General features: G+C 29.2%; 53 protein-coding genes. 37 read left to right on the top strand and 16 right to left on the bottom strand.

Going from position 1 to position 49,063, the window contains the following annotated elements:
• Window positions 1–991 precede the first annotated feature (991 nt).
• Together C1631_RS22990 and C1631_RS22985 are read right to left on the bottom strand one after the other, a co-directional pair.
• The gene (locus C1631_RS22990) at window positions 992–2,275 is read right to left on the bottom strand and encodes a hypothetical protein (protein WP_109714447.1); all 1,284 of its coding nucleotides are present in this window, start codon (window positions 2,273–2,275) and stop codon (window positions 992–994) included.
• 5 nt (window positions 2,276–2,280) lie between these two features.
• Window positions 2,281–3,213 carry a lytic transglycosylase domain-containing protein gene (locus tag C1631_RS22985; RefSeq protein WP_165828363.1) on the bottom strand — a complete coding sequence of 311 codons (933 nt, stop codon included), beginning with the start codon at window positions 3,211–3,213 and terminating at the stop codon, window positions 2,281–2,283.
• A gap of 19 nt (window positions 3,214–3,232) precedes the next feature.
• On the opposite strand from C1631_RS22985, the gene C1631_RS22980 reads away from it, so the two are divergent.
• Window positions 3,233–3,628 carry a hypothetical protein gene (locus tag C1631_RS22980; protein WP_109714443.1) on the top strand — a complete coding sequence of 132 codons (396 nt, stop codon included), beginning with the start codon at window positions 3,233–3,235 and terminating at the stop codon, window positions 3,626–3,628.
• On the opposite strand, the gene C1631_RS22975 is transcribed toward C1631_RS22980, so the two are convergent.
• Genes C1631_RS22975 through C1631_RS22965 form a run of 3 tightly spaced genes read right to left on the bottom strand, consistent with a single transcriptional unit; the run spans window position 3,612 to window position 4,721 of the window.
• Window positions 3,612–3,989: a hypothetical protein gene (locus tag C1631_RS22975; RefSeq protein ID WP_123966782.1), complete on the bottom strand. Its 378-nt coding sequence runs from the start codon at window positions 3,987–3,989 to the stop codon at window positions 3,612–3,614. The genes C1631_RS22980 and C1631_RS22975 overlap by 17 nt on opposite strands.
• Window positions 3,990–3,999: 10 nt before the next feature.
• Window positions 4,000–4,275 carry a hypothetical protein gene (locus C1631_RS22970; RefSeq protein WP_109714441.1) on the bottom strand — a complete coding sequence of 92 codons (276 nt, stop codon included), beginning with the start codon at window positions 4,273–4,275 and terminating at the stop codon, window positions 4,000–4,002.
• Window positions 4,276–4,310: 35 nt separating this feature from the next.
• Window positions 4,311–4,721 (bottom strand): hypothetical protein, encoded by a 411-nt coding sequence (locus tag C1631_RS22965; RefSeq protein WP_123966780.1) that lies wholly within the window; start codon window positions 4,719–4,721, stop codon window positions 4,311–4,313.
• Between the two features lie 199 nt (window positions 4,722–4,920).
• Here C1631_RS22965 and C1631_RS22960 point away from each other — a divergent pair, with 199 nt between their 5' ends.
• The 3 genes from C1631_RS22960 to C1631_RS22950 all read left to right on the top strand — a co-directional run bounded on the left by C1631_RS22960 (window position 4,921) and on the right by C1631_RS22950 (window position 7,538).
• Window positions 4,921–5,487 carry a hypothetical protein gene (locus tag C1631_RS22960; RefSeq protein ID WP_109714437.1) on the top strand — a complete coding sequence of 189 codons (567 nt, stop codon included), beginning with the start codon at window positions 4,921–4,923 and terminating at the stop codon, window positions 5,485–5,487.
• Between the two features lie 312 nt (window positions 5,488–5,799).
• Window positions 5,800–6,270 (top strand): LexA family protein, encoded by a 471-nt coding sequence (locus C1631_RS22955; RefSeq protein WP_103249883.1) that lies wholly within the window; start codon window positions 5,800–5,802, stop codon window positions 6,268–6,270.
• A complete protein-coding gene (locus C1631_RS22950) occupies window positions 6,270–7,538 on the top strand; it encodes a Y-family DNA polymerase (RefSeq protein ID WP_109714435.1) in 1,269 nt (422 codons plus the stop codon). The genes C1631_RS22955 and C1631_RS22950 overlap by 1 nt, the downstream gene beginning before the upstream one ends.
• A gap of 57 nt (window positions 7,539–7,595) precedes the next feature.
• On the opposite strand, the gene C1631_RS22945 is transcribed toward C1631_RS22950, so the two are convergent.
• The 11 genes from C1631_RS22945 to mobC form a co-directional block, all read right to left on the bottom strand.
• Window positions 7,596–13,160, bottom strand: coding sequence for a helicase-like domain-containing protein (locus tag C1631_RS22945; protein ID WP_109714433.1), 5,565 nt, complete (start codon window positions 13,158–13,160; stop codon window positions 7,596–7,598).
• 14 nt (window positions 13,161–13,174) lie between these two features.
• Complete coding sequence (locus C1631_RS22940; protein ID WP_103248477.1) at window positions 13,175–13,525, bottom strand: hypothetical protein; 351 nt, start codon at window positions 13,523–13,525, stop codon at window positions 13,175–13,177.
• A 5-nt stretch (window positions 13,526–13,530) separates the two neighbouring features.
• Complete coding sequence (locus tag C1631_RS22935; RefSeq protein ID WP_109714431.1) at window positions 13,531–14,925, bottom strand: toprim domain-containing protein; 1,395 nt, start codon at window positions 14,923–14,925, stop codon at window positions 13,531–13,533.
• 54 nt (window positions 14,926–14,979) lie between these two features.
• On the bottom strand, window positions 14,980–16,959 hold the full coding sequence (locus C1631_RS22930) for a TraM recognition domain-containing protein (RefSeq protein ID WP_109714429.1): 1,980 nt from the start codon (window positions 16,957–16,959) through the stop codon (window positions 14,980–14,982).
• A gap of 27 nt (window positions 16,960–16,986) precedes the next feature.
• Window positions 16,987–19,116, bottom strand: a complete 2,130-nt coding sequence (locus tag C1631_RS22925; RefSeq protein ID WP_109714427.1) for a DNA topoisomerase — start codon at window positions 19,114–19,116, stop codon at window positions 16,987–16,989.
• Window positions 19,117–19,137: 21 nt separating this feature from the next.
• Window positions 19,138–20,394: a PcfJ domain-containing protein gene (locus C1631_RS23880; protein WP_165828362.1), complete on the bottom strand. Its 1,257-nt coding sequence runs from the start codon at window positions 20,392–20,394 to the stop codon at window positions 19,138–19,140.
• Window positions 20,395–20,478: 84 nt separating this feature from the next.
• Complete coding sequence (locus tag C1631_RS22915) at window positions 20,479–20,868, bottom strand: single stranded DNA-binding domain-containing protein (RefSeq protein WP_109714425.1); 390 nt, start codon at window positions 20,866–20,868, stop codon at window positions 20,479–20,481.
• A 24-nt stretch (window positions 20,869–20,892) separates the two neighbouring features.
• Window positions 20,893–23,163 carry a hypothetical protein gene (locus C1631_RS22910; RefSeq protein WP_109714423.1) on the bottom strand — a complete coding sequence of 757 codons (2,271 nt, stop codon included), beginning with the start codon at window positions 23,161–23,163 and terminating at the stop codon, window positions 20,893–20,895.
• 66 nt (window positions 23,164–23,229) lie between these two features.
• Complete coding sequence (locus C1631_RS22905) at window positions 23,230–25,086, bottom strand: hypothetical protein (RefSeq protein WP_109714421.1); 1,857 nt, start codon at window positions 25,084–25,086, stop codon at window positions 23,230–23,232.
• Between the two features lie 76 nt (window positions 25,087–25,162).
• Window positions 25,163–26,656: a relaxase/mobilization nuclease domain-containing protein gene (locus C1631_RS22900; protein ID WP_165828361.1), complete on the bottom strand. Its 1,494-nt coding sequence runs from the start codon at window positions 26,654–26,656 to the stop codon at window positions 25,163–25,165.
• Window positions 26,646–27,017 (bottom strand): plasmid mobilization relaxosome protein MobC, encoded by a 372-nt coding sequence (gene mobC, locus C1631_RS22895; protein ID WP_109714417.1) that lies wholly within the window; start codon window positions 27,015–27,017, stop codon window positions 26,646–26,648. Before mobC ends, C1631_RS22900 begins: the two co-directional genes overlap by 11 nt.
• 634 nt (window positions 27,018–27,651) lie before the next feature.
• On the opposite strand from mobC, the gene C1631_RS22890 reads away from it, so the two are divergent.
• From C1631_RS22890 to C1631_RS22710, 33 genes are all read left to right on the top strand, one after another.
• Complete coding sequence (locus C1631_RS22890; RefSeq protein ID WP_109714415.1) at window positions 27,652–28,416, top strand: ParA family protein; 765 nt, start codon at window positions 27,652–27,654, stop codon at window positions 28,414–28,416.
• A gap of 12 nt (window positions 28,417–28,428) precedes the next feature.
• Window positions 28,429–28,890: a hypothetical protein gene (locus C1631_RS22885; RefSeq protein WP_109714413.1), complete on the top strand. Its 462-nt coding sequence runs from the start codon at window positions 28,429–28,431 to the stop codon at window positions 28,888–28,890.
• A gap of 3 nt (window positions 28,891–28,893) precedes the next feature.
• Window positions 28,894–29,715, top strand: coding sequence for a hypothetical protein (locus C1631_RS22880; protein ID WP_109714411.1), 822 nt, complete (start codon window positions 28,894–28,896; stop codon window positions 29,713–29,715).
• 10 nt (window positions 29,716–29,725) lie between these two features.
• The gene (locus tag C1631_RS22875) at window positions 29,726–30,031 is read left to right on the top strand and encodes a DUF4134 domain-containing protein (RefSeq protein ID WP_103248457.1); all 306 of its coding nucleotides are present in this window, start codon (window positions 29,726–29,728) and stop codon (window positions 30,029–30,031) included.
• Window positions 30,032–30,036: 5 nt separating this feature from the next.
• Window positions 30,037–30,345 (top strand): hypothetical protein, encoded by a 309-nt coding sequence (locus tag C1631_RS22870; protein ID WP_109714407.1) that lies wholly within the window; start codon window positions 30,037–30,039, stop codon window positions 30,343–30,345.
• Between the two features lie 118 nt (window positions 30,346–30,463).
• The gene (locus C1631_RS22865; RefSeq protein WP_109714405.1) at window positions 30,464–32,983 is read left to right on the top strand and encodes a TraG family conjugative transposon ATPase; all 2,520 of its coding nucleotides are present in this window, start codon (window positions 30,464–30,466) and stop codon (window positions 32,981–32,983) included.
• A 54-nt stretch (window positions 32,984–33,037) separates the two neighbouring features.
• Window positions 33,038–33,622 carry a hypothetical protein gene (locus C1631_RS22860; protein WP_123966776.1) on the top strand — a complete coding sequence of 195 codons (585 nt, stop codon included), beginning with the start codon at window positions 33,038–33,040 and terminating at the stop codon, window positions 33,620–33,622.
• 5 nt (window positions 33,623–33,627) lie between these two features.
• Window positions 33,628–34,746 (top strand): TraJ family protein, encoded by a 1,119-nt coding sequence (locus C1631_RS22855; protein WP_109714403.1) that lies wholly within the window; start codon window positions 33,628–33,630, stop codon window positions 34,744–34,746.
• 3 nt (window positions 34,747–34,749) lie between these two features.
• Entirely contained in the window at window positions 34,750–35,442 is a 693-nt protein-coding gene (locus C1631_RS22850) for a hypothetical protein (RefSeq protein WP_103248463.1), read from the top strand.
• A complete protein-coding gene (gene traM / locus C1631_RS22845; protein WP_109714401.1) occupies window positions 35,432–36,526 on the top strand; it encodes a conjugative transposon protein TraM in 1,095 nt (364 codons plus the stop codon). Before C1631_RS22850 ends, traM begins: the two co-directional genes overlap by 11 nt.
• Before the next feature lie 16 nt (window positions 36,527–36,542).
• A complete protein-coding gene (locus C1631_RS22840) occupies window positions 36,543–37,217 on the top strand; it encodes a DUF4138 domain-containing protein (RefSeq protein ID WP_109714399.1) in 675 nt (224 codons plus the stop codon).
• Between the two features lie 5 nt (window positions 37,218–37,222).
• Entirely contained in the window at window positions 37,223–37,798 is a 576-nt protein-coding gene (locus C1631_RS22835; RefSeq protein ID WP_103249429.1) for a hypothetical protein, read from the top strand.
• Window positions 37,799–37,813: 15 nt separating this feature from the next.
• A complete protein-coding gene (locus C1631_RS22830; RefSeq protein ID WP_109714397.1) occupies window positions 37,814–39,283 on the top strand; it encodes an Ig-like domain-containing protein in 1,470 nt (489 codons plus the stop codon).
• A gap of 78 nt (window positions 39,284–39,361) precedes the next feature.
• A complete protein-coding gene (locus tag C1631_RS22825) occupies window positions 39,362–39,604 on the top strand; it encodes a helix-turn-helix domain-containing protein (protein ID WP_109714395.1) in 243 nt (80 codons plus the stop codon).
• 171 nt (window positions 39,605–39,775) lie between these two features.
• Window positions 39,776–39,985: a hypothetical protein gene (locus C1631_RS22820; protein WP_109714393.1), complete on the top strand. Its 210-nt coding sequence runs from the start codon at window positions 39,776–39,778 to the stop codon at window positions 39,983–39,985.
• 421 nt (window positions 39,986–40,406) lie between these two features.
• Complete coding sequence (locus C1631_RS22810; RefSeq protein WP_109714391.1) at window positions 40,407–40,607, top strand: hypothetical protein; 201 nt, start codon at window positions 40,407–40,409, stop codon at window positions 40,605–40,607.
• A gap of 49 nt (window positions 40,608–40,656) precedes the next feature.
• Window positions 40,657–40,887, top strand: coding sequence for a helix-turn-helix domain-containing protein (locus C1631_RS22805; RefSeq protein ID WP_165828360.1), 231 nt, complete (start codon window positions 40,657–40,659; stop codon window positions 40,885–40,887).
• Window positions 40,888–40,903: 16 nt separating this feature from the next.
• Window positions 40,904–41,284, top strand: coding sequence for a hypothetical protein (locus tag C1631_RS22800; RefSeq protein ID WP_103250287.1), 381 nt, complete (start codon window positions 40,904–40,906; stop codon window positions 41,282–41,284).
• 285 nt (window positions 41,285–41,569) lie between these two features.
• The gene (locus C1631_RS22790) at window positions 41,570–41,809 is read left to right on the top strand and encodes a hypothetical protein (RefSeq protein WP_109714387.1); all 240 of its coding nucleotides are present in this window, start codon (window positions 41,570–41,572) and stop codon (window positions 41,807–41,809) included.
• Window positions 41,806–42,156 carry a hypothetical protein gene (locus tag C1631_RS22785; RefSeq protein WP_109714385.1) on the top strand — a complete coding sequence of 117 codons (351 nt, stop codon included), beginning with the start codon at window positions 41,806–41,808 and terminating at the stop codon, window positions 42,154–42,156. The genes C1631_RS22790 and C1631_RS22785 overlap by 4 nt, the downstream gene beginning before the upstream one ends.
• 40 nt (window positions 42,157–42,196) lie before the next feature.
• Window positions 42,197–42,514 (top strand): hypothetical protein, encoded by a 318-nt coding sequence (locus C1631_RS22780; protein WP_109714383.1) that lies wholly within the window; start codon window positions 42,197–42,199, stop codon window positions 42,512–42,514.
• Window positions 42,515–42,551: 37 nt separating this feature from the next.
• Complete coding sequence (locus tag C1631_RS22775; protein ID WP_109714381.1) at window positions 42,552–43,277, top strand: hypothetical protein; 726 nt, start codon at window positions 42,552–42,554, stop codon at window positions 43,275–43,277.
• Window positions 43,278–43,317: 40 nt separating this feature from the next.
• Window positions 43,318–43,821 carry a hypothetical protein gene (locus C1631_RS22770; protein WP_103250259.1) on the top strand — a complete coding sequence of 168 codons (504 nt, stop codon included), beginning with the start codon at window positions 43,318–43,320 and terminating at the stop codon, window positions 43,819–43,821.
• 37 nt (window positions 43,822–43,858) lie between these two features.
• Window positions 43,859–44,215 (top strand): hypothetical protein, encoded by a 357-nt coding sequence (locus tag C1631_RS22765; RefSeq protein ID WP_109714379.1) that lies wholly within the window; start codon window positions 43,859–43,861, stop codon window positions 44,213–44,215.
• Window positions 44,216–44,227: 12 nt separating this feature from the next.
• A complete protein-coding gene (locus C1631_RS22760; RefSeq protein WP_103249623.1) occupies window positions 44,228–44,599 on the top strand; it encodes a hypothetical protein in 372 nt (123 codons plus the stop codon).
• A gap of 20 nt (window positions 44,600–44,619) precedes the next feature.
• Window positions 44,620–44,877, top strand: a complete 258-nt coding sequence (locus tag C1631_RS22755; RefSeq protein ID WP_103249624.1) for a hypothetical protein — start codon at window positions 44,620–44,622, stop codon at window positions 44,875–44,877.
• A gap of 341 nt (window positions 44,878–45,218) precedes the next feature.
• Complete coding sequence (locus C1631_RS22745) at window positions 45,219–45,578, top strand: hypothetical protein (protein WP_109714375.1); 360 nt, start codon at window positions 45,219–45,221, stop codon at window positions 45,576–45,578.
• 11 nt (window positions 45,579–45,589) lie between these two features.
• Window positions 45,590–45,856: a hypothetical protein gene (locus C1631_RS22740; protein WP_103249627.1), complete on the top strand. Its 267-nt coding sequence runs from the start codon at window positions 45,590–45,592 to the stop codon at window positions 45,854–45,856.
• A gap of 14 nt (window positions 45,857–45,870) precedes the next feature.
• Window positions 45,871–46,161: a hypothetical protein gene (locus C1631_RS22735; protein WP_103249628.1), complete on the top strand. Its 291-nt coding sequence runs from the start codon at window positions 45,871–45,873 to the stop codon at window positions 46,159–46,161.
• A 330-nt stretch (window positions 46,162–46,491) separates the two neighbouring features.
• Window positions 46,492–46,737, top strand: coding sequence for a hypothetical protein (locus C1631_RS22725; RefSeq protein ID WP_109714371.1), 246 nt, complete (start codon window positions 46,492–46,494; stop codon window positions 46,735–46,737).
• A gap of 10 nt (window positions 46,738–46,747) precedes the next feature.
• On the top strand, window positions 46,748–47,005 hold the full coding sequence (locus tag C1631_RS24430; RefSeq protein WP_109714369.1) for a hypothetical protein: 258 nt from the start codon (window positions 46,748–46,750) through the stop codon (window positions 47,003–47,005).
• A 177-nt stretch (window positions 47,006–47,182) separates the two neighbouring features.
• Window positions 47,183–47,410, top strand: coding sequence for a hypothetical protein (locus tag C1631_RS22715; RefSeq protein WP_109714367.1), 228 nt, complete (start codon window positions 47,183–47,185; stop codon window positions 47,408–47,410).
• 188 nt (window positions 47,411–47,598) lie between these two features.
• Complete coding sequence (locus C1631_RS22710) at window positions 47,599–48,234, top strand: recombinase family protein (RefSeq protein ID WP_103250052.1); 636 nt, start codon at window positions 47,599–47,601, stop codon at window positions 48,232–48,234.
• The last annotated feature ends 829 nt before the right edge of the window (window positions 48,235–49,063 follow it).

The following is a 49,063-nucleotide window of genomic DNA, read 5'->3' as shown; positions in this document are numbered from 1 at the left end:
AACCGGATCCGGTTCACCTGGTTAATATTTCTTTCTTCAGCTTTAGGAGTTTGTGAGGATCTTGTAAGGGTTCCGGATTTTCAGGAATAGATCAGCTGTACACTTTCCCAGGGCAGAGCTTCCGGTGTTGATCCTGGCGCAACCGGGCGAGTGGAATTACGGAACCGGATCCGGTTCACTTGGTTAATATTTCTTTCTTCAGCTTTAGGAGTTTGTGAGGATCCTGTAAGGGTTCCGGATCTTCAGGAATAGATCAGCTGCACTCTTTCCCAGGGCAGAGCTTCCGGTGTTGATCCTGGCGCAACCGGGCGAGTGGAATTATGGAACCGGATCCGGTTCACTTGGTTAATATTTCTTTCTTCAGCTTTAGGAGTTTGTGAGGATCCTGTAAGGGTTCCGGATCTTCAGGAATAGATCAGCTGCACTCTTTCCCAGGGCAGAGCTTCCGGTGTTGATCCTGGCGCAACCGGGCGAGTGGAATTATGGAACCGGATCCGGTTCACTTGGTTAATATTTCTTTCTTCAGCTTTAGGAGTTTGTGAGGATCCTGTAAGGGTTCCGGATCTTCAGGAATAGATCAGCTGCACTCTTTCCCAGGGCAGAGCTTCCGGTGTTGATCCTGGCGCAACCGGGCGAGTGGAATTATGGAACCGGATCCGGTTCACTTGGTTAATATTTCTTTCTTCAGCTTTAGGAGTTTGTGAGGATCCTGTAAGGGTTCCGGATCTTCAGGAATAGATCAGCTGCACTCTTTCCCAGGGCAGAGCTTCCGGTGTTGATCCTGGCGCAACCGGGCGAGTGGAATTACGGAACCGGATCCGGTTCACCTGGTTAATATTTCTTTCTTCAGCTTTAGGAGTTTGTGAGGATCTTGTAAGGGTTCCGGATTTTCAGGAATAGATCAGCTGTACACTTTCCCAGGGCAGAGCTTCCGGTGAACCTGGTGAGTAGTTAGGTAGTGAAAATGAGAATAGCCCCTTTAAGGGGCTATTTATACTCTAGGAAAACCATTTGGATAGTTTACAAACTTATCTGTCTTTTTATATTCTTCAAAAATAAATTTATTCCAGGTATTTAAAAATTTTTCTCCGGAGTATTTTAGAATCGATACCTTAACTTCTTTACTCCTACAATATCTTTTAAACTCTTCATAAGCGCTTTTTAATATGTTTTTATCGCTTGTTGATATTTTAATGATATCTAATATACTTTGCTTTTTTTCCTTGCTTAATTTATGCTTTCTGGCAACTGAATTTGCAAAGTAATTATCATCCAATTTTTCTAATGTCGAAGACTGCAGCTCAATTTTATTTTCACCAACAAGATTTTTCATTTCATATGGCATAATCCAAATGTTATCTCCATCTACTCTATACTGAAAACTTTTAAGAGAATTCTTATCAAGTTTATGTCGTAATTCTCGTAGAAAGCCCTTTGCTAAATTATTTGCATCAGAGTAATTTAAAGCAAATGTTTCGTTAATGTTCTTATAGTTCCACTGAATCCATTGATTTGACGTGAATCTTTCCAAATAAACCGAAAATACAACATGCCGTGTATTTCCTAGTAGCTCAGGTAACTCTAATAAAGTTGTATTATATAGTTTTAAATTGAGCAATCGTTCAAACCAAAAAACATTCATATCAAAAAAAACCTTTCCTTTTGTAAAAGAAGGAGATTCAATATAAGATAATTTTGTATCAACAGTTTCCCCAGTAGAATTTTTCCCGATAACCCAAACAAATAGATTATTTTGTAAAAAATCAATAGCTTCTCTCACTTTCTCACGTCTTCCGGTAACTCTGCCATCACGCCTAACATTCGAAGATATATCTTTTACATTAATAGCCAGGGATACTTTAGCATTCTGCTTTGTTTTAAACTCTTCTTCAAAAAGTTCTAACTGAATAGGTCTTGCTTTAGCGTTAAATTGACTCGATTTTACCAAAGCTATTGACCTAAATAAAATATTTGTTGCAGCAATAGGCATATCTAAAAGACTAACCTTAGATGATTTTTTTCCTGTTTTTTTTCCTATTAGTAGATCTATGAACTCATTGGGAATATTTATTTCGTCTGACTTAATTTCTTTGTCAAAAGTTTTAATAATATTACTAGGTTTATTTTCATCTATTAAATAAATCTCTCCCTCTTCTACTGTAATTTTATTTGTCTCAATTTCACTACCTAATACCTTGTTGGAAATATTCTCATTTTCACTACTCTTTCCATCATCTAAAGCTTTGATTGCATTGGTCCATTTCTTATTATTCATAATTCTTATTTTGTGTAAATGATTGAATTAGATGGTATATAATCCGATATAAATTGTGGGTTAGCAAATCTCAAAAAAGCTATGTCTCCGGAAATATTTTTAAAACTGGTAGGCTTATTATTTGTAATCATTTTTACATCATAAAATGTATATTTAAAATACATTGGTTTAATGTTGTGAAGTCTATAAAAATTAAAAATATAATTTACAGCTATAAAACTTGGTACATACGCCTGGGTTTCTTTAGGCAAAAACTGTCGTACTCTCCAATAACTTTTAGTTCCTGCTTTTCTGATTGCTTTGTTGACGTTTCCTGCACCACAGTTATAAGCAGAGATCGCTAAATTCCAATCACCAAATTTTCGATACAAATCTCTTAAATATCTAGCAGCAGCATCAGAGCTTCTAACTGGATCATAAAAACCACTATAGTATTTACTGTCATACAATCCAAACTCTTTCCCGGTTGCAGGCATGAATTGCCAGATACCCTTTGCTCCTGCCCAGGATCCTGCTCTTGGATTTAATGCCGATTCTACAACTGCTAAGTATTTAATCTCTCTTGGCAGTCCATATTTATCTAATGCGGATTCAAAAAGAGGAAAATAGTATGATGATAACCCAATTATTCTATGATACCATCTATAAGATAGGTATTTTTTAACGTAAGAATAGGTTACATCATTGTAATCAATGTTTAAATTAGTATTAACATCTAGTAACCTAAATCTCTCTTTATATGTGTCTAAAGAAAGAGTTTCATAAGTTTCATTTGAAGTTGTATTATCATACTTTTCTAATGATTTTACCCATTTTTCGTCTACCTTTAAATAAACTTCACTTCCTTCTTCATAAACCCTCGATTCCTGCTGTGAATAGACTAATAAAGGGAAAAACAAAGTAAAAATTAATGAAGTTTTAATTATAAAATTATTCATATTTTCATATATTTGTGTTATGAGTGAATTATTAAATGACATAGTATTTAAGCGTCTTATTTTCCTGAGAAAAGAATTAAATTTTACACAAAGTCAATTTGTTGACAGTTTTAATAATTTTATCAAAGTAAATAATATAAAACTTTCTAATAAAAGTAATAATCCGTTAAAAGCTGATAACTATAGCAATATAGAAAGAAGACTAACTACTCAAACTGAAGCTTTCATACATTTTGTAAAATATTACCAGGTTGAACATGATATCAATCCTGCTTGGTTATTTACAGAAGACAATACTTTAGTTTCAAAGTATATGACAAAAGATTTAGAAGCTGCACGTCTTAATAATTTACAAGATAAGTTATCAAAGGTTAAAGAATTAGCTGATAAGTTACAACTTACTCTGAAGGAGTAGAGTTTACACGCTCTTTTATTGAATAATTTCCTTGCTTAATCAAAGTAGTTCTACCATCACTATGGTAAATGACCAAATGATCTTTTTTCTTTAAATATTTATACTTTACATTATAATACTGAGTGACTTGACCATTGTTATTGAGTTCAATATCATAAGCCTTTAAATTTCCTCTTATTAATGATAGAAATAATATAATTCCTAAAGTTATTAGTAAATAGTAAACAGAAAGGTTTAAGGAAACCATTATCCAGTTAGAAACTAAAATTAGCATCATTGCCACAATTAAATGATTGCTTGTGCTAATTGTACTATATTTTTCAAGATACAATCTAGCTTTTTTAAAAATATCGTTATTCATAATTTGAGCTTTATAATTTGGAATTAAAGATTGAAAGCTTTTCAGCTTCATTTTGGAGTTTCTGAGAGGCGTGATTAAAAAATTCTTTCTCATTTTTTAACATAAAGTCCTGCAAAGCTTCATACATTATATCTGTCCTGGTGTAAGCTAATTTGTCATAGCCCTGTTCATGCTTAAACTTTACAAAAAGAGACATAAAATCAATCTGTTTCTTATATAATTTAAAAAGAACAGCTTTTTTAAGTTTAGAATCTTTTGAACCTCGAATATACTTTTTGTTATCCATTTTAATAATTTTCTTTCCTTTATTTTAATTGAAGTTTAAATTGAAAAGTTTATCAGTATTTGGTCCAATAATTTTTCTTTCCGAGATAAACTATATTGATTTATTTTTTTTAAAAACTCAGCTATCGCTGAAATAATCAACGATTCACTAGATGTATCGAAAATAAGTTTTCTTTGATTATTAACGAATAATAAGGAGATTGAAGAGAGTTTTCCAACATCCTTTTTATTAAAAATTGATATTTTAATTCCAGAATAATTATGATGGTAGATTGAAAAATACCGATTATTTAGACTTAAATTCATTTCTACCGATTTATCAATAAAAGCATCATCTAAATTGAACAATGATTCCTCTACTGAAGTAAGAACTGAATTTTCACCAAAGTCATCCGGAAGATTTTCTTTTGGATAAAAATGTACTTTGTCCATGGCATCTACTTCCATATAATAATCTTTTCCGGATAAATTAAAAGTTTGTAAATGATCTATATTATACATAGCAATCTTGCAGACTTTATGCACCTGCTCCGGTGCTTTATTTTATACAAATATATAAAAATTTCTTAACTATATATATATACCTTATTTTTTTTTAATTCATAATATATTAAATTTCCTTAAAATTGCATTATTAATTTATCCAATGGGAAAAAGACCTAGAATACCTAAAAGTGTGAAAGCCCCAGAACCAATAGCTCCCTCTGAAGGTACAGAAGATTTTAAAAAAAATATTGCTTCAGAGAATGCAAAACTAATATATAAATACTCAGATTTTGAAATTGAAATTTGGATTGATAAACATTATGAAATTAGGGCGACTGAGGGAGATGCAAACGGAATTAGAGAAGGCATAGAACAAAAGAAAGTTCTTGAATTGATAATTGAGAGTGTTAAGTATATATTTCATTTTTATATTTCAAATAGAATTACTGCATTTATAAATTTTCCGGATAGGAAAAAACCTAGATCGAAAACTAATTACAGAATAGTCTTGAAGGATTTTAGAAACTCTGAAACTCCTTTAAATTTAGTAATAGAGATTCATTTAATTGGATATGGAAAATATGAAATAACAACCATTACAGCTATGAAAACTAATGATTTTTATATGACAGATGGACAGTATTGTATATCGTTTACAGACAGTAGTATAAATTTAAATAGGTTGATATTGAAAAACTTAAGTGCTATTGATAAATTAACATACTAGATTTGTGTATTAAAAAATTAATATTTAACTTTGCTCTTAGAAAAGAGAAAAGAACAGGATAAATAAAATCTGAACAGCCTAATGGCAGGATTTATAAAATCTGAACAGTTCTTTTCAGACAAATTAAAAATTATCAAAATTTTTATAGGCTCTATCATAATGATAGAGCTTTTTTTATGTACATATTTCAAATTAAAATACGACAAGTTTTGTCGCAGTAAGTGATTTGCTTTGCTCCTGAAAGTATAGATGATAATCATAATTTATGATAATAAAAAGTACCTAATTTTGCTATTATAAATATTCAGTATTATGATGGTTAAAAATAGTATAGATCTATATAGATTGTCTGATGAAGAAACAATTTTAGTTCCTGTATTACCTGCAAAGGTAAAGGCAGGGGGATATAGTAGTTTTGAAAGTCCGGCACTTGATTTTCCTGAAGATACAATTGATTTATTAAAAATTTTAATCAAAGATAAAGACACTGTATTTTTTGCATTCGTTACTGGCGATTCTCTAAACGGAATTGGTGTATTTGATGGGGATTTATTGATAATTCAAAAAGGGATGTTACCTAAAGAAGATAGTGTAATTATTGTGTTCTTAGATGGGGAATTTTATGTAAAAAAATACAAACCAAATTTTAAAAAAAATACTGGCTTTTTGGAGAGTATTACCCTAAAATCTGAAAACCCGGACTACTCTGATTTGTATGTCTCAGCTGAATCAGATTTTACATACTGGGGAAAAGTAACATGGAACTTGCATAGTTTAGAATAATGTACGGATTAATTGATGGTAATAATTTTTATGTATCAGCGGAACGAATTTTTCGCCCTGATCTACGGAAAAAACCTGTTGTTGTTTTATCCAATAATGATGGCTGTATAATTGCAAGATCTAATGAAGCAAAAGCATTGGGTATTGGTATGGGAGTTCCTGCATTCCAAATAAAGGATATTATTAAGCAAAATGATGTTTCTGTTTTTTCGGCAAACTTTATTCTTTATGGTGATATCTCAAATAGGATGGTAAATATTAGTAGAAGATTTTGCCGAGACATTGAGGTTTACAGCGTGGATGAATCATTTATGGATTTCCATAATTATGAATATATTAATTTAAGGAACCATTGTAATGAATTAAGAGATACTATTTTCTATGGTTTAGACATTCCCTGCAGTATTGGTTTAGCTCCAACAAAAACTCTGTCTAAAGTTGCAAATAAAATTGTGAAAAAATTTTCACACGAATTAGGTCATACATATATTATAGATTCTCAAACCAAAATAGAAAAAGCTTTAAGATGGCTCCCAATTGGGGATATATGGGGAATAGGACGAAGATATAATGATCGTTTTACAAAATTGGGTTTGAAAAAAGCTTGGGATTTTGTTCAACTTCCTGAAGCCTATGTACAGAAAGAAATGGGCGTTTATGGGCTAAGAATGCATCAGGAACTAAGAGGTATTCCACAATATGATCTATCAGTTCCTAAACCCAAAAAAGGAATTGGAACTAGCCGGACATTTAATAAAAGAACGGATGATCTCGAAGTTTTAAAAGAAAGAATATCAACTTTTGCGTTTAAATGTTCAGAAAAGCTTCGTAAGCAAAATTCCTGTTGTAATTTTATTACTGTATTTATTACTACAGATAGATTTAAAAGCGATTTAAAACAGTATAGTAATTCTGTGACAATTGGATTGCCAAATCCATCAAGCTCAGCAATTGAAATTAGTGCATTCGCATTAAAAGCTCTGGAAAATATCTATCTACCATTTTTTCAATATAAAAAAGCTGGAGTAATGTTGACTGAATTTGTTCCTGATACTGAAAGAATGACCAGTTTATTTGATACTGATTATCATGACAAACATAAACCTCTTATGGAAGTAATCGACCGAATGAATAAAAGATTAGGTGCTGATAAAATCAAATTAGGCTCAATGGATCTGCAAAGAACATGGAAGATGAATCAAAAAAACTTATCTCCTCGTAGAACCACTGATATAAACCAGCTTTTAAAAGTAAAAGCAATTTCTTAATTTCAAATTAATTGGGAATAAGATTTTAGCAAAAAAGCTTCCAAATGGAAGCTTTTTTTATAATGATTGTCTATTTTTAATTTTCTTACTTTGTCTCTCAAACTCAATTTCTTGTTTTAGATCAATAATTTGTTTAGTAACCTTTTCTATTTCATCGTCACCATCAAATCTTTTAAATTCATTCCTTAAATTTTTATAATAATGTAGCTTGTCTTCAGAATTTGAAATATCATAACTTACATTTTCAATAAGTTTAGGAATTCTCTTTGACAATTCATTGAAAATAATTGTAGATGCTTCCCCAGGATCTTTACTAATCACATCAACACGTTTTTGCATTCTGAGTGAATTAAAATTATTCTCTATCATGATCTTAGTGTGTCCTTTCTTAACATCGTTAAAAGAAACATTGGTAATATTAAAACTCAAATCAAACGGTCCTACCTTACATAAAGGAATTTTATAAGCTGCTGCACCAGATATTACAGTTCTAAATGGTTCTAATGCTCTAATATTGTTTGAATCTAATGTTTTTAAGATCTGCTCATATTTATTTCTCAGTTCTTTTCCAATTAACTTCATATCCTGAATGCCTTCAACCTTTTGTGTACCATCAAATAAAAGAATTTCAGGATGATTTTCTAATGTTTCAGGATTAAAATGTTCAAATGTATTTTTGAAATTATCAAACACTTCTTTGTAAATATTGAGCTGAGATTTCTCCTTTTCAAGCGTTTCAGAAAAATAATTAAAATTTCTGTTTATTTTTATACCTTCATTTTCAATTGCTTCTTTGTTATTATAGAGATTCTCTAGTTTTGTTTCGAGTTTCGCAATTTCTAACATTTGAGGATTATCCAAAATGTAGGCTTTCATCAGAGAATAGTTTGTTCCGTTACCATCTCCATCTATTTCTCCTTCATCTAAAATTCGGGGAGAATCAGCTCCAATTTTTTTAAAGACATTTAAAAATTTCTCCTTAGTTTCGTTTGCCTGGGATCTAAATGCATCTAAGGATTTTTTAGCTAGATACTTATAATTAAAAACAGTATTATCAAATTCTTTAGCTATTTCATTACCTTGTCGCTTCATTCGCCCTTTACGCTGCTCAGTCTTACTTGGGGTCCAGGGAATATCAAGATCATGTTCTGCAATACATTTTTTCTGGACATTCATTCCGGTTCCTAGAGTTTCAGTAGAACCAATGGCTATTCTAAATTCTCCGGAGTTTAATTTATCCTGGAACTCTTTACGTAAAGCTTTATCTTTTTTAGTCCCGGAAGCAGCTCTCCAATCATGAGCAAACTGAATTTCATTGCGGTTAATACCATATTTCTCTACAAGTATATCCCTCAATCCATCATAAACATTAAATTGATCTTTATTTTTTGAATTAGGAATACCAAGATCACAAAATACAAGTTGTACTCCTTTAAGATCATTTGTTAATTGATAAACATCATTAATCTTTTCGGCACATTGCTGAAGTTTTCCTTTTCCAGGTTCAATAAAATATTCATCATTTATTAACCGGGGGTCAATCCCATTTTTCTGAGATAAATTAGAAACGATCAGGGAACTTGCCTGTTTTTGTTGGTCATCAAAGCTCTTTTGGATAATACCTTCGAACTCTAAAGCTGTTTCTGTATTACCATCAATAAAATCTACGAGAAGGTCATTAAATCTTTCTTGTTGTGAATTCGCTTCGATGATTACCATTTCAGTTTTCACATCGGGGGTCTCTATTGTAAAATTACTATCATTAACAACATGAGCCATCTCAAGATAAAGCGACTTTAGTTCAGGAACATTGACAATGTATCTAAACCTTTCTTTTTCTTTCACGGCATTTCCGACAGACAACTCCTGTTGAGATTCTTTTACAAAGAAATTTTTAGCAAACCTATCGAAAGTATTTATATTAAGCTCTTTTAACCTCTCAGGCTTAATCCAATTCATTAAATTATAGATTTCTGCCATTGAATTGGAAATAAAAGTTCCTGATAGAACTGTCACCCCACCATCTTTAAGATTATAATTATTTCTTAAAGCCCTGGTAAGCATTGCATAGTGTTTCGCTCTTTCTGATGATTGTGTACTTAGCCCTGCAACTCCACTATGAATAGTGGTAAAAGGCATATTTTTAAACTTATGAGCTTCATCAATCATTAAATGATCTACTCCTAAAGAATTAAAATCATAAATCGTAGAATCTTTATTACTGTTAAGCTTATCAAACATTTTCTCCAGCTTCGCTTCCTCAGATTCTAATTGTTTTTCCAGGCGTTTCAAATCTCCAACATTTACCCCTTCATCTTTAAGCTGCTTTTTGTAATATATGTTATCCCGGAGATCATCTAAAATCTCCTGAGTATATTCAACTTGAATCTCCAAAGGAATTGGAATTTTAGCAATTTCCTCATGGGTCATAATCACACAATCCCAATCGTTATTTGCGATCATTGAATACTTTTGAATTCTTTTTTCTTCAGAAGACAATTTTGTATTCTCATCTAATTCTGAAGTATCAAAGAAAATCTTTGCATCAGGATAATGAAATTTAAATTCCTTATAAATCTGCTCAGCAGTCGCCCTGGTTACAGCCAACATTGGTTTATTTTTTAACCCGGATTGTTTCATCTTCATTGTAGAGCTGAACATAACCAATGATTTTCCTGCTCCCACTTTGTGATCTACAACTCCCCCATCATTTTGTAAGATCATAGAAACGACATCCTTTTGGTGTTGATGAGCATCATTAATACCATGAACATCAGAAAAATCTAAATAGGAACCATTGTATACTTTTGGAACATTTGTACAGAACGTTTCATTATAAGAATTTAAAATCTCTTTGTGTTCTTCCGGAGATAAACCATTGATAAAAGACTTCCATTCTTTTTTAAGCATCTTAGCTTTTAGCTCAGCATCTTTATTTGCTTTAATATCTTTAACATAGAACTCTCTGTCACCATCTTTAACTTTAGTAGTGAAATTGAAAGATTTATCATTAATAATATCTTTTAAAACCTCTCCTCCGGATATCGTTCGATTGGCAGCATCAACCGATAAAGAATTTAACCCAAAATTATCTTTGAAAGATTTTTTGGTAATTAAAAATCCATTGAATTTTGTAAATTCAAAGAAGTCCTCAGAATAATATTCAAATTTATTTTGAAGAAACTTTTCAAGAAACTTTTTATCTAGCCATTCCGCATTAATGTTTATTGTCAAATCTTCAAAATTAACAATACTTATATCATGCTGCTTTAAAGTAGATAAATCTTCTCTCAATCTTGAATCCGACATATAATCAAATGATTTCTCATTTTGTATTACATGTTCCAGGATTCTAATTTTCTCCGGAACATTCCCGGAAACAAATTCTTCCTTAGTGGAAAACTTATAGCGTATGGAATCATCTTTTATGTAATAATCATTAAAGATTTTACCGTTTTCTACAAGATGCCTTGCAACCTCTAATTTTTTATCTTCTGTTTCTACATTTAAAAGCTTACAGATATATTGAATTTTAACCTGTCCATTATATTTTTGCAAAGATTTAATTAGAGCTTGTTCCGGTGTTTTAACCTCCTTATCTAATTCAGTAAAATACTCTTCATTATTGAGTAGATCTGAAGCGATAAATTTTCCAAGTTTATTTTTTATTTCTAGTCCTGCAAATTCTAATGCATATTTATCATCTTTGAAAAATAAAAGAGATTCGTTTATGTTACCATAATTATTGGTATACTCTCGATATTTATTTATTAAATGATGATGCCTTTGTACTATATCAGAATGATTCTTTTTTAAAGAGTTTTGAAATTGTAGAAAATCGTTCTTTAGTGAAAGTAGTTGCTTATCTTTTTCCGCAAAATTTAATAAAGGAGTAGAAATATAAGAACTTCCTTCCTGATGATCTAAAATGAATACCTGATCTTTAAAGGTAATGTAAGCTCCGGAATAATGGAAAACGTTTTCATCTTCTAATTCCTTACTGGTAAGCCTAATAGTTTTTACTTGTTCTTCTTTTTCGATCTGAAGTAATCTATCAATAGTACTATTTGTTGCTTTCTCATACTCTTGAATTTCATTTTCAAAATCGAAAAGAGATAATTGTATTCCGGCAGCAGGATCTTGTTTTTTGAACTGATTTTTAGAAACTTTCTTCTTCTTAATTTCTTGAACAATATTTTCAACTTCATTTATGGATATCGGCTCCAAAAATGTAGCATTCGTAAATGAATATCCTAAATCTTTATTAAAATTTTCAACATAATTTTTTACTCTAAACTCGTCTGTATCAGATTTTGGTACATTAAGAAGTTCACTTATTCCTGGTGTCTTTAATAAACTTGCAGTTTGTTCTATATGAGTATCAAACTTTGGATTATTGATCGCCTGGGAAAAGAAATTAAGTCGTTTATCCGCATCTTTTAATGTTGATGATAATGTATAGCCATTATGCATGAAATTAGTTTGCAGATCTCCTAAAACAATTTTATTTTGTCTCTGATAAACAAAAGCATTTATATTATAATCTTGATCTTTATTCTTATTTGGATTATTTTCTTCAGTAATAAAAAGGTCATTTGCGTTAATACTTAATGACTGAATAATTTCATTGAGTACTTTTGTTTCTAATTCCGTAACTACACTTTTTTTATGTGTCTGAATATAATCTGTTTGAACTTCAGTTCCTAAAAATGTTTCCTTTGGAAGCCTAACAACATTCTTTACGGTGTTATTATCCTGAAAGAATAAAGCTCTGTCAATTTCGTTCCCAGGAGAATCTAAAAAATTACTACTTGTTATGAATCCGATATCGCCATCGTTTTTTAATAACAAGGATGATTTTAGAAAGAAATAACTATGAATATTAGGAGCTTTTTTTAATTCAAAATTATTAGATATTAATTCGTCTTGTATCTTAGTACTCCCAAACGGAATATTGCTCGTGATTATATCAAATTTTCTATCATTGAGTACCTGAAAGTTTTCAAATTTACTGTTGTGTGCGGTATAAACAATATTATCATCTTCCTTTATTTCATTTTTTATACTACTCAAAATACGATAAGATATTACTTCCGGTTCTATAGCAAAAATCCTAAAAGCAGCTTCATTATTTATCAATCCATCCTCCTTTAAAAGACGTATATTATCTATAATACTTTTGGCAAATACTCCTGTACCGGCAGATGGCTCTAAAATCATGAAAGGTGCTTTGCTACTACTCTCATTGATAAGATCAATTTTTTGTAGAAGTAAATTTCTTGTAATCTGATCTACATAATTTTTATCGGTGAAATAAGCATAAAGAGCGCTTCTAGCAATTTTTTGAAATACAGATTTTAAACTATCATTTGAAATCCCTGCAGTATTTAGTTCTCGAATTAGTTGCCTAATTTCTTCAAAATATTTTTTGGTTGAATTACTATCAAATTTTTCTGATAAAATATCATTGATAGGCATAGTAAAATACGGAAAATTGCCAAACCCACTAAACAGGTTTGACAATTCATTGTAATTTAGATCTCCTTCAGATTTTAATGCAATAAGCTTAAGTGCTTCAATATTATTTTTAAATCTCTGAAAATCGCTTATGTTTTTATTCATAATAATAAATGAGATTAAATAATAAACTGTTCTTTAATGTACTCAAAACCTCTTTTTAATTCCAATTCTGGAAGATCTTGAATAGAAATATCGGAGTGTTGAAGCATTTCCTTACTGAATTCTACTATATGTAAAAAAGCATCAGTTAATATTTGATCTTCTTGACCTAATAATTTTATTCTCCTGGCAAACTCACTTTCCAATTCCGGATATTCCTGTAATAATTCATTATGAAGGTATCTTTTAAGATATTTATAATAAGGAAGGTTTTTGCGGTTAGGAATAATACTTTTAATTACCGTTTCATTTTGAGCATATTCTGTGCTTATTAAGACACCATCTACGCTAATTTGATTTTCATTCATATTAATTAAATTTTTAAACTTTTCTTCTTGGGGAGATCATTCTCAATTTTATTATTTTTCATTTTTTTTAAATCATCATTCCAATCTTTTGAAACAGATTTTTGAATGTTAATTTTCTTATTTATTCCAGGATATATTTGCAGTGTTATATTGTTGAACGATTCCAAATATTCTTTATTATTTGGCACTATAAATTCTAGTTCAGATTTAGAATTTCTTTTAACATAAGAGATAGCCATTTCTTGATTAATAATGTCAATTGCCATATTTCGTGGCATTACATCATTAAGAAAGTTTGCTGTTTTCAAATCAATTTCTTTAAATCTTGAAGCTATTTTCTCAGCCTTTGTAAAACTCTCTTTATCATTTAAACTTAATGATATTGATAAAAAGTCGTTATCCTTATAGTTAATTTTCACTTCAGGTATTAACGAAGAAATAATTATCGTATCAAAAAAGCATCCTCTTTTGTCATTGTCTGTAGCTAAAGTGATCTTTTCGAAAGCTCTAAGTTCAAAATATTGCTTTAATTTAAATGCTTTATTTTCCGCTATTTCACCATTAGTACTGATATACTCAGCATTTTGTGGTTTATTCATTTCATAGTGCGCCATAGCATCCCAAAGTGATTCAGTTACAAATAGGTTTCTTCCACCCTGTTTGGTATTTACCTGAAGATTAACTTTATCAATTTCAACGGTGTTTGAGAATCCGAAACCTACGTCATTCTGTGACCCACTAACAAAACGTTTAGAGTTGAAATTATCATAACCTGGATTAGTATTTATTTTTTGAACTCCTACAACTTTTCCGGAAGTATCTTTAATTTCAAAAGCTAATGTGAAAAAAGGATCTTTTTCGTCTTTAAAACTTTTGACAATATTTTTAAATAAAGGATGATTTAAAGTTTCTAACGAAATTTGGCGATGATTTGTAACATAGTCTTTCTGGTTCTGGTGGAGAGGATAAAATTTACCCTTTAGAATAAATTCATCTGATAATTCCCTCATAAACATTTTATTCCTAAGATCTTCATTTAATTTTTGGTTTTCATATACAGTAGATAAATTTTGTTTAATAGTTTCCAGATTACTTTTATAATCCAGGAGTTCACGATTTACTGCCTCCCAAACATTAGCTTCATGAGATACTACATGATTTTTTATAAAATGTATTAAGTTTCCTGCACTCTGTGATGCCCGGTCAATATAATTTTGTCTCCCATCCTTGCCTTTAATAAATTGAAATTTATTAGATCTGAATTTCGGATCAAGATTATCAACAAAAGCATCTCTCCCTTTATCATAAAAGAAGTTTGGTTTTTTATATAAAAAAAAGTCAATCAAGTCTATTTCTTTCATTGCTTGATCCCAATTTATCATAGGTGGTTTTTCGTTCATAACAAAGTTGTTTAAGTGGAGTGGGAGAAATTTTCTAATTTCTATGATTTCCTATTATGCTTCAGTCAAAGTGCGTTCTAAGAGTTGATCTATATCAGCTTTTACCTGATTAAAATTATCTAATAATACCTGGTTAATGTCTTTATCAGAAAGTGGATTATTTTGAGCATCTAAAAAGACGGTTAAGTCTGGTAATTCTCCACTTTCCAATTTTTTTGTTTTAGCAGGATCTACATGAATTGTAGAATAAAAGAATTTTTGTTCTATTTTCTCTGTAAAATTATCTGCTATTTTTCCGCAAAATACCCCTTGAGATAAAGTACTAATTTCAGATTCCGGAATAAGTTCCTCTAATTGTTCAGAATATGAAATAGAAGTTCCTGAATCAGAAATTGAATGAGATTCCTTTTGTACTTTAATTTTTCCAAACATTCTTGATAATCTCTGAGCAGTATCTCCGGAAACCTGTCCGGAAAAAATATTTCCCATCGTATTTACTATAGATTCTGCATTTTCCTTAGAAAAATCCCTTACAGCTTGCGTTATATCCTGAAATCCCAGCCAGGTTGCTATCTCATTACTTCTCCCGGTTGCGATAATATTATCGAGTGTTCCTTTGGGAAATGACATCGTTGTAAGCTCATCTAAGACTAATGCAGATTTATTCTGATATTTTCTATTGATAACCTTCATAATCTTAGTTGTAAACAAAGATATACAAACACTATAAATTTTCTCTCTTTCAGGATTATTACCAATACAAAGAATTTTTGGTTTTTTTGGATCATTAATTTTTAAATTAATGCCATCTATTTCATTACCTTCCTCATTTTTATCGGTAGTCATTACCCAATATACTACAGGTGAAGTCATCCTGGATAATCCCAAACGAGCTGAAGCAATCTGACCTTCTAGCTGATCTGTTGCTTGATTTTCGTAAGCAGATATAAATGGTGCTGCCATGTTGGAGATAGTTCCATCTTCAATAGAAGCCAAAAACTGAAATTGTTTTTCGTATGACTTTGAAAGTAATTCAATTAAATGTGGTAATGAACAGTATTTTCCCCCTTCGGCACAACGTAAAGCCCAAATTAAACAAGCGACATAGTTTATTGGCGATTCCACGAAAAAATCCCCTTGCTTAGAATTCCAGGATCTATTAAGTGCAATCATTAATACCTGGGCAGCTTCGACAGCATCTACAGAATCAATAAGGAGTTCAGGTTGTAATGGATTACAACGATGTGATTTTCTAGGATCATCAAAGTTAATTACACAGAACTCCGGTTCCACATTGTAATTTTTTTTATACATTTCCAGACAATTATATGTGAAAACAGATAAAGTCGGAAATTTATAATCGTAAACACACATTGCGAATCCCTTTTTTATGTGTTGTTCAATAGCAGGTTGGAGAATAGCGAATGACTTTCCAGATCCTGGCGTTCCAATCACTAAAGAAGCTCTAAAGGGATTTACGACATTTATCCATCCATCATCTGTCTTTAAATTAACAGAGTATTCATTCTCCATAAGCTCTTGCGTTTGTTGGAATTTTCTTCCGTCTTTTCCAAAGCGATCTTTTCCAAAAGATGAATTTATTGTTGTTACCAGTTCTCCAAAATAGGTTACCATTAAAAAATAAGTAACAACGCTTACAATAGTATAAATTGACATTGTAGCAATGTTCATCCCCAAATGATATAATAAGTAGGTAAAAATGAAAATAACGCTAGAAATTGCAGCCTTTAAAATAATTAGAGGAATGTTAGCATTTTCTTTTAGATTTTTTTTGGGTTTACTTCCAAAAACTGCAAAAGCAATCAAGAGAACAATAAAAAATCTTACTAAATAATATTTTCCTCCGCTATAAAATCCCATATTCAGAACTCTATTTGCAAAAGGAGTGAAAATATCAATTCCCATTTTATTTAAAGATACATTACCCAGGGCAATAATATCAATTGCCATTAGTAGTACAGAGAGTGCAAAAAACAATCCTGTATATATTCCTAAATCTTTATCCTGTGCCATATTTATTAATTCAGTAATTCTATTACCTTATTTTTTATTAAACTTTTTCTTTCCGAAACCGGAATTTGTATTTTTTTGTTGAGTTTCAATCTGATTGGTCTCCTTATTGAAAATTAGATCAATAGTATAGCTTTTATTATCTTGGGTCTTACATTTCGCACTTAAAGAAATTCCTTTTGTTAGAAGATCTGATAATCTTTTCTCGGTAATATTTTGACCTCTAAAATTCTTATAAAGTTTATATTTACAATTATGATCGTCCTCACAATGATAATAAAATTTATTTTGCATTAATTTCCCTTTTTTACACTGTGGGCAAACATGACTTGTTTCATTAGGATTATAACCTAATTTTGGACTACTCTTAATCTGCTGGGTAATTTCATAAGCAAATGATTTAATATTTTCCTGAAATTCTGCTGCATTACCCTTCCCGTTTTCAATATCAGTAATAGCACTCTCCCACTCTCCGGTTAATTCTGCTGAGAGAATTTTTTGCCCATTTAGAGATTTTATAACTTCAAAACCTAATTTTGTTGGAAGAAGGGTTTTTCCTTTTCTTTCAATATATTCTCCGTCAACCAATTCCTTAATAATACCTCCCCTGGTTGCAGAAGTCCCAATACCTTTACCTTTCAATACTTCTTTCAGTTCTTCATCCTGAATGTCCTTACCACAAGTTTCCATAAGGGTAATTAAGGAAGCATCATTTAACAATGGTGGAGCTGATGTTTGGGATTCAGTTAATGCTGCATTTTTATAGTTATAATTTCCTTTTTCCAATTCCGGAAGCTGTTTATCAGATTCTTCAGATTCTATATCTTCATCAGTTACCTTGGATTTTGTCTTTTCCAAAAACAGATCTTTAAATATTGTATACCCTTTATTAATCACTACAGATCCTTTTGCTAAAAATGGTATTTGGATTCCATCAATAAAAAAAGTATAAGTAGTTACATTTTTAAGTTCTTTTGAACCAAAAGACTGTAAAGTAGCTGATAGAATGGTTAAATACACATTCTTTTTCTTATCATCTAATTGAGCCAAAATTGGCATATTTCCAGTTGGAATTATGGCATGATGATCGGTTACTTTTTCATTATTGAAAGGTTTAGTACTTTTATGAAGCAATAGAGGAACTGTAAGATCCTGGATATTAAAAAAAACTCCGATATCCTCTATCAATTTAAATACTTCTTCTTTCATTTCTTCATTTAAAAATCTACTGTCTGTCCTTGGATAAGTGACAAAACCGCTTTCATATAGAACCTGTAAATAAGTCAATGTTTCATCAGCGGTATATCCAAAATCTTTATTACATTTTTTCTGTAATTCCGCTAAATTGAATAGTGCCGGGGGAGTAGATGAAGTTTCTTTTTTCTCAATTTCCCGAAGATCTATTCTATTATTATTACTCATGATATTTAAGAGATGAGATGCTTCTTCCTGATTAAAAAATTTCTCTTGATAAGTAGCAACTACATCACCTTTTTCAGAGATTACAGAGACTTTAGGAACAAAAAACTTTTGTGGTTTAAAACCTTTATTTTCTAAGAATCTTTTTACAACTAAAAATAATGTCGGAGTTTTAACTCTTCCTATTCTCAATAAAAAACCATTATTCTTAGTCATTGCAATACTAGAGTTAAAACCCAAATACCAATCAGCCTTTTGGCGTAGCTTACCTCCTAAGTATAACCCATCTTTATCTCTCCCATCAAGCAAGTTATTAAAACCGTTTTTAATAACATCAGAGTTTACAGATGATATCCACAATCTTTTAAATGGTTTTTTACATTTTGCATGTTCATATATTAACCTAAATATTAACTCTCCCTCTCTTCCGGCATCGGTGGCGCATATTACTTCACTACTTTCATTAAATAGTTTTTTGATGATTTCATACTGTTTCTTAGAAGTTCCTTCTTTATCTTTTTTGATTTTCAAAGGGATATCATCAGGTAAAAAAGGAAGATCTTCATTTTCTATTTTTCTTCCTAGAACTTCTTCCGGAGAACTTAGCATTACAAGATGCCCGAATGCCCAGGTGACTTGATATCCATTTCCTTCAAAATAGCCGTTTTTTCTTTCTCTTGCTCCAATTACTTCTGCAATAGATTTTGCTACACTCGGTTTTTCCGCTAATACAACTTTCATATATATTTATGTGATATTTTATTAATAAAATTCTAATTTTTGAGCATCTGTTTGCGCTTCTGCAAATACTGGTTTTAATTTTTTTAAATCATTATGAAATTTGGTATTCTCAATGAAAAAATGTGAATTTTTTAAAATAAAAGCATGTAATAATTTATGTTTTTCTTCATCAACTGAATGATTATACTTTGCTCTAAACTGATGTAGATAGTAGTTTATAAATACTTTAGTTTTACTTTTCTTTTCTGCAACTATAGAAATTTCAGCTGTTGCTTTTCTTTCTCCATTTTCCCGATATGAAATATAAAACCATCCAGATTTTTTTTCTGCCTCTTTGAAATAATCATTTGAGAAAATGCAATGCCTTAAACTATCGCCCTCTATAAAAAAATCTTCTTCTGAATTTAAAACACTAAAATTTTTATCTTCTACCTTGTCATATATTTCTGATTTATTTATGTGTTTTATTTTATAACCAGTAATTATTTTGGTGTTTTCAGAATGAATATTTTTTAATGCTGTATGTGAACGTGAATAGTTTATTTTCTTTTGCAAAAGGATATTTTCGTCAATTAAATCTCCAATATCCTTAAAACTCATTATGTGAGAATAATTTAATATTGATTTATGAATATTTTCACTTGTTTTGAATAATTTAAAAAAACGATTTTCTGCATCTTTGTGATTGACTTTAGCTTTATATAAATCCAAAAAATATTTAATTGGAAGTTTTTCTACTTTAATTTTTTTATAATAGGATACATAAAATTTAAATAAGCTTACTTCATTTGTAATTTTCTTTTCAAGCACTTTTTCCAACAATTTTGGGCAGTCAAAAAGCAGCATAAGTATTTTTGGACTTCTTATAAAGTCTAATCCTAGTGTATTTATTAAAAATGTTCTTTCTTGTTCTGTAACACAATATTTTATTAAATAGTCAGTCACCTGGCGTTTTGGTACAAAAACATGTTTAAGAATTGAAAGGTCTTTGTGAAATAATTTCTTTTGTTTAAAATCATATTTTAGGAACCCTTTATTACTTGTCTTTAGAAATGCTGAATTATGATAAACTATAGGTTCTTTTGAATTACAGCTAAATAGAATATGTTCATCATTTACTTCCAAATTGTAAAAAAAATGGTCAGTCTCTCTATTTCTATATCTTTCAACATTAATTCTTTTTTCTATTGTATCTTCGATATTAGACCAGGTGTTTAATGTTTGTTCATAAACTTTTGCATTATGCCCATATAGTACTTTTTTTCTAATCTTTTTCATATTTGTTTTCAGTGATCTATTAATATCTAAATGTTTAAAAATGGTAATAAAGCATTTCTGCTTTATTACCATTAGTGTTTTTAATTATGCAGTTCCCAAATCAGGATCTTCACTCTCTACAGTGTTCTGATTTTGATTTTTTTCAGAATCTGAAGAACTTTCATTCTCTTTTGATTTGTGAAGAACTAATCTATCTACATATTCAAGAGTGGTATATTGAATACCTTTTTCTGATTCATAAGAACTTGTATCACAGTAATTACAGAATACAGTAACACCCTCTCCTTTTTTCAAACGGTTTAAAATTTCCGGATTTTCCTTTGTTTGAATCCAATACACAAATTTTTTATACTCCGGCTTTTGTTTGTTTGGAAAATTAATAGCTACGGTGAAATTAATTGGTGATTTTTCACCTGTTAATTGGTTGTAAGTCGCATCTGCTGCCAAATGCCCTGTTAATGTTAATGAATACATAATATTTTATTTTTGGTTAGTTACTTAAATTTTAGGACCTCTCTTTTCTTTAAAACTATCTTCCTTGATGGTAGATTCAGTAGTTATTTTAATTGTAGCAGCATTATTAACATATTTATCAGCAATGAAAGCATTTAAATCTTTATCATAATGAACTTTGACACTAAATGGTTTTGATTCTCTACTAATGCCATCTACAATTATTGATTTTCCTTGGGAAGCTTCTTGAATTTGTTCTTTAGTAAGAGCTGTTCCAAAAGCAGCTACAGGCATATCTTCATTTCTATTCTTCCAATAAGGTTTAAGAGTTAATTTTCCTTGTATTTTTGAATATTCAGCTCTAAATTTAAATTCATAGAAATAATCTTTACCATCCTTAACTGTATATCCCTTGAAAACAGTATTTGTCAATTCTCCTCTCATTAATTTAGTAATGTCATTCTTTTCCAAAAAAGAAAATTTAATTCCGGCAGGATCTGAACTAAATAAGGATTGAATTTCTGATCTATCATATTTTTGTCCTTGAAAAAATTGATAAACTTCATTTTTAGAAGCTGTAACAGTCTCACCTTTCAAATTTTCAATAGTAATTTTATTATCTTCAATTTCTATAATTTTACCTTTGAAAATTCCACTTTCTACCTTAGCTGTTGCTAAGCTACCAACTTTAAATTCCTTGTTTTCCAATCTTAGTTCTTTTTCTTTAAAAGAGTTTTGAAGATCAGAATATTTTATCAAATCTTCTTCTCCACTTGGGAGCCACATTTTAATATCTAAATTTTTGGTTAAAGAAAATTGTACTAATAATTCATCATCATGAATTGGAGAGATAATTGTTATTTCTCCGTTTTTAATTAATTGTTCTTTATGTTTTTCTGAAATATCGAAACCTTTAAGGCTGTCTGGTAGTATTGACAATAAAAGTTCTTTTTTTTCTTCATGAATAAGATTCTTTAATTCATCAATTTGAATTTGATTTTCTCTTCCTGATTGAGCAAAAGTATTATCATCGATAATTTTTTCTAGCCCTTTTACTTGATCTTTATCAACATTAATAATAAGTTCATCATATATTTTTTTCTCTTTACTACTAGAAGAATCAGCAAAAAAGTTATCAAATTGCTCAATTTTTGTTCGTAAGTATTGAACCAATAAATTAAGATCTGAACCTGATAGTGATTGCACTAAGTTTTTAAAAAACTCTTTTGGATTTTGTATCTTCTGTTGATCTATCTTAATTTCTTGCTGTATTTTTTCATGTTCATGAATAATATTCTTTAAATTATCAATTCTGTAGATCCTATTTAAATAAGGTTCCTCGTTTAAATATTTATCAGCTACTTCTATGATATTATTAATAAGTTCTAAATCTATTTTATCAGAAGAATTTATTAATTCTTTAAAATTATTTTGATGAAATTTAGAAGTCCCATCAGAGATCCTATTATCATATTCTTCTTCTTTTGCCCATACATACTGTTTTAATATTTCGATTTCATTTGGGAAGGAATTTTTAACAAAGAAATTAATATTATTGTCGACATCATTCCTGAGAGATTCTTTCTTATTTTCAATAGTTTCTGAAATTGAAATTTCTTCTATATTAATTATTTTCCTTTCTAAATTTAATTGCTCTTCAAGACTTATAGGTCTAAGAAAATATGGTTGTCCATCCAAACCATATTCTAGGGTATATCCTTGCTCTTCACAAGCTTTTTTAAAGTCTTCACAATAAGAAAAAATATCTCCATCACTTTCACCTGTACTATGTGCATTTTCAATCGTATCAGACCAATATGCTACTATTGTTTCCAATTCTTCAGGCAAAAATTGTTGTTTATTAAATAAATCTATTGTTTCAAAAAATTCATTTTTTTCTTCTAATTCAATTTGATGAGCAGCGAAATAAGTACGATAATAATGAGCGTGTTTCTCATCAATTCCGGTATTTGTTAATCCGTCACTTAGTTCTGTCCTTTTTGACAATTCTCTTTCCCACTTCTTTTGTTCTGCCCATAGTTCATCAGTTCCAATAGGAACTTTATAATGCCTTTTAAGATCTATTAAATTACCTGATAACTCAATTGGATATACATTACCAATAAGCTGTTTACCTGCTTCATTAGCGATGGTAAAATGTAATTTTCTCTTTTCTTCAATACTCTCAGAACTTGCTAAAGTTGCAAGATCTTTTAGTTGTTGTTCTATGCTCTCAAAAGAACCACTAATCTTAAGATGATTCGATTGATTTCTATTAGCATCTACCACATGTGCTGTTAGATTAAAATTTTCCATATTAAATATTTTATGTTATGTTGGTTGTATATATTAAAATATAAATAAATTAATATCTAAATATATTTATATCTTCATTCCGGTAGAAGAACCTTTATCAATAATTTTGGTTGTTGCAGTAAATTCATTTTTAACACCTTCTTTCATTGATTTAGCATAATCTATCCCTTTATTCGATTTATAAAAAACGTCGTTTAATTCGGCATCATACTTCATATCTGTAGCATATTGAAGAGTTCCATTTTTATCATGCACTTCAAAAACAATTATTTTATTATCCAATAGATCCTTTTTTTGTTCCGGAGATAGCTTTTGTCCTTTTATTTCCAATTCATCCAGGTTAAATTCACTATTCTTATATACAGGTTTTAAAATAAGCTGCTTATTTTCATCAAATTTTACCATTAGTTTAAACTCTTTATCTTCAGAAATCTTAAAGCCATTATTATCTTGTTTAATATATGTTGCTTCAAACATTTGAGACAAATCCCCTTTTAACATATTAATTTTACTCTCGTTAGAAAGATCATTAAACTTCAATAATATGTTGGAATCAAGAAAAGCTTTTTCAACTTGTTCAATAGTAAATTTTTGCCCCTTAAATAATTTGGTAGCTTTATCTGCTGGACATTCCTTAATCGATTTATCAAGCATTTGTATTTTTAGCTTATCTTCTGAATATTCTATTACTTTTCCTTTTAAATATTTTCCATTATCTTCAAAAGCTACTACATCATTTATAGTGATTGATTTAAAATTTACATTCAAAGTTTCACTACTGTCACTTTTTTTATTTAGTGATAATTCCTGTTTTTTAGTTTCTACAAACTCCGAAATAACGCTTGAAATACTATTATCTTTATTACTTTCATATTTATTAATTAGAGCAACAATATCATCATCGGAAAGTTCTCCATTTTTGAATTTATGAGTAAAATCATCAATAAATTTTAAATCAGCTGCTTTTGTTTCTTCATTTATTGCATTGATTAAGGCTCCCATTCTTTCCTGTAAAGGTTTACTTTCATCTTCAATAGTAGGTTTAAACATATTATAAACAGCACTTTTCATTTTTTTCCTAGCTCCTTCAGATTTTCTTACACTTACAAAAACCTCATTTAATACATCTTCAAAATTTGCATTTCTTCCAGCACCCTTTAGGATACTTTGAGAATCTCTAATTGAATCATCAAATAATTTTTGAAAAGAAAACGTATTTTTTGAAAATGCTTTTTCTACTTTAGGGGATACAATATGTTTAATTTTTGATTTTATTTCTAACTCTGGATTTACGCCTTCTTTTTTAATTAAATTTTTCCAGACTTCCATACCATCAGTTTGCTGCAGGGATTTGGTTATTTCTTTGTTATCAATTAATATTGATTCCTGATTCCTTAATAATTTAAGCCCATCCTGCACATCTTTGTCCGTCTGAAAAAAAGGAATCACACTTGAATAATTTTGACCACTAAAATTTACTTCTTCTCTAACGATACCAAATATTTCTACTCCATCTTTCATAAACCCAATAAAATCATATCTCTCCTTTTCTTCCGGTGATTTTAAAAGTTCTTCTAATTGTGATCTTAGTATAAGTTCTCTTGATTTTTCATTTTCCTTCTGAAGTCTTTTATCACTCATAAATCTTCTATTAAGATCTAAAACCTTATCGATAAGTGCTTGCTTTTCGGCTGGTGTTTTAGCCACCTCAGTGAAATTGAATTCACCGCCCATTTCTTCCGATTCTCCATTAAAAGCATCATCTTCTACTAGAAACTCATTTAAAGATTCTCTAAACAGCTCAACATTCGAAGAAACATCTTCAACAGATAACTCTGTTGTTTTAATAATTTCATACAAATCTTTTGGAGTTATTACATTTAAACTCTCAAATTCTTTTAATTTTTCTGATAAAGTGCTCATATTTAAATTTTTATACTCTCAAATATATGAAATAATTTTGCTTTCATATATACAATCCTTATTTATTTCATAATAATTACAGGTTTTGCTTTTTGGATTTTCCTGGTACTTTATTTTTTTGCTTAATTTCAAATAGATCTATTATCTTATCTATACCTTTTAATAATGATTCAGACAAAACTTTTTCCGGAGTTTTTTCATTTTGCTCATTAGTAAGTTCTTTTTGATATTGAAATACTTGTGATTTATAATTTTTTGAATGGACCAGATTTGAAATTTCATTAAAATCCAGATTTTTAAGTGCAATTGAAACATTTGCAGTATAATCATTATCTGATGGATTTTTATTCAAATAATTATTAAACCTAAGCTTTCCATTATAAACATCAGGAATCATCCCATTTCGAGCCATAAACATTACATAATGCTGAGCATTATTTTCTTTAGAAGAGTTAGGATAAAGTTCTTTATACTTTTTATCCAGGACATAAAGTAATGTTGCATTATGATATTTATAATTCCTTTCTACTTTAGTACTAAATTTATCTTTTATATTCCCAAAGCTTAGTGATCTATCAATGCCGGATGGTTTATAGAAAAGATTTTCTCTCTTGTCAAAAATTCTATATGCTGCAACTATTCCATTTTTATACGTGTAGTTAATTTCCAGATCTATCTTTTCTAATTCTTTAGAGAATTGTTCATAAGTAATTTTGTGATATCTATTAAATATCTTATCATGAATAAAATCTTTTATTTCATTTTCTCTTCTCTGTCTGAACTTCTTATTATTTTTAAAAACTTTGTCTAACTTTTTATGCCCTGGATTTGAATACAGAGTTGAGGAATTAATTGGGAGATCATTAGAACCTGCTATTTTATATTTAAATCCAATCTTTTCATTATTATCCTTATCTACATAACTGTTTGTTATAAGTTCTAAACCAACTAACTTTAATTGTTCATTAAACTCATTTAATGATACTGGATGATAATTACTAACAATATAGTCTACAGCATAGGAAAATTTCTTCCTTTTGTCTAAAGTATCCTCAATCTTATCTTTTATGAATATTTCTTCAGGAATTTTTTTAATAGAATTTTTTAAATTATTTACTTGAACTAAATCATATTTTACCTCCAATTCTCTTGTAATTTTTTGTGATCTTAAATACAAATTAGAATCTTGTAATACTTTTTTACCTTCAATAATTTTAGGACAAACAATATGAATGTGCTGCTGAAAAGCATCAAAATGTCTATATATAATATAGGGATGCGTTTCAGGGAAACCAAGTTTAGTTAGATAATCAAAAGAAATTTCTTTTAAAAAATCATTAGATAATTTCGAGTTATCATCTATTGGAAAATTAAGAGAAATATGCATGTTTTTATCTTTTCTTTTGCTGTCTCTTGTATGTAAAGCGAAATGCGAGATCACTGTATTTTTATCAGCATTTTCATCAAATCCAGTATAATAAATCCTTTCAGCTTCTCCTTTTTCCACCTTCCTTTCATTATATTCAATGAGTGGTTTTACCTGCTCCGTATGTGAAATATTAGCTATCAATTTTATTATTTAATGTATTAATAATATGCGAAAACATAGAATTTAAATGAGCAACTTTCGTCTTAATATCATTTAATTCATTTAAACTAATATCATTATGAGTATTTAATTTTTTAGCAATTTGGTTTATATTAACTCCAATTTTATTTACTTCATTTATGTATTTTTCAAAATTTAAAGGAACATAAATCTGTTTTTTATTTGATAGCATTATCGTTCGAAAACCCTCAGATAACGAACTGTTTTTTGGTATATTTTTAATTATTTTTTCATACTCATCAAGAGTTACATAAAATCCAATATGTTTTATTCTCTTATTTTTTTCATCCTTTATCACTGGTCTACCACCTTTATTTTTCATAATAAAAAAATTTAAATTTCAAACAAATATGCGACTGGAACGAGCATATTATCTTTATTGTCCCGTAAGGGCAAGGAAGTTTTTCTTGCAGAAAAACACACCTTGCTATGTTTAAACAACAAATTTATTCAAAATATATTAATATCTAAATATCTTTAGTTAAAAAAACAAGAAAATTAAACATGGCAGATATAAATTCCTTTATACATTAATATCTTAAAAATAAACTTTTAATCTATTTCACTTTAAGATATAAAGATATTAATTCCTTAAACTAAAATACAATGTAAAAATATAAATATCTTTATTCCTTTAGATATTAATTTCTTTATATACAAATATATAAATATTTTAATTTATTTATATCTATATATTTTAATTGCTTTATATATAAATATTTTAATATATTTGTATCTGAATATATTTATATATTAATTCCTTTATGCTTTAATATCTAAATTTATTTATATATTTGTTTCTGTATATATTAATATCTAACCAATAAAATCACTAAATATGGAAAATTCATTTGCTTTAATGTTCCATTTAATGGTAAAGATCCTTTTTAATTGTATAGCAACTTTTATTAATCTAGTACTTGCTATTTTTAAATTAATCTTTAAAAAAAAATAATATGATAGTATCATTTAGCTCTCAGAAGGGTGGTTCAGGAAAAACCTCTTCTACAATGTTAGCCGCAACTTACATTAACTACTATTTTGATAAAAAAATTTGTGTAGTTGATGTAGATATTCAAAAATCCTTGTTTAATAAAAGGAAAGATGAATTAGCATATATCCAACTTGCAGCTGAAAAAAATAATGGTGAATTATTGCCACAAATGAAAGAAGCAAAAATGCTTAAAAAATTGGATGATGAAGGTAAAAGCTTGTTTCCAATCTTTGCTTATTCTTTTCAAGATGACAATGTAATTGAAAAAATCCTCGACTTAGAAAAACAATTCGATATTGTTTTTATTGATTTCCCAGGTACACTAGATTTTAATGAAATATCATTTATTCTATTAATATTAGACTATATATTTATTCCTTTTTATGCAGAAGAAAAAAACTTTAAAAGTGCTTTTGACTTTGAAAAAGTTTTAAAAGGAATTAAAAATAGTCAAACTGATTCTCCAAACTCGAGTAGATTAAAAAATTATTTCTCTTATTTTTTTAAATATAATGAGAATACCAGAAAACAAGAATGGGACTTTTTAGAACTCATGTTTGAAAAAAGAGGAATTAATAAGCTCAATAATTCGATCTATGAAAATATAAAGCTTGAAATGGATATATCCACTATTAATATTGTAAGTGGTGTACCTTCAGCAAAAAGTCCTTTACTTTTTGTAGAAGAAATTATGTCTCATTTATTCCCAAACGAATATAAAAAATAATAAAGATTAGTTATGGCAAAAAAAAATTACTTAGAAACATTATCACATAGTTTAGTTGATGATTCAAAAGAAAATATTGTAGATAAAAAAACCGAGCAAATAGAATCTATAATAACTATAGAGGAAAATAAGCCGGAAGAAGTCATACAATCTTCATCTAATCAAGAAAAAGCATCCGCTAGTGCTAACATATCAAATAAATTCAAAGAAAGGAATACAGCTACTCCAAAAGCAAGTAAGAAGGAAGCTAAAAAAGAAGATGATCCACTAGGTAAGTTTTCATCTAGTGTAAAAAAAACCTTACAAAAGAACAATGAATTAGAATATTCTGATACAACCAATACAAAAATTTCCAACGAAGCTAATAAAGCATTAAAGATTATGTCTTTATCTTCAGGAGTATCCGGTTATAAGATTATTAGCAGCTTAATTTCAGAATTCTACAATAAACACCAGGAAGAATTTAAATTATAAAAAATGTTATCATATATATTAATCTTCATATTAATTGTGGTTTCTATAACATATTTTTATATAAAAAATCATCTGAATAAAGGAGAAGAAAAAATTGAAAAGTCCTTCAATTCTTTGTCTAATGAATCCAAAGAAGAAGCCCCAGAATGTAAAGAAGAAAAGATAAGTTTTGATGTTAGAAACAATCAAAATGTTGAAATAGATAACTCTACCAAAGCTATCAAAAAAATAGTTAGAAGATACTCTAATATCAATTCGTTAAAGGTTATTACAAAAGACGAAACTAAAGAGAGGATTGAGGATCCGGACGAAGTTAAAAGTCACCCTAAATTTGAAAATATAAATATTAGTGAAGGTTCAGCATTCGATGACCAGGAAATGGATTTTGACATTATTTCTGACAATGATGATAATCCACCTTTAAATGAACTAAAACTAATAACTGAAATAGAATCGGATAAGGGAAATGAGTTATTTAAAATAATTGATACAAGTTTGCATGATAAAATTAAAAATCAATTAGCACAAATTGCAGAAGGTAAAGATGATGACGATGATGATATAATGAATGAATTCAAGCACTTTAGATTTTCAAATTCCTATGCAGAGAATACAAATGAACTATTTAATGATTTAAGTGGTAATGAATTAGAAACGGAGAGTGTATCAGAAGAAAACACCATGAATAACACACAAAAACATGAAATAAATACGGTTAATACAAAAAAAACTTTTAATTTTACAGAAATTTCAGAACAAGTAACTGATAGTACACTAGATTTTAATTTTGATTTCGAAGAACTTGAAGAAAATAATAACAATTAAAATATTAAAAATGAAAAAACAATTAAACAAAAGAAAAGCAGCAAGAATTGTTACTGGTATTTTTGCATGCGGATTACTGCTCCTTCCTGAATTAATGTTTGCAGATATCGTAGGTGAAGTTAATAAATGGAATACCAAAGCCAGACTTGTTGCAAAAGCAATTGTAGGATTATCTGCAATCGGTGGTGGTGTATATGCATATTTCAAAATGCAAACCGATGATGGATCAGCTGGAAAGAAGGCATTATTATCATTTCTAGGAGCTTTGATCTTTGCTGCCGTTATGTTTACTATAATTGACGAAATTATTAAATAATTAAAATGAAAAACTTTCCAGTAATTAAAAATATAGGAAAGGAGCCTTTGTATTTTGGCTTAAGCTTAAAATCATTTATGATTGTAGCTATTGAACTCATTATATCATTATTTATTATTCGGGGATTTATATTATTAATTGCTGCTGCCCTGGTTGTACTAATTACTTACGCTTTTCTTGCAAAAATGGAGAAAGATCATGGAAATGATTTTCTTTCAAAATTTATGAAACGTTATTTCGAAAATTTTTATGGTACTAAAATTGGGCTTTCAGAATTAAAAAAAGCAATGAAAAATGATGAAAAATTAGATTAACTCTAATTCTCTAAAAAAACAATCAATCTTAATTGAACTTTGCTATAAAGGTAAAGGTTGAAATTGCGTTTAAATTTCCCACAACAGTGAATTATAATATTAACCATAATACTTAAAGATGAAAAATCCACCAAAATCAGATCATTTTGCACAATTCAACAAAGTTGCAGCAATTGATGGTAATGTGATAAAAAATAGATCAAAAGATGTTGCTGTTTGTTACAGACTTCATCTACCAGAAATTTTTACAATGGGTGAGCCTGAGTTTGATCTCATTCATAGTGATTTTTTGAAATCAATGATGGTTCTTCCAGAGGGAACTGTAATTCACAAAAAAGATATTTTTAAACAGAAAATTTATGATTCTGAGAATTTGCTTAAAGAAACATATCTTCAGAAAAGTACAGCTGAGCATTTTAAAGGTAGAGTTTATATAAATCATGACTGTATTCTTTCCTTTATTCTTCCTGAAATTCCAACATTAAGGAAAAGCTATGATAAATTATCAATTTTATCAAAAAAGAACACATTAGCAGCTGTTGAAGATATTGAAAAGTTTATCAACAGTGTTGAACAATCAATTAGTGTAATAAATTCATCAAATCTGTTAAAAGCAGAAGCTTTGACAGAAGAAGAAATCTATGATATTATTTTAGATGAATATACTTTGTTTAAAGATGAAATAGGGGATTATGTTTCGGATGGAAATGATTTTAGAATCGGAGAAAATCATGTAAAAATACTTTCTCTTAGAAATGATGGACAGCAGAAAGATGGTATTTTAAATAATTGTGTACTTGACAGAGACAGATCTCCGGATGGTTCAAAATTTTTCAGATCCTATTGTTATCCATTGGCTTTAGACTTTAAAAAGGATCATATCTATAATCAATTTATATTTATTGAAGATCAAAGTAAGGTAAAGAAGACCCTAGAACTAAATAGTAAACGTTTGGGGTCCTCTCGTTTACTCAGTAGAAAAAATAGGATTTTAGCAGATCAAAATAGCTTATTCCTGGATAGTGTTGAAAAGGATAATGTTAAAATTGTTAGAATGCACACTAATCTGGTGTTCTGGGCTGACAGTAAGGAAGAATTAAAGGAAATTAATAATAAAGTATCTGGATACTATTCTCAAATGGACATCATTCCTTATAATAATTCTCATTTTGATAGAGATTATATTTATATGGCAAATCATCTTGGGAATGGAGCATTACTTCCAGTAGAAGAAACTTTCCTTTCCTATCTTGATATTTCATTATGTTACTTTACAACCGAAACAAATTACAAGTCAGATGAATCAGGAATTCTATTTAATGATAGAATTTCTAACATTCCTTTGTATACTGATGTTTTTCATAAACCGTATGAAAAAAAAGAAATTCTTAATAGAAATTACATTATAGTTGCCCCTTCAGGTGGTGGAAAATCCTTTTTATCAAAAAATAAACTACGACAACAAATTGAAAATCCATTAAATAATACAGTGGTTTTAAATGTTGGTGGTGATGATAAACTTTGCAGAATGTATCCGGATGATACAATCTATTTTGAATATAAAGAGGGACAACCCCTTTATCTTAATCCTTTTTGGATTTATAATAGTCAAATTACCACGGGTAAGATTGAGTTTTTAACTGAATTTGTAGGACTTTTATGGAAAACAGGGGAAGAATTAACAAACGATGAAAAGTCTTCCCTGGATAAAATTGTTATTAAGTTTTATGATATAGACGGATTAGCGATTGATGATATAGATGCGGATGAAGATAACCGGACTTATAAAGTAAGAAATCCTCATAACAACTCATTACCAATTTTTTATCAATATTTAATTGATAATTCTGAAAAAATAAAAGAAGAAACTTTTGGTCTATTTAAACTTGATTCATTGATATTAAATCTTGAAAAGTATGCTGTTGGTATGTATTCTAACTTATTTATAACGGGAGAGCCACAAACATTTGAAAGTAAAAAGTATGTTGAATTTGAGTTAGATAATATTAAAGATCATCCAATTCTTTTTCCAATCTTCGGAATGATTATATCAGATCTTGTATTCAATACAATGTGGAAAAAAGATGAATCTGAAAAAGACTTTTTTGTTGACGAAGCCTGGAAAGTACTTGAGAAAAAAGGTATGGTGAGCCTGTTAAAGTACTTATTTAAAACGATTAGAAAATTTGATGGATCTGTTGGAATAGCAATTCAGCAAATTACCGACTTATTGCCATTAGGAGAGGCTAATGAAGCTGCAATTATAGGGAATACAGGTATAAAATATATTTTAGATCATCGTGAAGTTCTGGGAGATGTTCCGATTTTACAAAAAAAACTATCACTTTCTAACGCCGATGTTAGTATGTTGCTCTCTATAAAAAATAATACTAAACCTAGTGCTACAGATCCTTTGGCTTATACTGAGTTTTTATTTAAAAAAGGAAGTACGAATGCTAAGGTTTTAAGGCTAGAAGTTGCAAAGCCATGTTTGGCAATATATGAAAGTGACAAAAAGAAACTCAAAACATTCAATACGCTTTATGACTATCACAAAAAACAGATGATTCCTGCAATCAATAGTTATATTGAAGTTGAAGTTGAAAAAACTAAAAAAATTACGGATTTTGTTTTTTAACCGTATTTATTTAAGAATTAATTATTATATTTGTTTATCACAAAATCAGAAGTTATGAAAAAACTATTATTAATACTATGTATATCCATTTGCTCTTCAATGTATTCACAATGGATTGTTGAAGATCCTGCCGTTGCTGGGTTAATTGCTTCTTTGAATTCACAACAAGCTGCTTCAAACTCAAAATCATTAGTACAGGCAGCAAATACTGTGAAACAACTTCAATCCCAGGGAAAGTGGATTAAAGAAACTGTAGAAAAAGTAGATAATGCAGTTCGCGCATTAAGTGTTGTTACTGATATTCAAAAAAATGCGGTGGGGGTAGTAAAAGATTACAATAATACAGCAAATTCACTACGAGACTATAAAACATTAAATCCTGAATACGTTGAAAATGCATTAAGAAGATTAGCTGGTATAGTTAGTAAAAATCAAAAAACAGTAGACTTTTTTACCAGTATAATGAAATCAGACTTTTTGAAACTTTCATCTTATGAAAGAATAAAACTATTAGAAGATATAAACTCAAAATTATCTTCTTTGAGAGGTGGAATTTATAATATCGGGGCAGAAGCTTATCAGAAAAATCAGCAATCCATTAATAGAAAATCTATATATGGTACTCCAATTCTAAAATAAAAAATATGTTGACTTTACTTGTTTCCTCTTATGGTGTAGAAAGTATTGAAGTTTCTACAATCGTAAATAATATTTTTCAATCTGGTGGATTGAACAATATTACAAAAGGATTAAAAACTTTAGGCTATATAGCACTTCTGATATATTTTGTTACAAAAATTACTGCGGTATTTTCAGGAAGTGAAACTATTACGGCTAAAACATTCGGTCCACCAATCATATATGGTTTACTTCTAGTTAGTTGGAATGATATTAATAGAGAATTAGATAGTGGTCTAATGTCTATTCAACAAGAATTTCAAACAGCCACTCCAAAGGACAGTAGAAGTACAACTGCTTACCAGGATATAATTGCAAAATGGAGTTCAGTACCTTCAAATGGAGTTCCTGAACAACTTCCTCCAACAACAGCAGATGAAGAAAGCACATCATTTTGGGACTTTTCAAAAATAAAGGAAAAAGTAACAACAATTGTTGATATCATGAATAATCCGGAAATTTTGATGCTTAAAGTAATAATGTTCGGTACTCATGTTTTTAACACAGTAATAGTCATGTTATTTAATGCGTTTTCATATATATGGATCAATTTATTAAGAATAGGTGGTATTGTTGCTCTTGCTCTTTATTTTTTCCCCACTTTTAAAGGAACTTTTACAAACTGGTTAAGGACTTATATTTCAGTTTATTTATGGATTCCTATAGGATCGATTATGATATATGTTTCAGATCAAATCTTTTTAGAAATAGTAAGTAAAGTTGGAAATTTTTCGATGCCTGGATTTGCACCTGGTGTTGTTATGGATCCTGAAACAATAATGAAAATGACTTTCTTAGTAATCTCTGCAGTAGCTACAACTATTCTTAAACTTATCTTATTATCAAAAGTTCCTAATGTAATTTCTTATTGGTTAGGTGGTGGTAATTCCGGAGATATGTTTTCAGCAGCCCCAACTATGGTAATGATGTCCACAAGTGTTGCAGGTTCAGCTGCTAATGCTGGGGGGCAAGTTGCTGCCGGAGTATTAACAGGGGGAGCCAGTGCTGCTGGTTCAATCGGTGCAGGAGCTGCAAGTGCTGCTAGTGGAGCAGCAAGTAAAGGATCTGAATCACTAAAAGGATAAAAAATGAACAATCAAAAATTAGAAAAATTAAAAAATTATTTTCAACAAGCAGATGATTCCGCAAATAGACTGAGAAAAATAATGCTATTTGTAATTGTATTTTGTCTGTTAACAGTTTTGTTAAGTGTTGGATCACTATTCTATTTTTATTCATTAGCAACTTCAAATATATATGTTATGGATAAAGGGGGAAATATAGCAACTGCATTTAAGCAAGATATTGAAGGACAAAAGGAAGTTGAGATTGATAATAATATCAGAATCATTTATAATACTTTTTTTACTTACAACTCAGGAAATTATAAAACACAAGTTGAAAAAGGTTTGAACCTAATGGGAGAAAAAGGACGACTATTATTTCAAACTTATAAAGAAGCTGGGTGGTACAATAATGTTATCCAAAATAATTTAGATATTTCTTCAGTTATCGACTCTGTAAAAATTAATTCTCACGATAAGCCATATCAATTTAAGGCATACGGCAGACAGTTCATAAGAAGATTTAATATAGTAGAAGTTCGGAGATTGTGGACACAAGGGGATATGTATGATGTCCCAAGGGTGATGCAAAAAAACCCACATGGTTTAGAAGCAAGTATAACAATTACAGATAACCGGACTATTAAATCTGATTCTATTGTTAATAGACAAGCAAACATTCAATCAAACACTAATTATCAACAAGATGGCAATTAACTTTCAAGAATTAATAAAAGATCAAAAAGTAAAGAATGCTTTGGTAATTGGGGGAGCTGTAATTGTTGCTGCGGTATTTCTTTACATATTATTTGGTGGATCTTCTGATCCTGAAAATGTAAGAAATGATAAAGAAGTTATGATTGGTGATGATGCATCACGATTAAATTTTGAAGTTCCAAGTAATCATGACAGTACATTAGAAGGGGGTACAAAAATAGAAGCTTATGATCGCAAAATTTCTGATTCAATTAGCTATGCAAAAAGGCAGAATGATGCAATTAATCAAATAAATCTGAATAATGGAACAAGCAGCTCTTCAAATAATACTGATGATGGATTTACAGATGTTGAATTTGAACAAATGAGAAAGCGTTCATTATCAAATTCTCAATCCTCAAAACCTTCGCCATCCAATACTCATAATACATATGGAAATTCATCTATGTGGAGTGATGATGCTCCTTCAGGATCAAATATTGGATACAGTGATTTAGGAAATGCTATTCCGAAACCACAACCAAAACCAAGAAAAAAGAGTAGTTCTCCTCAAGCATATCAATCACAACCTGTAGAAGATGATAATATTAATTTTGAAACTCAGTTTGTCAATCCTGTTCCACAAACAACACAGAATGTAGCTAAAGTAGGAAAGTCTGTAAAGGGTAAATTAATTTCTTCCGGGTATGCCACAAGTGGTAGAAGTTTATCTTTTGTTCTGCTCGAAAACTTTAGTGTTGGCACTCAGCAAATAAAAAAAGGACAAGTCATAACAGGGAGCTGTATACTTAATGATAATAGGTTATTAGTAAGGTTCAATACAATGAAAGTAGGAACACAAAACCTACCTGTAAATGCAAGGCTGATAGGGTATGATGGTGGCGAAGGTTTATTGATAAGAGGAAATTCAAATACAGGCAATGAAGCTGGAAGTATTTTAAAAGATGAAGCCCAAAATCAAGTTAGCAGAATTCCTGTCGTGGGCGGAATCTTAAGTAGAGCCACTAGTTCCGGATCATCGAGAAATAGTGAAAACAAAATACAATTAACAAATAATGTGGAAGTTCAAATAATGTTTAATTAAATTAAAAATAATCAATATGAAAAAGAATTTAGTTTTCGTGTTTTTATTGGTGGGATTCTTAGGATTTTCCCAACACACCAAAAAGAAAGGGCATAGAAAGTCTGTAAAAAAGACTTATGTTAAAAAAGCAACTCCTAAAGTATTAACTACTGAGGAAAGAGTTGAAACAGTAGCTGATCCATTACCAGTTGCGGAACCAGAGAAAGTAGTTACTCCTACAGTTGAAGCTGTTACACCTGCTCCAACTGAAAAACCTAATTATGAGATTCTTGCTGAAAAAGTTCTTAAAGAAAAGGGATGGATTCATAATAGAAATTCAGCATTAATCAATGGAGTAGAAGGATTCGTGAAAGGCGTTTATTCCGGGAATGGAAAAATATTTGTCTTGCTAGAAATTGCTAACCGAAGTAATATCAATTATGACATTGAAAGTGCAGTATTTATTACCGCACCCATTGAAAAAAATGGTAAGATCATTGATACTGAAGAAAAAACTTTCATCCCAATTTTTTCTAACCAACCGGAAAGCTTCAGCAAAAAATCAAAACAAAAATTAGTTTATGTATTTGATAAGTTTACTATTTCCGGAGACAAAACATTACATTTTGTTATGAACGAAATTGACGGTGAAAGATCACTTACCCTAGAAATCAAACCAAAATACATTTTAGAATCAGCAAGTACAAAATAAGAATTATGATGAATACAAAATTAATAATCGTTTTTTTGCTATTTATAAGCATAGCTTTAAACGCCCAGGGAAGAAGAAAGAACGAAAGTTCTATTCACGCTGAATATGGATATATGAACTCAAGCGATTCTTTAAAAAAAGGTGGATATATGGCTAAAATAGGCTATATGAGAGTTATAGGAGACAAAGGTTTTTTGGGAAAAGCTGAAGGGTTTTACCAGGATTATAAAGTCAATTATATTGATGGACAGGTTTTACCTTATAAGAGATATGGTCTTAATGTTTCTGCGGGATATAGCTACGAAGGCTTATATCCGGTATTCCTAAATGGATGGTTTGGTGCTTATGGAGCATACGAAACCGCAAATGATGGTAATACAAAAGATCCAAGATACAATGCTGAAATTCCAACAAATGTGAAAGGATTCGTGTATGGGCTTTCCGGATCAGCTGAAGCAGAAATAGTTTTAGTACGAAAATTATCTTTACTTGTCAATTATACTCAGTATTACGATCTAAAAAGCAAGTTTTCTAAATCTAACTATGCTTTCTTTGGTGGAATCAGATATTATATAAACTAATCAAAAAAATAAATTATGAAAAAATACTTATTAATCCTATTTTCAGTATTAGGAACATTATTTTTAAACTCGTGTGCCAATGATGGAGATTGGGAAAATGAAAATGGTGGACAATTTGGATTTAAAATTGAAAGGGACGATAATTTTATAGAAAAGGGTATTGGAGAATTAAACCAATTGAAATTCAATATTCTTCCAAACTATGACTTTTCAACTATACCAACGACTTTTAAATTTACTACAAATTTAAATGGTAGCTTAAAACTTAATGGTCAAGCATTAGTCGCTAATCAGGAATATACATTCACTTCAAAAAACAATATTTTTGAATATGTTGGAAATGTTTCAGGAACTCATAATCTAAAGATTACTGTTAAAAATTCTAAAGGAGCTACAAAAGAAGAAGAATTTGAATTACCATATTCAATTTCTGAGTTTACTCACACCTATACAGGTGGAACAGCTCAAATCTTCCAGGGCGATGATACACAATATTTAATGAAAATTACTCCTGGAGCAGGTCAACCTACATCCGGATATGAAATTAAATTCAATTCATATACTGGTAATATTAAATTAAATGGCGTTGCTGCCACACCTGGACAATTCTATACATTGCCAAATATTGATAGTTTTAATGTAACACTTAATACAAATACAGCTGGTCAAGGTGCTTTACATTACACTATTAAAAACTCAACTGTTAATAAAGATTATTCTATTCAACAAGATGTAACAGCTAGACAAATTACTATAGAAAGTATGAATATTAGTGCTACAACAGTTGCTCCAAATACTTTAATGAGTTTAATAGGTGTTGTAAAAAAATCTCCAATTACAGGAAATTTAAATGTACAATACAAGACATGGATTTCTTCAGCTTCAAATAATAATACTAATGGTATCCAAAATACGAATAATGTGTATACACCATACACTTTAGGTTCTACAGGTAATTTTAATTATAATATGAATGCAGTTGCTGCCGGAACTTATACTTACAATGTACAATTTAAGGATGAATATGGAAATGAGAGTACTGTTAAAACATTTAATGTTACAGTAGAAAACAGTTTAGCAATTACAACTCCAGCAACTGTGACTGTAAATTTACAAAGAACAGCTACCCCCTTAAATAACCAATGGTTTCAGCATGATATCAGGCATAAATATTTAGGTGCTGTTTTGAATGTAGCTGCCCAGGCTAGTGTTGGAAATGGAATTTCAAAAGTAAGATTTGAACTTAACTTTAATTACGAGGGTCAAGCTGTCTCTAAAGTGTATGAGTACACTTATGGCAATTTTCCTGATAATGTTAATCTAGGATATACTAATACTAATGATGGTTATCAAATGGGGGCTTGGATTGCCCAGGGCAACACTCACATGATTAACGCATCAAATGGTACATTCACTTGTTATGTTTATGACAAATTTAATAACGTAGTTACCCAAACAGGAACAACAAACGTTATTGTAAATTAAAAAAGGTCCCGATTAAATCGGGATTTTTTTATTCATATAATTAGGGAAATTTAATACTTTTGAAAAAAAGTCCCTAAAATGCAAAAGGATATTTCAATGTACTTAAACAAAATTACAGACATACTACAAAGGAAAAGGATTAATCAAAATATTTCAGTAGAAGATCTTGTGAAAAAATGTAATGAAGCTGGGCTTAATATTAGTTCTGATACAATATTAAAATTAGAAAAAGGGCAATATATTCCGAATAGTGACCAACTTTTTATTATACTTACAGCTTTAGGTAGTGAAATTGAGATAGAAGAGTTAATAATAAAATAACCCAATTTACATAATAGGCAATTTAGTAAATCACAAATATTCCTGGATTGCTTTTTCTATTTAAAAAAAAAATTAAATATTTTATTAGGTATATATATATAGTTAATAAATTTTTATATATTTGTATAAAATAAAGCACCGGAGCAGGTGCATAAAGTCTGCAAGATTCTCATGAAAAAAATAAACATGAAACCTTATTTTGTAATTTTTGAAATTACTAAAATCAAAGGAACCCTTAATGAAGGTTCAACAATAGAAGAAGGTGAAAGATTTGTAGGAACATATCACCCGGAAAAAAACAGTGTTTTCTTTGAAGATGAAAATAACCAGGAATGGTGGTTTAAAGTAGGAGAAAGTTGCGACATTATTACTGATTGTTAATCCTAATAATATATTCCGGGGCAGGAATTAAAAGTCTGCAAAAGTATATGCAAATTTTAACTTTAAGTAATATTGAAGTATTACCAGTATATATACTCATGGTAATTGTTCTATTTAGCCTATTAGCAGCATATCATGGTTTAAAACTCATAAGATATACAATTACAAAACATCCAGAAAAAAATTATAAACTTCTTGAATTTGTAATTTCTGTAATTATGATTACAATTTTCTCAACTCTGTTATACACATTTAAATAATCAAATAACACTCCGGTGCAGGAGTTTAAAGTCTGCAAATTTATTATGAAATATAGTGTAAAACCCCATAAGGATTGTATTACATCTAAAGAAGGTATTATTTTACTTTTTCTCTTTATTTTTATAGGCATTCTAATAGACAATTTTAATTTTTAAGTGATATGGATAAAGAAAATGAACTATCTGTGGCTCTTGAAAAAGCAAAGAAAATCAGTAAAAACACCTGTTCTGTTATGTTTGTTATTAAGAGTATTGATAAAGAAACTGATGATGAAGTATACTACATCGATGATAATGGATTAATTAGGAGCTGGGAGCTATTAATTGCTACTTTTGACAATGGAATAAGAATTGACCAATAGACAAAAATATCTCTCCTTTATGGAGAGGTATTTTATAACTTTAAAATTTATGAAGAAATCTGATTTAACATCAACTAGATTAAAACTAGGGAGCATAATCGAAAATAAAAAGAATCAACTTAATCTGACAGAAGAAGAAATATGTCAAGCTGCAAATATTACTAAGAACACATTAAAAAGAATAGAGAAAGGCAGGTTTTCTCCTGGAACTGATCTACTGCTTTTAGTATTTGATACTCTGAACATAAAATTAAAAATTGATTCAGAAATTGTTAATTAGATCTAAAATTAAATGTATGGAAAAAAAGGATATCAAAATAGAGAACTGGGAACCTAATGGAGAAATAAATCCATTTTTAAAAGGAACTCTACTTTTAGGTCAAGGCAAAACCTTTATAAATAAAAAAGATGAACTATATAAAATTAAAACTTTAGCAGAGAAAATTTTTTCGCCAAAAAACTCAAAAAAAATTGAAGTTATTGAAGATTCTTCTTTACTGACAATAAGAATTTACAATAAGAAAGGATTGGTTGGTTGGTTTTCTCTTGTAGAAATCAAAAGATTTTATGAAGTATGCCAAAAAGAAAATTTAATAACTTTTCGATATTCCTGGGAATTAACAAGCATTGATCTTGATGACCCCAATTTTATAGATATAAATTTTCATTTATTGTAAAACATTAAAATTATGGATAATAATATTTTTGATATTCTCAGTACCCCAATATTTAACTACTTATTAATAGGATTAGTTGGTCTGTTGCTAATACTCATAATATATCTTTTTAGTGTTAGAAGAAGAATTTTGAGAGGAACATATAATAAGGAAAAAGAAGTCATATTAAAGCAGCAAAAAATTCTTGCTAGAATTTCCTTTGCTTTAATTTATCTAATTCTCGTAATCTTATTATTAAGATTTTTAAGCAATATTACTTTATAAAAAATAAATACAAAAATTATTATGAAACCTGTCAAAATTTATGATGAAGCACTAAGAGGAATTGATCTTTCTTTTTTATTTAAAGAAAATAAAGAACTTTACAGCTCTTTTTTAGATGAAAATAATTTACAACTTTGTGACCCTGAACTCATAGAAAAGCTTTCAAAAATTCATCAAATGTCTGGGGGAATGTCTTTTTTAATAATGGAAAAGAAAAGAATAGCTGGAGAAATATTAAACTTACTAAATACAAAATTATGAAAACTAATAAAGTAAACTTAGATCAAAATATACTACTGGCTCCAACGGGGACCGGAAAGCCTAACAAAACTAAAGAGAATTTAATTTCCTTTTTACAGGATTATCATTCTCTAATTGTAAATGATTCTTTGGAAGAAAAGGCTGAGGAAAAATTGACTGGAGCTTTTTTTTCCAAATTTTCTTTTAACGAGAACTTTGCGTTTAAACTAATATATCAAGCAGTAGTATTAAAAGGTGTCTGGATTGACATTCTAGGCAATTTTATAAACTGCTTAAAGGAACTTTCATACAATAAGGCGGTCACCCTTTCTGAAATGGATATAAAAAATAAAGGAGAGAAAATTTAAAAGTGAATTTCAACCAAACCAAAATTAAAAATTATTTATTATGTTAGAATTCTTAGAAAATAACTTCAATTTAATTATAACAATCATATCAATCATAATTATTGGATTGACGGGTTATCTTTCATATTTAAGAATACCAAATGAAGGAGTTGGAGCAATGCTTCCTTTTTTAGTATTTACAGCCATATATGTTTTTTTTATAGGGATCATTAAATACGCATTTTTAAAAAGGAATGAAATTGTTCAAAAAATGTCTGAGGTCGAATTAGATTACAACTTTATAGTTTATTGGATTTTTATTCCAATCTTTTTCTCAGCATTAATTATTAACATTATCAATGCAGCTAAAAGCAAGTAACCATTAAATACTTATTCAAATTAAGAATAGAATAACTATGAAAGTAGAAACACAAGAGAGAATTAGAAAAATTAGAGAGAAAAATTTTAAATCCGCTGTTACAATGTTGTTTGGGTTTATAATAGCTATTTTAAACATTGTATATTCTCCTAAATTTATGAGTACTCAATTAGTCTGGGTTATTGAAATTATTTTAATATTTATTGTCCTTTATTCTTTTAATAAACTTTTACAAGCTGATACTGCAATAAAAAATATTATTAGAGAAGATTTTGCAACTGAAAATAAAATATCATCACAATTTAACAGTAAGCTTCCAAAGGATATTCAATTGAAAATTGCTGAGAATGTAGAAGATCTTATCAATAGCATGCAGGACGAAATTGATGACTTACAAAAAAATAATAATGAGTTATTAGAATATCATGATTTATTTAGATCATACTATAACGAAGATTGGGATAGGAATAATCCTTTTGCTGAGCAGATCGAATTCTCTAATCGTTTTCTGAGATATAGAGAAATTTTACCTTTATCTATCAAAATAAAAGATCTGAATCTAAAAGCAGAAGATAAGAATGAATTTGATTTAATATTCTTTAATAATTTTGATATAAAGGAACTCCCTTTAGGAATATTTATAATGTTTATGTGTGATTTGAAAGGATTTAAAGCAGATAATCCTGAAGATAATCAAGTGCCTGGAGCTTTTTATGAACATCAATTAAATATTTATACAAAACAATATGTAAGTAAAATTTAAACAGAAAAAATTAATCTTTACAAAACCAAAATTATATATTATGGAAACAAAAAACGAAAAATCAGGATTTGAACTAAATTCAGTTAATTGGCTAAAAACTATTGAGTTCATTCAACAAAAACAAGCCAGTAATTGTACGTTAATTTCTGAAGAAGAAAATATATTAATTTCTTATGAAACATTAAAAAGCATGATTATAAGCCTTCATGGAACTAAAGGAAGACTATTGGGGTTGCCGTCATTGGAAGCAACAAATAGTTTTCAATTATTTGAGATTAATGATTCTGAAGTAAAATCTCTACGAATTAATCCACATTTCATAATAGAGTTTAATACCAGATTAGAGGTGTTAGGAGCCACTAAAAAGTTTAATGAAGAATTAAAATTGAAAAATTTTTCTACTGACATTAATTTGCAAACAATAAGTACGTATGAGAATACGAATGAATGGAATGAATTTTTAAGTATGATTGACTTCTACTTACCTGGAATAATTTTAAAATATTATCCAAATATTCCTTTTAAAAATTATGTAACAACCTGATCTTAAAAAACGATAAAATTTAAAATAATGCAAAACTATGGAATTTAAAGACTTATTAATAGAGCATGATTATTATTGTGCTGATCAAAATTTTTATAATAAAGAAGCTGGTGCTGAATGGGAGTCTTTTGATGAATTCCTAGAAGTATATAATGACCTTAGTCCGGATTTAAATTTTGTCTTTAGATGGGATTTACGGGAAGATGATAAAAATACCGGAAAGTATATTTTAGAAATATTCATGGTATTTCAACGAAAAGGTTTTTTTTCTCCTCATATCATTAATAATGTAACTGAAACAGATTTTGAAAAAATAAAAGAATTCTTACAACCACGTTTTGAAAAACTCGTAAAAATGTGGCTACCTTTTAAACCAACTTATGATTTAAAATAGATCTCAAAAACGATGTTCAAAGATTTTAAAAAACACGATAAAATTTCAAGTGCTTTTTATCGTAACGAAGAAGATACTATTAGTCCAAATGATTACTTGGATTATCTATTAAATAGTAATATTTCGAAACTTAATAATATTCCAAATCCTTTATATCGATTAGAAGATTATATCAAATTGAAATTTTATTTAGATAAATTGAAACTTAGATTGGATAGCCAAAGGGAGAAAGATTTCATTTCGTCAATTACTGATATTTTTAAATTAAGCGTCAATGAGCTTGTAAAAAGGGATGCTGCTAATTTTTTATGTGATAGACTTAAAAATTGTGACAATTTAGATTCTATAATTGATGATTGGTATAAGAGAATTGAACAATACTAATTAGTCCCAAAAATGAAACAATGAGCTACAAATTATCTACAAATAAAAGGTACACTGCTAAAGAAATAGCAAGATTTTATGATGGATATCAAAATATTGATATTTGTTTAATCGTTGAGGATGCAGATGATAAAAGAGATAGAGGAATGCTAATTCCACAATTTGATAATTCCGGAGATTCTTTTTTAGTTTATATGAATGGAAAAATTTATCCCGATTCCGCTTTTGATGGAATGGAGCTAATTATAATAGAAAAAGTCTCAATAAAACCTGGCTAAAAATGAAAGAAAAGTTAATCAAAATCCAATTAATTGCAGAAAAGCATTTTTCCAATCTTGGAATGTTCAAAGTTTCTGTTCAGTTTATAAAGAATCACCTTGCAATTGACATAGTACAGGAGAGTTTTAATTCTTTCTCTACACAAAGAATAGACTGGTTCCGGGACGAAACAGAGCATCTAATAACTTACGTTAAAGGAAATTGTACAACTTATATAGAAACAAAAGATAAATCAATCATTAGGATCTCCTACCTAATATCCACATAAAAAAATATAAAAACCACAAAATATGAAAGAAGAAAATATTATTAAACTTATTTAATTATAGAAATAAAAGGAATGAAAACAATAGCTGATATTTCAAAAATAAAACTAAAAAAGCTTTCTGATAAATTAGTTCCTAGAGATTGGTTTCTTGCTGAAGATGAATACCTAACCGAAATAGGTGTAAGAACTAAATTAGGGACAAATTGGAATGCTCCTTATATTAATGAACTAAGGCTTTATCTCCATGAGTTAGATAAACATGAACGAAAAGAAATTCTGAATGATCTAAAATCTTTTAGCGTATATCCAGCAATTATGAACAATTCAGGTACAGTAATCTGTATTTATCACGATTCATCTGCTAATGTTTTGTTTTATTACTGCAGAGGAAGAAAATTAGATTGTCAAGGACTATTCAAAAAAACAACTTAGACTAAAAATTGATGAAAAGACAAGAATTACAAAACAATGCTGCTTTCTTATTCGAAACTATAGATCAATTTTTTAATGAAAAAATAGAATTGATTCAAAAAGAATTAAAGCCAGATAGTAAGTTAGACAAAGAAGCAATTGCAAATATATTATTGGAAGTTTATAATCGTAGTTCAACTCAAACTAAATATACTTACCCTTGTCCTGTGTGTAATAATTTGAAAGATGAATGCATAATTTGTGACTTATTGGTGGAAGAAATTCAATCTTATAAATAATCTAAAATTTAATCATGGAATATTCTGTACTTGTTGAAGTAGAATTAATCGAAATATTAAAAAGATATTCTTTCAATTTTAATTTTAATATTTTGGAAAGGGATGAAATTCTTTTTCTGCCAATTCAATTTTCGGTAAAACAAAATTATGACTTTTACCCTTGTATATTTGGTTTTTTTTCACAATTATTTGAAGAAGAATTAGTGAAAGACTTATTCAGTTATCAAGCTTCTCATTTAGAAGCAATAGATAAAAAAAAATTTATTATTCACTTTGCTTTTCTTAACAAACAAAGACTACTTTAACTCTAAAAAAACAATAGTAACACATAATAATATGAAAGAATTTATTATAAATTACGGAGTGAAAATATTTGGTTTTATTCCAATTTTGCTTATCATTCTTAGTTCTTATTATATCTTTATAAAGGAAGATTTAGATATCCTGAGCCCGAATGCTAAAAAATACTTCTCAATAAATATTTTTTCATGTTTCTTTTCCCTTTTATTACTACCAATCTTTAGATTATTAAAAGCTGATGATGCAAAAATTTGGGTATTTGTTATTTTTTTTATTATTAATTCAATATGTTTCTATCTAATAATTAAAATATATAAGAAAAATCTAATAAAAAAATGAAAAAAAATTATGATATGATAAATACAAAAAGAATTGTTATTTATTTGGTAATTGTACTTATAGTAATCCCAATTATTGTAGATAAATGTTTGCAAACCTATGGAAAAGAAAAACATTGGACTTTAGAGCTTTCTGATGGTTCCATTATTAAAGGAAACTTTAGAAAGAGTTTATTTTCCTTTTCGGCAGCCCCCAATATGACAATTTTTAAATGGGAAGTCAAAAAAGCTCAAGAAGATTAATATTTATAAAATGAAAAGAAAACAGCCTTTATTTAATACTAAAATTTACATTTTACTTTATATAATAGTTTTTTCATCCTTTATTATCCCTAAAGAGAAAATTTCACATGGATTTTACCTGGTTATTTGCTTATTATCAATCCCTATTTCTATTCTTTTGTTCTTGGATGTGTATAATCCTTTAGAAAAAAATAGGAACGCTTTTTTGTGGAAATTAAGGGTTCTATTTTGGGGAGATCCTGACCAGGAAAATAATAAAAAATTATAATTACTTAAAATACTTATGAAAGGTTATAAATAAAAAATCCCCGGCTTGCGAGGATAAAACTAATAACCATGAAAAACTCTCAAAAGGAGTTTGAATTATCTCAAAAATAGCAATTATTTTTTATTATACTTACGGAAAACCGTAAGGTTTAAATTTTCTTTGTTTCTATATTTGAATATGGATTTCAAGATAACGATTATTCAGCTTCTTAGAGAAGGATATCAGATGAAAGATATTCCGGAAAAACTTAAGCAGCAAAATATTTATCCAAATTCTCTTAGTTCCGTTGAAAAATACATCAATAGACTTAAATTTGATTTTAAGGCAAACACATTGTTTCATTTAGCATGTTTGCTCTATCAAATTCAAGAAACTGATATAGATAAAGTAGAAGCGTTATTATAATCTACTGATCATTTCCTAAAAATGAAGCGTTTTGAATCCCTAGTTTGTTTTGTGCTAGGGATTCTTTTTTATTTCTTAAATTACATTATAAGTATACCCATACAGAACTACTTTTAATCTGGTGCATTAATTTTTAAATTTAATGTATATTACACCGGATTAAAGAAACCACTTAAAATGAACCAATAATGAGGGTGTACGCCTATTTAAGAGCATCTACTAAAGAGCAGGATGCTCTCAGAGCAAAAGATACTTTATCAGAATTTGCAAAATCCCTGAAGGTGAAAATTTCAGCTTGGTTTATTGAAAATGAATCCGGTGCAAAGCTTCAGCGTCCAGAACTTTTCAGGCTCCTGGATACGGCAGAACCAGGAGACGCAATTTTGATAGAACAAATTGACAGGATAACCAGATTATCTGAAGAGGACTGGCGAAAATTAAAATCAATAATATTAGATAACCGGATAAAAGTAGTATCTATTGATCTACCTACCAGTCATGCCTTTGCTAATATAGATGATGAATTTCAAAGATGGGTATTGTCAGCGGTCAATGCAATGATGCTTGATATCCTAGCAGCTACTGCAAGAAAGGATTATACAGACAGGAGACGCAGGCAGGCTGATGGAGTATTAAAGGCAAAGGATCAGGGAAAATATAAAGGAAGACCTGTAAATGTAGAACTGCATAATAAAATTGAAAATCTTTTAGAATTAGGGCAAAGCTATAGTAAAATCCAGTTCTTGCTAGGATGTTCCAGGCATACAATTTCAAAAGTGAAAAAATTAAGAGGTAGTGAAATTGAGAAAAATAATAAACAATAAACTCATAAGTAGTGAAATTGAGAAAATAAGTAGTGAAATTGAGATTAAGAGGTAGTGAAATTGAGACAACTTTTTTTTTTTTTTGGAAGAACTAAAGAGAAATTTGTAGAGAATGAGTGTTTTTTTATTTTTTTTCCCTTTATTTTAAAATTAAACAGCTCATGAGCCGATAGGCGAATACCTTTTTATAAAAAACTAAGCACTTTTATAATAACTTTTTAGAGCGCTTGTAAGTGCGATGAATAAAGACTTTACAATACTTTTTGAGTGGTGAAAATGAGAATATGAGGTTGTGAAAATGAGATATTAAGAAGTGAAATTGAGAAAAACATTGTTTTTATGAGTGGTGAAATTGAGAAAAATAAAAAGAAAAATTGTTTTTAATAAAGACTATACTCTCTAGGTAAGTGCTTATGGTGTTTGGTGTTGATCCTGGTGCAACCGGGCGAGTGGAATTACGGAACCGGATCCGGTTAACCTGGTTAATATTTCTTTCTTCAGCTTCAGGAGTTTGTGAGGATCTTGTAAGGGTTCCGGATCTTCAGGAATAGATCAGCTCCACTCTTTCCCAGGGCAGAGCTTCCAGTGTTGATCCTGGCGCAACCGGGCGAGTGGAATTACAGAACCGGATCCGGTTAACCTGGTTAATATTTCTATCTTCAGCTTCAGGAGTTTGTGAGGATCCTGTAAGGGTTCCGGATCTTCAGGAATAGATCAGCTGTACACTTTCCCAGGGCAGAGCTTCCGGTGTTGATCCTGGCGCAACCGGGCGAGTGGAATTACGGAACCGGATCCGGTTCACTTGGTTAATATTTCTTTCTTCAGCTTT

The sequence above is a fragment of the Chryseobacterium phosphatilyticum genome, from assembly GCF_002899825.2.
Taxonomy (GTDB): Bacteria; Bacteroidota; Bacteroidia; order Flavobacteriales; family Weeksellaceae; genus Chryseobacterium; species Chryseobacterium phosphatilyticum.
The sequence above is the reverse complement of the archived record's forward strand: the minus strand, read 5'-3'. Positions and strand labels throughout refer to the sequence as shown.

Coding starts and splice junctions, on each gene's coding strand:
- C1631_RS22990 (WP_109714447.1), bottom strand. CDS start 2,275: ATGAATAATAAGAAATGGACCAATGCAATCAAAGCTTTAGATGATGGA.
- C1631_RS22985 (WP_165828363.1), bottom strand. CDS start 3,213: ATGAATAATTTTATAATTAAAACTTCATTAATTTTTACTTTGTTTTTC.
- C1631_RS22980 (WP_109714443.1), top strand. CDS start 3,233: ATGAGTGAATTATTAAATGACATAGTATTTAAGCGTCTTATTTTCCTG.
- C1631_RS22975 (WP_123966782.1), bottom strand. CDS start 3,989: ATGAATAACGATATTTTTAAAAAAGCTAGATTGTATCTTGAAAAATAT.
- C1631_RS22970 (WP_109714441.1), bottom strand. CDS start 4,275: ATGGATAACAAAAAGTATATTCGAGGTTCAAAAGATTCTAAACTTAAA.
- C1631_RS22965 (WP_123966780.1), bottom strand. CDS start 4,721: ATGGAAGTAGATGCCATGGACAAAGTACATTTTTATCCAAAAGAAAAT.
- C1631_RS22960 (WP_109714437.1), top strand. CDS start 4,921: ATGGGAAAAAGACCTAGAATACCTAAAAGTGTGAAAGCCCCAGAACCA.
- C1631_RS22955 (WP_103249883.1), top strand. CDS start 5,800: ATGATGGTTAAAAATAGTATAGATCTATATAGATTGTCTGATGAAGAA.
- C1631_RS22950 (WP_109714435.1), top strand. CDS start 6,270: ATGTACGGATTAATTGATGGTAATAATTTTTATGTATCAGCGGAACGA.
- C1631_RS22945 (WP_109714433.1), bottom strand. CDS start 13,160: ATGAATAAAAACATAAGCGATTTTCAGAGATTTAAAAATAATATTGAA.
- C1631_RS22940 (WP_103248477.1), bottom strand. CDS start 13,525: ATGAATGAAAATCAAATTAGCGTAGATGGTGTCTTAATAAGCACAGAA.
- C1631_RS22935 (WP_109714431.1), bottom strand. CDS start 14,925: ATGAACGAAAAACCACCTATGATAAATTGGGATCAAGCAATGAAAGAA.
- C1631_RS22930 (WP_109714429.1), bottom strand. CDS start 16,959: ATGGCACAGGATAAAGATTTAGGAATATATACAGGATTGTTTTTTGCA.
- C1631_RS22925 (WP_109714427.1), bottom strand. CDS start 19,116: ATGAAAGTTGTATTAGCGGAAAAACCGAGTGTAGCAAAATCTATTGCA.
- C1631_RS23880 (WP_165828362.1), bottom strand. CDS start 20,394: ATGAAAAAGATTAGAAAAAAAGTACTATATGGGCATAATGCAAAAGTT.
- C1631_RS22915 (WP_109714425.1), bottom strand. CDS start 20,868: ATGTATTCATTAACATTAACAGGGCATTTGGCAGCAGATGCGACTTAC.
- C1631_RS22910 (WP_109714423.1), bottom strand. CDS start 23,163: ATGGAAAATTTTAATCTAACAGCACATGTGGTAGATGCTAATAGAAAT.
- C1631_RS22905 (WP_109714421.1), bottom strand. CDS start 25,086: ATGAGCACTTTATCAGAAAAATTAAAAGAATTTGAGAGTTTAAATGTA.
- mobC (WP_109714417.1), bottom strand. CDS start 27,017: ATGAAAAATAAAGGTGGTAGACCAGTGATAAAGGATGAAAAAAATAAG.
- C1631_RS22890 (WP_109714415.1), top strand. CDS start 27,652: ATGATAGTATCATTTAGCTCTCAGAAGGGTGGTTCAGGAAAAACCTCT.
- C1631_RS22885 (WP_109714413.1), top strand. CDS start 28,429: ATGGCAAAAAAAAATTACTTAGAAACATTATCACATAGTTTAGTTGAT.
- C1631_RS22880 (WP_109714411.1), top strand. CDS start 28,894: ATGTTATCATATATATTAATCTTCATATTAATTGTGGTTTCTATAACA.
- C1631_RS22875 (WP_103248457.1), top strand. CDS start 29,726: ATGAAAAAACAATTAAACAAAAGAAAAGCAGCAAGAATTGTTACTGGT.
- C1631_RS22870 (WP_109714407.1), top strand. CDS start 30,037: ATGAAAAACTTTCCAGTAATTAAAAATATAGGAAAGGAGCCTTTGTAT.
- C1631_RS22865 (WP_109714405.1), top strand. CDS start 30,464: ATGAAAAATCCACCAAAATCAGATCATTTTGCACAATTCAACAAAGTT.
- C1631_RS22860 (WP_123966776.1), top strand. CDS start 33,038: ATGAAAAAACTATTATTAATACTATGTATATCCATTTGCTCTTCAATG.
- C1631_RS22855 (WP_109714403.1), top strand. CDS start 33,628: ATGTTGACTTTACTTGTTTCCTCTTATGGTGTAGAAAGTATTGAAGTT.
- C1631_RS22850 (WP_103248463.1), top strand. CDS start 34,750: ATGAACAATCAAAAATTAGAAAAATTAAAAAATTATTTTCAACAAGCA.
- traM (WP_109714401.1), top strand. CDS start 35,432: ATGGCAATTAACTTTCAAGAATTAATAAAAGATCAAAAAGTAAAGAAT.
- C1631_RS22840 (WP_109714399.1), top strand. CDS start 36,543: ATGAAAAAGAATTTAGTTTTCGTGTTTTTATTGGTGGGATTCTTAGGA.
- C1631_RS22835 (WP_103249429.1), top strand. CDS start 37,223: ATGATGAATACAAAATTAATAATCGTTTTTTTGCTATTTATAAGCATA.
- C1631_RS22830 (WP_109714397.1), top strand. CDS start 37,814: ATGAAAAAATACTTATTAATCCTATTTTCAGTATTAGGAACATTATTT.
- C1631_RS22825 (WP_109714395.1), top strand. CDS start 39,362: ATGCAAAAGGATATTTCAATGTACTTAAACAAAATTACAGACATACTA.
- C1631_RS22820 (WP_109714393.1), top strand. CDS start 39,776: ATGAAAAAAATAAACATGAAACCTTATTTTGTAATTTTTGAAATTACT.
- C1631_RS22810 (WP_109714391.1), top strand. CDS start 40,407: ATGGATAAAGAAAATGAACTATCTGTGGCTCTTGAAAAAGCAAAGAAA.
- C1631_RS22805 (WP_165828360.1), top strand. CDS start 40,657: ATGAAGAAATCTGATTTAACATCAACTAGATTAAAACTAGGGAGCATA.
- C1631_RS22800 (WP_103250287.1), top strand. CDS start 40,904: ATGGAAAAAAAGGATATCAAAATAGAGAACTGGGAACCTAATGGAGAA.
- C1631_RS22790 (WP_109714387.1), top strand. CDS start 41,570: ATGAAACCTGTCAAAATTTATGATGAAGCACTAAGAGGAATTGATCTT.
- C1631_RS22785 (WP_109714385.1), top strand. CDS start 41,806: ATGAAAACTAATAAAGTAAACTTAGATCAAAATATACTACTGGCTCCA.
- C1631_RS22780 (WP_109714383.1), top strand. CDS start 42,197: ATGTTAGAATTCTTAGAAAATAACTTCAATTTAATTATAACAATCATA.
- C1631_RS22775 (WP_109714381.1), top strand. CDS start 42,552: ATGAAAGTAGAAACACAAGAGAGAATTAGAAAAATTAGAGAGAAAAAT.
- C1631_RS22770 (WP_103250259.1), top strand. CDS start 43,318: ATGGAAACAAAAAACGAAAAATCAGGATTTGAACTAAATTCAGTTAAT.
- C1631_RS22765 (WP_109714379.1), top strand. CDS start 43,859: ATGGAATTTAAAGACTTATTAATAGAGCATGATTATTATTGTGCTGAT.
- C1631_RS22760 (WP_103249623.1), top strand. CDS start 44,228: ATGTTCAAAGATTTTAAAAAACACGATAAAATTTCAAGTGCTTTTTAT.
- C1631_RS22755 (WP_103249624.1), top strand. CDS start 44,620: ATGAGCTACAAATTATCTACAAATAAAAGGTACACTGCTAAAGAAATA.
- C1631_RS22745 (WP_109714375.1), top strand. CDS start 45,219: ATGAAAACAATAGCTGATATTTCAAAAATAAAACTAAAAAAGCTTTCT.
- C1631_RS22740 (WP_103249627.1), top strand. CDS start 45,590: ATGAAAAGACAAGAATTACAAAACAATGCTGCTTTCTTATTCGAAACT.
- C1631_RS22735 (WP_103249628.1), top strand. CDS start 45,871: ATGGAATATTCTGTACTTGTTGAAGTAGAATTAATCGAAATATTAAAA.
- C1631_RS22725 (WP_109714371.1), top strand. CDS start 46,492: ATGAAAAAAAATTATGATATGATAAATACAAAAAGAATTGTTATTTAT.
- C1631_RS24430 (WP_109714369.1), top strand. CDS start 46,748: ATGAAAAGAAAACAGCCTTTATTTAATACTAAAATTTACATTTTACTT.
- C1631_RS22715 (WP_109714367.1), top strand. CDS start 47,183: ATGGATTTCAAGATAACGATTATTCAGCTTCTTAGAGAAGGATATCAG.
- C1631_RS22710 (WP_103250052.1), top strand. CDS start 47,599: ATGAGGGTGTACGCCTATTTAAGAGCATCTACTAAAGAGCAGGATGCT.